This window comes from Thalassospira sp. TSL5-1 (assembly GCF_001907695.1).
Taxonomy (GTDB): Bacteria; Pseudomonadota; Alphaproteobacteria; order Rhodospirillales; family Thalassospiraceae; genus Thalassospira.
Window position 1 is genome coordinate 230,687 of sequence record NZ_KV880639.1, and the last position, 57,671, is coordinate 288,357.

47 protein-coding genes and 2 tRNA genes (2 of these 49 running past the window's edge) are annotated in these 57,671 nt (G+C 54.2%); 20 read left to right on the forward strand and 29 right to left on the reverse strand.

The genetic code is table 11. The features are described 5' to 3' along the window. On the reverse strand, nt 1-2,284 hold the 5' portion of the coding sequence (locus LF95_RS17945; RefSeq protein WP_073956697.1) for a glucose/quinate/shikimate family membrane-bound PQQ-dependent dehydrogenase. The gene continues 59 nt to the left of window position 1, outside the view; the window shows 2,284 of its 2,343 coding nt (coding positions 1-2,284); the start codon lies at nt 2,282-2,284; its stop codon lies beyond the left edge, outside the window. Between the two features lie 386 nt (nt 2,285-2,670). Further along, nucleotides 2,671-2,973, reverse strand: a complete 303-nt coding sequence (gene fliN / locus LF95_RS17950) for a flagellar motor switch protein FliN (RefSeq protein WP_073956550.1) — start codon at nt 2,971-2,973, stop codon at nt 2,671-2,673. A 186-nt stretch (nt 2,974-3,159) separates the two neighbouring features. Here fliN and LF95_RS17955 point away from each other — a divergent pair, with 186 nt between their 5' ends. Beyond that, the gene (locus tag LF95_RS17955; protein WP_073956552.1) at nt 3,160-4,260 is read left to right on the forward strand and encodes a PLP-dependent cysteine synthase family protein; all 1,101 of its coding nucleotides are present in this window, start codon (nt 3,160-3,162) and stop codon (nt 4,258-4,260) included. A gap of 82 nt (nt 4,261-4,342) precedes the next feature. On the opposite strand, the gene LF95_RS17960 is transcribed toward LF95_RS17955, so the two are convergent. Next, a complete protein-coding gene (locus tag LF95_RS17960) occupies nt 4,343-4,843 on the reverse strand; it encodes an Hsp20/alpha crystallin family protein (RefSeq protein ID WP_073956553.1) in 501 nt (166 codons plus the stop codon). Between the two features lie 298 nt (nt 4,844-5,141). On the opposite strand from LF95_RS17960, the gene LF95_RS17965 reads away from it, so the two are divergent. Both LF95_RS17965 and LF95_RS17970 read left to right on the forward strand, forming a co-directional pair. Further along, nucleotides 5,142-6,236, forward strand: a complete 1,095-nt coding sequence (locus LF95_RS17965) for an NADH:flavin oxidoreductase/NADH oxidase (RefSeq protein WP_073956554.1) — start codon at nt 5,142-5,144, stop codon at nt 6,234-6,236. Between the two features lie 388 nt (nt 6,237-6,624). Continuing rightward, nucleotides 6,625-7,662 carry a zinc-dependent alcohol dehydrogenase family protein gene (locus LF95_RS17970; protein ID WP_073956555.1) on the forward strand — a complete coding sequence of 346 codons (1,038 nt, stop codon included), beginning with the start codon at nt 6,625-6,627 and terminating at the stop codon, nt 7,660-7,662. Between the two features lie 228 nt (nt 7,663-7,890). On the opposite strand, the gene groL is transcribed toward LF95_RS17970, so the two are convergent. The 6 genes from groL to glmU form a co-directional block, all read right to left on the reverse strand. After that, nucleotides 7,891-9,546: a chaperonin GroEL gene (gene groL / locus LF95_RS17975; RefSeq protein WP_073956556.1), complete on the reverse strand. Its 1,656-nt coding sequence runs from the start codon at nt 9,544-9,546 to the stop codon at nt 7,891-7,893. 62 nt (nt 9,547-9,608) lie between these two features. Then, nucleotides 9,609-9,896 carry a co-chaperone GroES gene (gene groES, locus LF95_RS17980; RefSeq protein WP_073956557.1) on the reverse strand — a complete coding sequence of 96 codons (288 nt, stop codon included), beginning with the start codon at nt 9,894-9,896 and terminating at the stop codon, nt 9,609-9,611. Between the two features lie 236 nt (nt 9,897-10,132). Continuing rightward, nucleotides 10,133-10,534 carry a DUF805 domain-containing protein gene (locus LF95_RS17985; protein ID WP_073956558.1) on the reverse strand — a complete coding sequence of 134 codons (402 nt, stop codon included), beginning with the start codon at nt 10,532-10,534 and terminating at the stop codon, nt 10,133-10,135. Between the two features lie 194 nt (nt 10,535-10,728). Beyond that, nucleotides 10,729-13,800: a hypothetical protein gene (locus LF95_RS17990; RefSeq protein WP_073956559.1), complete on the reverse strand. Its 3,072-nt coding sequence runs from the start codon at nt 13,798-13,800 to the stop codon at nt 10,729-10,731. A gap of 267 nt (nt 13,801-14,067) precedes the next feature. Then, entirely contained in the window at nt 14,068-15,891 is a 1,824-nt protein-coding gene (gene glmS, locus LF95_RS17995; RefSeq protein ID WP_073956560.1) for a glutamine--fructose-6-phosphate transaminase (isomerizing), read from the reverse strand. Nucleotides 15,892-15,988: 97 nt separating this feature from the next. Beyond that, nucleotides 15,989-17,335, reverse strand: coding sequence for a bifunctional UDP-N-acetylglucosamine diphosphorylase/glucosamine-1-phosphate N-acetyltransferase GlmU (gene glmU / locus LF95_RS18000; protein ID WP_073956561.1), 1,347 nt, complete (start codon nt 17,333-17,335; stop codon nt 15,989-15,991). 245 nt (nt 17,336-17,580) lie between these two features. Between glmU and LF95_RS18005 the strand changes: the two genes are divergently transcribed. Both LF95_RS18005 and LF95_RS18010 read left to right on the forward strand, forming a co-directional pair. Beyond that, entirely contained in the window at nt 17,581-18,252 is a 672-nt protein-coding gene (locus LF95_RS18005) for an HAD-IA family hydrolase (RefSeq protein ID WP_073956562.1), read from the forward strand. 90 nt (nt 18,253-18,342) lie between these two features. After that, nucleotides 18,343-18,419 (forward strand) — tRNA-Val (locus tag LF95_RS18010). Between the two features lie 175 nt (nt 18,420-18,594). On the opposite strand, the gene araD is transcribed toward LF95_RS18010, so the two are convergent. The 4 genes from araD to chvE all read right to left on the reverse strand — a co-directional run bounded on the left by araD (nt 18,595) and on the right by chvE (nt 24,495). Next, nucleotides 18,595-20,340, reverse strand: coding sequence for an L-arabinonate dehydratase (gene araD, locus LF95_RS18015; RefSeq protein WP_073956563.1), 1,746 nt, complete (start codon nt 20,338-20,340; stop codon nt 18,595-18,597). 177 nt (nt 20,341-20,517) lie between these two features. Beyond that, nucleotides 20,518-21,702 carry a multiple monosaccharide ABC transporter permease gene (mmsB, locus tag LF95_RS18020; protein ID WP_073956564.1) on the reverse strand — a complete coding sequence of 395 codons (1,185 nt, stop codon included), beginning with the start codon at nt 21,700-21,702 and terminating at the stop codon, nt 20,518-20,520. A gap of 10 nt (nt 21,703-21,712) precedes the next feature. Next, complete coding sequence (gene mmsA / locus LF95_RS18025) at nt 21,713-23,233, reverse strand: multiple monosaccharide ABC transporter ATP-binding protein (protein ID WP_073956698.1); 1,521 nt, start codon at nt 23,231-23,233, stop codon at nt 21,713-21,715. Between the two features lie 170 nt (nt 23,234-23,403). Further along, nucleotides 23,404-24,495 (reverse strand): multiple monosaccharide ABC transporter substrate-binding protein, encoded by a 1,092-nt coding sequence (gene chvE / locus LF95_RS18030; RefSeq protein ID WP_073956565.1) that lies wholly within the window; start codon nt 24,493-24,495, stop codon nt 23,404-23,406. A 240-nt stretch (nt 24,496-24,735) separates the two neighbouring features. Between chvE and LF95_RS18035 the strand changes: the two genes are divergently transcribed. Then, a complete protein-coding gene (locus tag LF95_RS18035) occupies nt 24,736-25,740 on the forward strand; it encodes a LysR family transcriptional regulator (protein ID WP_083607806.1) in 1,005 nt (334 codons plus the stop codon). A gap of 300 nt (nt 25,741-26,040) precedes the next feature. Next, nucleotides 26,041-26,595, forward strand: a complete 555-nt coding sequence (locus LF95_RS18040; protein WP_073956566.1) for an AAA family ATPase — start codon at nt 26,041-26,043, stop codon at nt 26,593-26,595. Nucleotides 26,596-26,637: 42 nt separating this feature from the next. On the opposite strand, the gene LF95_RS18045 is transcribed toward LF95_RS18040, so the two are convergent. Beyond that, nucleotides 26,638-27,084, reverse strand: a complete 447-nt coding sequence (locus LF95_RS18045) for a GNAT family N-acetyltransferase (protein ID WP_073956567.1) — start codon at nt 27,082-27,084, stop codon at nt 26,638-26,640. Between the two features lie 147 nt (nt 27,085-27,231). Here LF95_RS18045 and LF95_RS18050 point away from each other — a divergent pair, with 147 nt between their 5' ends. Both LF95_RS18050 and LF95_RS18055 read left to right on the forward strand, forming a co-directional pair. Next, complete coding sequence (locus LF95_RS18050) at nt 27,232-27,786, forward strand: AAA family ATPase (RefSeq protein WP_073956568.1); 555 nt, start codon at nt 27,232-27,234, stop codon at nt 27,784-27,786. 36 nt (nt 27,787-27,822) lie between these two features. Beyond that, nucleotides 27,823-28,275, forward strand: a complete 453-nt coding sequence (locus tag LF95_RS18055; protein WP_073956569.1) for a thermonuclease family protein — start codon at nt 27,823-27,825, stop codon at nt 28,273-28,275. Between the two features lie 95 nt (nt 28,276-28,370). Here the strand turns inward: LF95_RS18055 and LF95_RS18060 are convergent, their stop codons facing one another. Genes LF95_RS18060 through LF95_RS18085 form a run of 6 tightly spaced genes read right to left on the reverse strand, consistent with a single transcriptional unit; the run spans nt 28,371 to nt 34,337 of the window. Continuing rightward, a complete protein-coding gene (locus tag LF95_RS18060; RefSeq protein ID WP_252509826.1) occupies nt 28,371-28,862 on the reverse strand; it encodes a phosphatase domain-containing protein in 492 nt (163 codons plus the stop codon). Next, complete coding sequence (locus LF95_RS18065; protein WP_073956570.1) at nt 28,859-29,464, reverse strand: histidine phosphatase family protein; 606 nt, start codon at nt 29,462-29,464, stop codon at nt 28,859-28,861. The genes LF95_RS18060 and LF95_RS18065 overlap by 4 nt, the downstream gene beginning before the upstream one ends. A gap of 10 nt (nt 29,465-29,474) precedes the next feature. Then, nucleotides 29,475-30,563, reverse strand: a complete 1,089-nt coding sequence (locus LF95_RS18070) for an MBL fold metallo-hydrolase (RefSeq protein WP_174561009.1) — start codon at nt 30,561-30,563, stop codon at nt 29,475-29,477. Next, nucleotides 30,563-31,642: an ABC transporter ATP-binding protein gene (locus LF95_RS18075; protein ID WP_073956571.1), complete on the reverse strand. Its 1,080-nt coding sequence runs from the start codon at nt 31,640-31,642 to the stop codon at nt 30,563-30,565. Before LF95_RS18075 ends, LF95_RS18070 begins: the two co-directional genes overlap by 1 nt. Further along, nucleotides 31,630-33,357 carry an ABC transporter permease gene (locus LF95_RS18080; RefSeq protein WP_073956572.1) on the reverse strand — a complete coding sequence of 576 codons (1,728 nt, stop codon included), beginning with the start codon at nt 33,355-33,357 and terminating at the stop codon, nt 31,630-31,632. Before LF95_RS18080 ends, LF95_RS18075 begins: the two co-directional genes overlap by 13 nt. Next, nucleotides 33,357-34,337 carry an ABC transporter substrate-binding protein gene (locus tag LF95_RS18085; protein WP_073956573.1) on the reverse strand — a complete coding sequence of 327 codons (981 nt, stop codon included), beginning with the start codon at nt 34,335-34,337 and terminating at the stop codon, nt 33,357-33,359. Before LF95_RS18085 ends, LF95_RS18080 begins: the two co-directional genes overlap by 1 nt. 212 nt (nt 34,338-34,549) lie before the next feature. Between LF95_RS18085 and LF95_RS18090 the strand changes: the two genes are divergently transcribed. Next, a complete protein-coding gene (locus LF95_RS18090; RefSeq protein ID WP_073956574.1) occupies nt 34,550-35,323 on the forward strand; it encodes a DeoR/GlpR family DNA-binding transcription regulator in 774 nt (257 codons plus the stop codon). Nucleotides 35,324-35,369: 46 nt separating this feature from the next. Here the strand turns inward: LF95_RS18090 and LF95_RS18095 are convergent, their stop codons facing one another. Both LF95_RS18095 and LF95_RS18100 read right to left on the reverse strand, forming a co-directional pair. After that, nucleotides 35,370-36,146 (reverse strand): class II glutamine amidotransferase, encoded by a 777-nt coding sequence (locus LF95_RS18095; protein WP_073956575.1) that lies wholly within the window; start codon nt 36,144-36,146, stop codon nt 35,370-35,372. Nucleotides 36,147-36,311: 165 nt separating this feature from the next. Next, on the reverse strand, nt 36,312-38,510 hold the full coding sequence (locus LF95_RS18100) for an O-antigen ligase family protein (protein WP_073956576.1): 2,199 nt from the start codon (nt 38,508-38,510) through the stop codon (nt 36,312-36,314). A gap of 566 nt (nt 38,511-39,076) precedes the next feature. Between LF95_RS18100 and LF95_RS18105 the strand changes: the two genes are divergently transcribed. Beyond that, nucleotides 39,077-39,152: transfer RNA gene (locus LF95_RS18105), tRNA-Thr, on the forward strand. Between the two features lie 1,287 nt (nt 39,153-40,439). Continuing rightward, a complete protein-coding gene (locus tag LF95_RS18120; RefSeq protein WP_073956579.1) occupies nt 40,440-40,961 on the forward strand; it encodes an RNA polymerase sigma factor in 522 nt (173 codons plus the stop codon). Between the two features lie 147 nt (nt 40,962-41,108). Here the strand turns inward: LF95_RS18120 and LF95_RS18125 are convergent, their stop codons facing one another. The 3 genes from LF95_RS18125 to LF95_RS18135 form a co-directional block, all read right to left on the reverse strand. Beyond that, the gene (locus tag LF95_RS18125; protein WP_073956580.1) at nt 41,109-42,413 is read right to left on the reverse strand and encodes an adenylate/guanylate cyclase domain-containing protein; all 1,305 of its coding nucleotides are present in this window, start codon (nt 42,411-42,413) and stop codon (nt 41,109-41,111) included. A 123-nt stretch (nt 42,414-42,536) separates the two neighbouring features. Next, nucleotides 42,537-44,201 carry an ATP-binding protein gene (locus LF95_RS18130; RefSeq protein ID WP_252509827.1) on the reverse strand — a complete coding sequence of 555 codons (1,665 nt, stop codon included), beginning with the start codon at nt 44,199-44,201 and terminating at the stop codon, nt 42,537-42,539. Beyond that, on the reverse strand, nt 44,198-44,923 hold the full coding sequence (locus LF95_RS18135; protein ID WP_073956581.1) for a response regulator: 726 nt from the start codon (nt 44,921-44,923) through the stop codon (nt 44,198-44,200). Before LF95_RS18135 ends, LF95_RS18130 begins: the two co-directional genes overlap by 4 nt. Before the next feature lie 208 nt (nt 44,924-45,131). Here LF95_RS18135 and LF95_RS23355 point away from each other — a divergent pair, with 208 nt between their 5' ends. The 3 genes from LF95_RS23355 (at nt 45,132) to LF95_RS18150 (ending at nt 46,970) form a co-directional block, all read left to right on the forward strand. Next, the gene (locus LF95_RS23355; protein ID WP_073956582.1) at nt 45,132-45,956 is read left to right on the forward strand and encodes an immunoglobulin domain-containing family protein; all 825 of its coding nucleotides are present in this window, start codon (nt 45,132-45,134) and stop codon (nt 45,954-45,956) included. Between the two features lie 185 nt (nt 45,957-46,141). After that, entirely contained in the window at nt 46,142-46,621 is a 480-nt protein-coding gene (locus LF95_RS18145; protein WP_073956583.1) for a GNAT family acetyltransferase, read from the forward strand. A gap of 19 nt (nt 46,622-46,640) precedes the next feature. After that, on the forward strand, nt 46,641-46,970 hold the full coding sequence (locus LF95_RS18150) for a hypothetical protein (RefSeq protein ID WP_073956584.1): 330 nt from the start codon (nt 46,641-46,643) through the stop codon (nt 46,968-46,970). Nucleotides 46,971-47,037: 67 nt separating this feature from the next. Here LF95_RS18150 and LF95_RS18155 read toward each other — a convergent pair whose 3' ends face one another. The 3 genes from LF95_RS18155 to asnB all read right to left on the reverse strand — a co-directional run bounded on the left by LF95_RS18155 (nt 47,038) and on the right by asnB (nt 52,881). Beyond that, on the reverse strand, nt 47,038-48,903 hold the full coding sequence (locus LF95_RS18155; RefSeq protein WP_083607807.1) for a Na/Pi cotransporter family protein: 1,866 nt from the start codon (nt 48,901-48,903) through the stop codon (nt 47,038-47,040). A 108-nt stretch (nt 48,904-49,011) separates the two neighbouring features. After that, nucleotides 49,012-50,589 carry a glycerol-3-phosphate dehydrogenase gene (gene glpD / locus LF95_RS18160; RefSeq protein ID WP_073956585.1) on the reverse strand — a complete coding sequence of 526 codons (1,578 nt, stop codon included), beginning with the start codon at nt 50,587-50,589 and terminating at the stop codon, nt 49,012-49,014. A 348-nt stretch (nt 50,590-50,937) separates the two neighbouring features. Further along, on the reverse strand, nt 50,938-52,881 hold the full coding sequence (gene asnB / locus LF95_RS18165) for an asparagine synthase (glutamine-hydrolyzing) (protein ID WP_073956586.1): 1,944 nt from the start codon (nt 52,879-52,881) through the stop codon (nt 50,938-50,940). A 140-nt stretch (nt 52,882-53,021) separates the two neighbouring features. On the opposite strand from asnB, the gene LF95_RS18170 reads away from it, so the two are divergent. Further along, a complete protein-coding gene (locus LF95_RS18170; RefSeq protein ID WP_083607818.1) occupies nt 53,022-53,531 on the forward strand; it encodes an Lrp/AsnC family transcriptional regulator in 510 nt (169 codons plus the stop codon). Between the two features lie 33 nt (nt 53,532-53,564). On the opposite strand, the gene LF95_RS18175 is transcribed toward LF95_RS18170, so the two are convergent. Next, nucleotides 53,565-54,314, reverse strand: coding sequence for a DeoR/GlpR family DNA-binding transcription regulator (locus LF95_RS18175; protein ID WP_073956588.1), 750 nt, complete (start codon nt 54,312-54,314; stop codon nt 53,565-53,567). A 73-nt stretch (nt 54,315-54,387) separates the two neighbouring features. Between LF95_RS18175 and LF95_RS18180 the strand changes: the two genes are divergently transcribed. The 4 genes from LF95_RS18180 to LF95_RS18195 form a co-directional block, all read left to right on the forward strand. Beyond that, on the forward strand, nt 54,388-55,026 hold the full coding sequence (locus LF95_RS18180) for a TIGR00725 family protein (protein WP_143182095.1): 639 nt from the start codon (nt 54,388-54,390) through the stop codon (nt 55,024-55,026). Nucleotides 55,027-55,101: 75 nt separating this feature from the next. Beyond that, entirely contained in the window at nt 55,102-56,220 is a 1,119-nt protein-coding gene (locus tag LF95_RS18185; protein ID WP_073956590.1) for an ABC transporter ATP-binding protein, read from the forward strand. Further along, on the forward strand, nt 56,211-57,110 hold the full coding sequence (locus LF95_RS18190; RefSeq protein ID WP_073956591.1) for a carbohydrate ABC transporter permease: 900 nt from the start codon (nt 56,211-56,213) through the stop codon (nt 57,108-57,110). Before LF95_RS18185 ends, LF95_RS18190 begins: the two co-directional genes overlap by 10 nt. Then, nucleotides 57,107-57,671, forward strand: the 5' portion of a protein-coding gene (locus LF95_RS18195) for a carbohydrate ABC transporter permease (protein WP_073956592.1). It continues 251 nt past the right edge of the window; 565 of the gene's 816 nt are visible here — the first part of the coding sequence; it begins with the start codon at nt 57,107-57,109; the stop codon falls past the right edge of the window. The genes LF95_RS18190 and LF95_RS18195 overlap by 4 nt, the downstream gene beginning before the upstream one ends.

The window sequence follows — 57,671 nt, forward strand, 5'->3', positions numbered from 1 at the left end:
TGGAACCGTGACCACCGGCAACAATCACAACATATTGTGTACCGTCATCGGTGGTATAGGTCATTGGTGTGGACTGCCCACCTGCGGGAAGGCGTGCCTCCCACAATTGTTTACCCGTCGTCAGGTCATAGGCCCTGAAAAAGTCATCAACGGCCGCGCCAAGAAACGCAACACCACCCGCCGTGATCATCGGACCACCAATACCGGGAACACCCAGTTTGATTTTCAGCGGCAACGGCGTCATGTCGTAAACGGTACCGTTTTTATGCTTGTAGGCAATTTTGCCATCGCGCAAATCGGCCCCGGCAACATAGCCCCACGGCGGGGACTGGCAGGGAATACCAATTGGCGACAGGAACGGCCCCATGCTCACGGCATAAGGTGCGCCCGTATTTTGGTTGATGCCCATCTCGCTGGCTTTTTTCGTCCCCTGCGGCGGCACTTCATCACGCGGGATCAGCTTGGATGTAAAGGCCAGATAGGTCGGCATGCCAAACATCACCTGGCGTTTCGGGTCCACGGCAACACTGCCCCAGTTAAAGGTCCCGAAATTACCCGGATAAATCAGCGATCCCTGAAGGGATGGCGGCGTATAGCGCCCTTCATATTTCAACTGATGAAACTGAATACGGCAGGCCAACTGGTCAAACAGGGTGATACCCCACATGTCATGGCCGGTCAGTTTTTCCGGCATAAAGGTCAGGTCTGATACCGGCTGGGTGGGTGCGGTGTGATCTTCGGGAATGGCACCACCCGGGGCGGGTTTTTCGCGCACTTTAATGAGTGGTTCGCCAGTACGGCGATCCAGCACATAAATATCGCCCTGCTTGGTCGGCCCAACCAGTGCCGGGGTTTCATTGCCCATCTCGTCGGAAATATTGACCAATACCGGTTGGGCTGGCACATCCATATCCCACAGGTCATGATGCACCGTTTGGCGCACCCATTGAACCTGTCCGGTCTGGATGCTCAGCGCGACAATCGAGGATGAATATTTCTCGACACTGGCACTCCGGTTCATGCCCAGCTGGTCAGGCACCTGGTTGCCCAGCGGGATGTAAACCATGCCCAGCTTGTCATCGACCGAAAATACCGACCAGCTATTTGGCGAATTGGTGGTGTAGGTTTCGCCATCTTTCAGGGGGTCGGTTTCGGTGGGATTACCCGAATCCCAGTTCCACAACAATTCGCCGGTATGAATGTCAAACGCACGAATAACACCCGACTGTTCCTTGGTCGAATAATTGTCATTCACCGCCCCACCAATGATGATTTTATCATCAACAGCAACGGGCGGAGACGTCGAATAATAATAGCCCGACGGCTTATGCGGCATGTTCTGCTCAAGATGCAGGGTGCCATTATCAGCAAAGCTATCGCAAATGCTGCCATCCTCGGCGTCCAGTGCAATCAGGCGCGCATCCGACGTCGGCAAATACACCCGTTCTACACAACGATCCCCCGCCTGGGCATTTTGATCGGCGTAATAGGTAACACCCCGGCAGGTCTGATGCTGCCGGTCGGAATTCATGCCCACCTTGGGGTCAAATTTCCATTTTTCCTTGCCAGTTTTGGCATCAATGGCAACAGCCCAGCTATGGGGTGTGCACAAAAACAGGGTATCGCCCACCTTAAGCGGTGTGACCTGATAGGTGGTTTCCGGCACGTCCTCGGACTGGCGCACATCGCCAGTCTGGTAGCGCCAGGCTTCCGTCAAATCGGCAACATTGCTGACATTAATCTGGTCTAGTGGCGAATAACGCTGGCCATATTGGGTGCGCCCATATTGATGCCAGTCACCATCAGGTATGGCATTGCCCATATCCGGTTTTGGCACCACCACCTTGTCATTCAGGCGGCCATTAATCGCCGTGGGGTCGTTCATCATACCAGCCACAGCCACCACAACCGACAGCACAACAGCCATGCTCAAGCCCAAGCCACTGGGTACTTTTGCATCGACATCGCGCGATACCAATCCTCGCCGCACCCAGGGCATCAACAACCACAGCCCCATCAGCACTGGCACACCGCCACGCGGGGCAAGCTGCCACCAATCCAGGCCTACTTCCCAAAAAGCCCAAACCAGGCTCCCGATCAAAAAGGCCGCATAAACCCAAAGCACGATCGGCTTGCGACGATGCAACAGCCATGCCGTTGCCAAAAAGGCAATACCGGCAATGGCATAATACCAGCTTCCGCCCAGCACAATCAGCCATGCACCACCAGCGGCAAGCACAGCACCGATCAATGCAAAGACGACAACGCTCAGTAGATTAACCATCTTCTGTTCCATTTCGTTTTGCAGTTCAGCAACAGTTCCGGCCTGCCCCCTGCCCTGATCTATCCCGGCAGCACAGCTGGACTTTCCAAAACCGTCACCCAAATTCGCGGCACATTCCCCCACCCGTAAACAGGGCAACCTGCGATCAAGACCGGCCCTTGCATCGCTGCTGTGGCATCGCACAGCACCTTTAATCAATAAGATAAAACAGAAAGGACGACAGGTCGTCGCCGGGGTTTCCTAACAGGCAGGTAAAACGCGTTTAATTCCAAAACGCAATACCGGCGCGCCCGGTTCCACAGCCATGAAGGAAATAAAAAACCCTGCCAGCCCGGCAGGGTTATCGGTGCACACAGTTGGCAAAACCGGCTTGAAGCCAATTATCTTTAATGATGGGTTTCAATCACCATACCCGATTTGATGACTTCGGTAATCGTCACCCCCAGGCGATCATCAACCACCACCAGTTCCCCACGGGCCACCAACCGGTTATTGACATAAATATCAACCGGTTCGCCCACCTTGCGGTCCAGTTCCAGCACAGCCCCACGGGTCAGGCGCATCAATTGCGCGACCTGAATCTGGCTTTTGCCAATCACGGTCGAAACCCGGACCGGAATGTCATAAGCCGCGCCAATTTCGCTTTCGCCATGACGCTTTTCGTAAGGGTCTTTGTCACTATCGGCCATATTTACCAGCAGTCCTGCAAAACGGGTTTCAACGAAATTTCTCCGTCGAGGTGAAATTATAGCCTATCTCTGAAAATTTGATTAGCAAGCAATTTTAAAAACTACGGTGGATTTATGTATAATTATCCACTAAACGAAATATCTTGAAGTTCTTCCAAAGACGCAATTGATAAAAACAGGATGACCATGTCCCAGGATCGCCAATGGGTGGCCGATGCCATCGCCCGGATCGAAGCCGATTTCACCCGCTCCGCTGACACCCACCTGATCAAGCTTGATTTACCCCAGCTTGGCGATATCGGCCTTTATCTCAAGGATGAATCCACCCATCCCAGTGGCAGCCTGAAACACCGCCTGGCACGGTCGCTGTTTTTATATGGTCTGTGCAATGGCTGGATCACCAAAGGCACCCCGATTATCGAGGCGTCCAGTGGCTCCACCGCCGTGTCCGAGGCCTATTTTGCCCGATTGCTCGGCCTGCGCTTTATTGCCGTCATGCCCAAAACCACATCGCCGCAGAAAATTGCCAAAATCACCTTTTACGGCGGCGAATGCCATTTGGTCGATAATGGCAGCATGATTTACGATGAATCCCATCGTTTGGCGCGCGAACTGAACGGCCATTACATGGACCAGTTCACCTATGCCGAACGCGCCACCGACTGGCGCGGTAATAACAACATTGCCGAAAGCATCTTTGAACAGCTGGCCCGCGAACCCCACCCTACGCCGCGCTGGATTGTGGTCGGGGCTGGTACCGGCGGCACGTCATCGACCATTGGCCGTTTCATTCGCTATGGCAAGGTACTGGCAAATCGTTGCGAACTGTGTGTGGCCGACCCGGAAAACTCGGTTTTCTACGATGCCTATGCCAGAGGCGACACATCCATTACCGGCAATTGCGGCTCCCGGGTTGAGGGCATTGGCCGCCCGCGGGTTGAACCCAGCTTTAACCCCACTGTGGTCGATCACATGATGCGCATTCCCGATGCAGGCAGTTTTGCCGCCCTACACTATCTGGAAAAGCACCTTGGCCGTCGCTGCGGCGGTTCAACCGGCACCAACCTGGTCGCAACGCTAAGCCTGATCAGTGAAATGAAAAAGGCGGGCGAAAGCGGATCTGTCGTGACATTGCTGTGTGATGGCGGAGATCGTTACAGCGACACCTATTACAATCCGCAATGGATCGCCGACCAGAATATCGACCTTGCCCCTTGGCAGGCCGCCTTTGACCGGTTTGATGAAACCGGCATTTTTGACGTCACACTGGACCGTCACAGCGCCTGATTGCCGCCATCAACCTGCACCAGAACAAAAAACGGGCGAGGAAAAACCCCGCCCGTTTGCGTATTCAATTTGTCGGCGCCGATCAGGCACCGGCAACCGTAATTTTGCGCGGTTCCGGCTTTTGTTCTGCAACTTTTGGCAGAGAAAGTGTCAGAACACCATTTTTGAAGGTCGCCGAAATATTATCGGCATCGATGTTTTCTGGCAGGCGGAAAGACCGGGTAAAGCTGCCATAGCTGCGTTCGACAACGCGGGCACCTTCATTGCTTTCACGGGTTGATTTCTTCTCACCCTTGATGGTCAGCACACCTTCAAGGACCGAAACATCAACGTCATCCTGCTCGACACCCGGCAATTCGGCACTCAGTTCGATTGCCGTGTCATCTTCATGCACATCAATGCGGGGATTAAGGGTTTTCGCGGCTTCACGCGCAGGAGCCTCCGACGCACGGAAGGTTCCCCGCGGCAAAATCGTGCTTAAAACGCGGTCAATATCGCGCGAAAACACACCAAAAGGATCGCCAAATGCCGGAGCATTTACGAGACGACGCGAAGCACCATTAACATTCATCTGACCAGTCATAATTACTCTCCATATTAGACGAGCATTCTTGCGCTTTTTTGGTCCAGCCAGGCTGCAACCCTTGCGCGATTGAGGCCACCTTGGCCTCTCAAACCAGAAGATAGATTACTATTTTCCCATCGCAAGGGGCGGCCGCATTTTTTTCGTAAAAATTTGCCCCGGCCTTTTCACACAAATATGTGTCCGGCTGGTTTGCGTGAAACACATTGGCGGCACAGCAAAACCCTGTTTAAGATGCCCGACATACAACGGCGCATCTCTCATATCTGTGCGCCCTCCCTTTTTACAGGATCACCTTATGAGTAAACTTTTCTCGTCACTGGCACTGGGCCAGCTGAACTTGCAAAACCGCATCATCGTCGCACCGATGTGCCAATATAGTGCAGATAACGGCAAAGCAACCGACTGGCACACCATCCATCTGGGCAACCTGGCCCTGTCAGGTGCCGGCCTTCTGATTATCGAGGCAACCGCCGTCACCCCCGAAGGGCGTATTTCCTATGGCGATCTTGGCCTGTGGGACAATGAAACCGAAGAAGCCCTTGCCAAAACCCTGCGTGCCATTCGCGCCCATTCCCCCATGCCTATTGGCCTTCAGCTCGCCCATGCCGGGCGCAAGGCCAGCACTGCCAAGCCGTGGGATGGTGGTGCGGCCCTGTCCCCGGATGATGAAAATGGCTGGCAGGTTGTGGCCCCGTCGGCCATTCCCTTCATCGAAGGCAACCCCACCCCCGAAAGCCTGACCATCGAAGGTATCGAAGACATCAAACAGGCCTTTGTCGATGCCGCCCGCCGGGCTGCGCGTTTGGGCATCGACGTCATCGAACTGCATGGCGCACATGGTTATCTGGTGCATCAGTTCCTCTCGCCGCTGTCAAACCAGCGCGATGATCAATATGGCGGCAGCCTTGAAAATCGCATGCGGTTTGGTCTTGAAATCTTTGACGCCGTGCGGGATGCCTTCCCATCGGAAAAACCAGTGGGCTTCCGTATTTCGGCAAGCGACTGGGTTGAAGGTGGCTGGGACCTTGAACAAAGCCTGGCCTTTGCCCGCGAACTGAAAAAACGTGGCTGTGACTTTATCCATGTCAGCTCCGGCGGCCTGCATCCTGATCAGAAAATCCCGGTCGGCCCAAATTACCAAGTCCCCTTTGCCGAACGCATCAAGGCCGAAACCGGCCTGACCACCATTGCCGTCGGCCTGATCACCGAACCCGAACAGGCCGAAGCCATTATCGGCACAGGCCAAGCCGATGCCGTCGCTCTGGCGCGAGGCATTCTGTATGACCCGCGCTGGCCCTGGCACGCTGCGGCCAAACTGGGTGCGACCATCACGGCCGCCAACCAGTATTTGCGCTGTCAGCCACACACCTTAAAAGAACTGTTCAAATAAGCTGTTATGCGGCCCGGTGACTTTTGTCCCCGGGCCATTTTTTATCGGGTACGGTCCGGTCATCCTACTTTTTACCGGCAATCACCGAGTCGACTAAATATCTACAATAAAACCCTTTTTTCAACAATTTGAACCATCCACCTCAATTTGGAACAATAATATTCTTTCGCCTAAAATCCGGCTGCCAATAGCATTCTTTTAACAACCGATTTGCGGTGTGATCTATATGACACCAAAGAATTTGACCTCAATGGCTTGAAGGCGCTACGCTATTTTCACATCAATTTTGGTGTACTTATATGACATCATCTGTACAAATGCAGACTGACAAAATAACTCTCCAAAAGCCACCTGGTCTGCACGCCGAACCCCAGATAAAGGAAACCCCATGAAAGCGCTTACATATCAAGGTCCGGGCAAAAAAGGCTGGGTTGAAAAAGAAAAACCCGGCATTCAAAAACCGACTGATGTGATCGTCAAAATCACCAAGACCACGATTTGCGGGACCGATCTGCATATCCTCAAAGGTGACGTGCCAGCCGTAACCGAGGGACGTACTCTGGGCCACGAAGGGGTTGGCGTTGTTGAAGAAGTCGGCTCTGCAGTACGTAACTTCAAAAAGGGCGATGCCGTTCTGATCTCCTGCATCACATCTTGTGGCTCCTGCCCGAATTGCAAACGTCAACTTTATTCCCATTGCTCCGATGGGGGCTGGATTCTGGGCCACCTGATTGATGGCACCCAGGCAGAATATGTGCGCATTCCCCATGGCGATAACTCGCTTTATCCCATCCCCGAAGGCTCGGACGAAGAAGCACTGGTCATGCTGTCCGACATCATGCCGACAGGTTTTGAAATTGGCGTTCTTGCCGGTCAGGTCAAACCGGGCGACAGCATCGCCATTGTCGGCGCCGGTCCGGTCGGTATGGCGGTGTTGCTAACCGCACAGTTCTATTCGCCCGGCCGCATCATCATGATTGATACCGACGAGGCCCGCCTGGAAATGGCCCGCCAATTTGGCGCAACCGACACCCTGACTGTTGGCAAGGATGATGTCATTGCCTCGGTCATGGACATGACTGATGGCCTGGGCGTTGATGTTGCCATCGAGGCCGTTGGCGTCCCGGCAACCTTCGATACCTGCCAGAAAATCGTTTCAGCAGGCGGCAACATTGCCAATGTCGGCGTTCACGGTACCGCTGTGGATCTGCATATCGAAGAGCTTTGGATTAAAAACATCAATATCTCGATGGGCCTGGTTAACACCAACACAACCCCGATGCTGATGAAAACCATGCAATCGGGCAAGGTCAAACCCGAACAGTTGATCACGCACCGCTTCAAACTTGACGAGATCGAACAGGCCTATGAAGTCTTTGGCAACGCATCACGCGAAAAGGCCATGAAGGTTATTCTAACCCAATAACCGGCATCGCCTGCCCGTTCCGCAGCACGGACAATAGACCTTCGACATTCACCGGGGCACTTCTTTGCAAAAAGAAGTGCCCTTTTTCACGCCGTCATTCCACCCCCTACAAGGCAATTAACGCAACCTACCGACGCGCGCCTTTCCTTGCCCATATGCCATAAGAAAAGGGCCCCGCATTGCTGCGAGGCCCCCTTCCTAACCGTAAGGTCGCTTGGTTGGTCTGGCTTAGAAGCCCATACCGCCCATGCCACCCATACCGCCCATGCCACCCATATCCGGGGCGCCACCAGCAGATTTTTCTTCCGGCTTTTCAGCGATCATGCATTCGGTGGTGATCAGCAGACCAGCAACCGAAGCGGCATCCTGAAGCGCGGTACGAACAACCTTGGCCGGGTCGATGATGCCGGCTTTAACCAGGTTGGTGTATTCGCTCTTCTGGGCGTCGAAACCGTATTCAACGTCGTCCTGTTCCAGCAGCTTGCCTGCAACAACAGCACCGTCAACACCGGCGTTCTGTGCGATCTGACGAACCGGAGCCTGCAGAGCGCGACGAACAATGTCGACACCGATGGTCTGGTCGTGGTTTGCACCTTCAAGACCGTCAAGCGCGCGGGTTGCGTACAGCAGAGCCGTACCACCACCAGCAACAATGCCTTCTTCAACAGCAGCGCGGGTCGCGTGCAGGGCATCGTCAACGCGGTCTTTACGTTCTTTCACTTCGATTTCCGAAGCGCCACCGATTTTGATCACGGCAACACCGCCAGCGAGTTTCGCCAGACGTTCCTGCAGTTTTTCACGATCATAATCAGAGGTGGTTTCTTCGATCTGGGCACGGATCTGACCAACGCGGGCTTCGATCTGAGCTTTTTCGCCGGAACCGTCAACGATGGTGGTTTCTTCTTTGGTGATCGTAACCGATTTCGCGGTGCCGAGCATGTCAAGCGTAACGCTTTCAAGCTTGATGCCGAGGTCTTCGGAAACAACCTGACCACCGGTAAGGATGGCGATGTCTTCCAGCATGGCTTTACGACGGTCACCAAAGCCCGGAGCCTTAACAGCAGCAATTTTCAGGCCGCCGCGCAGCTTGTTGACAACCAAGGTTGCCAGGGCTTCGCCTTCAACATCTTCAGCAATGATCAGCAGCGGCTTGCCGGACTGAACAACGGCTTCAAGCAGCGGCAGCATCGGCTGCAGCGAAGAAACCTTTTTGTCGAACAGCAGGATGTACGGGCTGTCGAGTTCAGCAACCATCTTTTCCGGATTGGTTACGAAATACGGCGACAGGTAACCGCGGTCGAACTGCATGCCTTCGACAACGTCGAGTTCGGTGTGCAGGCCTTTTGCTTCTTCAACGGTGATAACGCCTTCGTTACCAACTTTTTCCATGGCTTCAGCGATCATATCGCCGACTTCACGGTCGCCGTTGGCAGAAATGTTACCAACCTGTGCGATTTCGTCTTTACCCGAAACCTTACGTGCACGGCTGATGACAGATTCAATAACCTTGCTGGTTGCAAGATCAATACCGCGCTTCAGATCCATCGGGTTCATGCCAGCAGCAACAGCCTTGTTGCCTTCACGCACGATTGCCTGGGCCAGAACGGTCGCAGTGGTGGTGCCGTCACCGGCCAGATCGGCGGTTTTGGAAGCCACTTCGCGCAGCATCTGTGCGCCCATGTTTTCAAACTTGTCCGACAGTTCGATTTCCTTGGCAACCGAAACGCCGTCCTTGGTCACGCGCGGTGCGCCAAAGGACTTGTCGATAACAACGTTACGGCCTTTCGGGCCAAGCGTTACCTTGACAGCGTCAGCAAGGATATCAACACCGCGCAGCATCTTGGCGCGGGCGTCAGTCGAAAATTTTACGTCTTTAGCAGCCATTATATTCTTTCCTCTCTATGAGACGGATGAACATCAAACCTTCATCACCCAATTGGGCTGACTTAGGCCAGAATACCCATAATGTCGGATTCTTTCATGATCAGCAGTTCTTCGCCGTCAAGCTTGACTTCCGTGCCCGACCATTTGCCGAACAGAACTTTGTCACCAGCTTTAACGTCAAGGGCGACGAGCGAACCGTCTTCCTTGCGAACACCTGAGCCAACCGCGACGACTTCACCTTCCTGAGGCTTTTCTTTCGCGGTATCCGGAATAATGATGCCACCGGCAGTCTTGGTGTCAGATTCGACGCGACGTACCAGTACACGATCATGTAACGGACGGAACTTCATTTTCGACAACTCCGTTTGATAAGCTAAGGCTCAATTTGATTACAATACTAACCGGGACGAGCCATGTTAGCACTCACCCCCGGCGAGTGCTAACAGCATGTATGGGAAAGGGGGGAAATTGTCAACACCTCAAAGGTACAGGTCGCAAAAAAGTCATATTTCCTGCCGGTTTACCGGAGGGTGACATGCGCAGGTGCCCCCGCCCTATGACACAGGCAAACCCCAACGACAACCCATTAAAATTCGGGTTCCCCCCTTGCAGGTTGCCGATAAAAATCCACCGGCATCGGCCCAAAGCGGTTAGGTCCCAGTTGGGTGGGCTTACACCACCACACAATCAGCACGATAATTCCAATCAGTGGAAGCATAACCAGCAGCATCCACCAGCCTGAACGGTCGGTATCATGTAAGCGCCGCACGCCCAGTGCCAGTGTCGGGAAAAACACAACCAGATTAAATACGGAATTGAGCGGCCCGCCCCCGTTTGGCCAGCCCAAAAATTCGGAATCAACAACCGACAGCACGATGGCACACACCAGAGCAAACAGCTGCCACCACCAAAAAGCCGACCGCGACGACCGGTCCCGAAAATTGAAATAATTCCTGAACCCGGAACTGATCGCTTCGCCGAAATTCATATGCCCCTCCCCGCACAATAAGATGCAGAAATCATAACACCATGACGACGCCAATCACGCGTCAAAAAATTCTTTAGTCCTTCCTCATTTCGTTCCTTAATCCAGCCGATAAAACGAAACCGGCACAGCGGCCTTATGCCATCTGTGCCGGTCTTTAAACACGGTCCGTCAACGCTCGTTAACGGGCATTGTTCCTATGGCATTGAAATGCGAACCGGCCCGGTATCAACCAGCTTCAGCGCCCAGTTTTCGGCCTGTGTCCCGTCAAGGTTCAAATACTGCGCCAAATAGGCAAGGCGATCAGTATCATCCCCCTTTGCCGTGCAAAAACGGTCCTGCAGGTAAAAGGGCGGCGTTGCCTGATAATAAAGTCGTGCCCGTACCTTTGCCGGGGTGCCCTCAATCTCTTTCAGGCTGATTTCATAGCGCAAATTATCCCCGCCCTGCTCGGTGGGGCCCAAATAGTCCGGATCGGCACCAACGGCAGTAAAGCCTGCATCTTCGGCAAGGTCGGCGCCTGCGCCCAATGCCTTGGAAATCGCGGTTCGTTCTGCCAGGCCAAGATAACCCGGCGGCGGCAGGCGGTTATCTTTTACCTCGGCACAGATCGACAGGAAGCTGGTTGTCAATTCGCCCTGTGGCCGCACATTATGCCCGCAGGCAAATTGTGACCCGTCACGCGGCGGTGTGCTGACCAGTTCCTGATAAATCTGCGTCTGATCCTGGTGGCTGATCACTTCATAATGGGGTTGATGCATACGCTTTTCCGGTTCTATCCGTGCGGTGCAGGTTTCATCCCACCACAATTCGCCGGTGATCGGCTTCTGATTCTGATCCACCAGCACACCGGCCTTATTGACCCGGCCCGAGGCCCAAATCACCTTATCCCTGGCATCGAGCACCTCGAAATTCACAAAGGCACGGCGGAAACCCACGCCAGAGGGGAATTTATGCCCGGTATGGCTGGTAATACTCACCGCCGCATGCAGCTTGCCATTGGCAATAACTGGTTCATCCCCAAGGCCGATGCTGACCGTAGCATTTGCCGCCTGCTGGTTAATCGCGCGTGCCGTCAATTCCAGCGGATCAATCGCCTTTTTGGAATTCATCATCGGGTCAGCCGTTGGCACACCCATAACATCAGGGAATTGCTGGAACATTTTCACCAAAAACAGGTTCAAGCCCACCAGCGTATGCTTGGCAAATCCTTCGCGCTGTTCAAGGTCGATATCCTCGGGCGCAAAGGTATTGGCTGCGGCCGGAAAGTTTGAAAATTCCTGGATGCTGGCAATCTTGCTTTTGAATGTGCCGCCCGCATCGCGCGATGGCATATGGCAATCCTGGCAGGTTGCCGGCTCCGCCCCTGCTCCGGCGGGCAGCGGCCCGTCAATGGTGCTTCCGGTACGATAGGCACTAAACGCCCATTCAACATAGGTCGTTTGCTCATAAACGTGCGCAATCGTTTTGCCTTCATGCAATACCGGCAAATGCACCGTATGGCAGGTCCCACACATTTCCGATGTGCTGATCGCATCGCCCTTTTCAGGTTTGATGCCCAGCGTATAGTCCATCGGGTGGGTTTTGGGTTTGTCAAACGGACCAAACAGCTTGCCTGCCGGACCCACCAGAAAACTGCCGGTAAAGGTTTTGCCAAAGCCTGTATTATCCGCATTGATCAGTTCCTGACGTTTCAACACGCAGGCGTTTTGCGGGTCATCAGCATATTTTTCGGTCGCTTCCTTGCCCAATACCATCTGATGGCAAGCCATGCAGGAAATGCCGTCGCGTGCCAGCGCCCCATAGGATGCGTGGCCAGCACCCGGGTTTTCGGGCGGGTATGGCACAGCATTGACAATATCGCGGTCAAACACGCCGCAATCGCCAGCATTATCCTTCGCATGGTCAATCTGATATTGCCGCTGCCCCAAAATACCGTGGCAGCCCAAACAGGTTGTCTGCACCAGATCGGCCTGATCATGGTGAAAGGTCTGGGTCTCGCTGGCCATTTGGGCAAAAAAGATCGGGTCACGCCCGGCAAGCCCCATCGGCGAGGATCGCCAAGTCGCATAGGGTGACAAATTAAGCAGCTTGTCACTTTGCGGGTCCGGCATGGTCATATCAAATTGCAGGCCCGTGCTGCCCGCATCGTGGCATCCGGTACATTGGTCACTGGTCAGATACTGACTTTGTGGCGATGGCCCCGAAGCTGGCATCCAGACATTGTCATAGGTTTGCGATGGCATAATAAAACGATGCTCAGGCACCACCCCAAAACGCTCCGCATTGCGCATCAATACCAGCAATTCCTGCAAGGGTTCCGTCCGCTTTTGCCCGTGCGGAACGGGTTTTGCCTCCATATGGGCGCGAAGGGCATGGATGCTATCGCCCGCACCATCTGCTTCAAGCTGTGCCATCGCCCCAGCAGCGGCCGAAACCGTCCTGCCAATTTTGGGCACCTCGTCCGTGCCAATATACTGACCAGCAAAAAAGTCCTGTGACAAAAACACTTCCGACTGGCCGGGATGGCCCTGCATATTGCGTTCTTCGGCAAAGGTCATATCATGTGACGATCCGTGACAATTCACGCAATATTGCCCAAACCCCATATTGGGCGGAGCATTGCTTTCGCCCGCTGGCCAGTCTGGTGCCCATCCTTCGCCGGGCCAGCCATACCAGCCCCAAAACCAGCCATCCTTTGACTCTTGCGCATCACGCACCATGATGGCGGCACCGCTGGTCGGGAAAAGATAGTTCGGGTCATATTTGGCGCAGGCTGCCGCCGGTTGGGGATACATTTCCTTCACCATAATCGCCCCATCGGGAATGGCGGCCTGTGGCTCCGGGTGCGCCTTGCCGGTCGGCCGGTTCTTTTCCAACCATGTCACCATTTCCGGCGAATACCAAATCACAACCGGCGAATGCGTGCCGTGATAGGTTCCTTCCCACGGCGCGCCTTTTTGCCCGGCAACGCGGGCGGCGGTATAAGGGCCGGTATCGCGCACATATTTATCACGCACCCAGCCTGCTTCGGTATCACGATGGCACCAGTTGTTAAAAAACTGCGATAATGCCGCCTCGTATTCATTTAACGGCAAGGCACCGGGATGACGCACCGTTTCCTTTAGCGACGCACAATATGCCTGATTGATCGGCACCATCGGCGCGTCCCGCAGTGCCGTTTCGCATGTTTGCGCAATGGCAGCTGTGGTTACACAGCTCGCCAAGCCTGCCAGCATCAAAGCCCGCAGCTTTCCCCGATAATTCATGGCCCCTCTCTCTCCTTGTCCCCGGCAACACCCCACGCGCCAGTTCCATAAAAAACCTTAGGAGCCTCGTTTATTTTTATCAACCTTGAATTGATGATTGTGGGGTATATTTAATTTATAAATGAAACCCTGTCACAATCTACCAAGCACAATCCCCCTCCCTTCTCCAAACCAAAACAGGCCGGAATACCATCGTATTCCGGCCTGTTGATTTTTCAGGATGCGCAAAGCCCCCTATCGGATCAGTTCAGCGACAAGGCCCTGTGCCTATTCCACCGTCACCGATTTCGCCAGATTGCGCGGCTGGTCCACATCCGTGCCTTTATGCACGGCAACGTGGTAGGCCAGCATCTGCACCGGGATGGTATACAGGATGGGGGCGGCAAAATCGGCCACTACCGGCATCTCCACCGTGGCAGATGCCATATCGCCAATGGTTTCCAGACCCTTGGCGTCGGACAGGAAAATCACCCGCCCGCCGCGTGCGGCCGCTTCCTGCATGTTTGATACGGTTTTTTCAAACAGTTCGTCAGATGGCGCAATCACGATAATCGGCACCGACGGGTCAATCAGGGCAATCGGGCCATGCTTCATTTCACCCGCCGCATAACCCTCGGCATGGATATAGGAAATTTCCTTGAGCTTTAACGCCCCTTCCAGCGCAATCGGATACCCCAACCCACGGCCAAGATACAGCACATCGCGTGCATCGGCGATATTGATCGCGAGCTCACGGATTTCCGCGTCATGATGCAGGATTTCGGCAACCTGTTTGGGAATTTCCGTCAGCGCACTGACAATCCCGGCCTCTTCACTGCCCGAAAGGGTGCCATTTTCACGGCCAATTGTGACCGCAAGGCAGGCCAGAACTGTAAGCTGGGTGGTAAAGGCCTTGGTCGATGCCACGCCAATTTCCGGCCCGGCATAGGTTTGCAACACCACATCGCTTTCGCGCGCAATGGTGCTTTCGGGTACATTGACGATCGAAAGGATCTTCTGCCCCTGGGATTTGGCATAGCGCAATGCCGCCAGCGTATCGGCCGTTTCGCCCGACTGCGAAATAAACAGGGCAATGCCGCCCTTGGGCATCGGCGGGCAGCGATAACGAAATTCCGAAGCCACATCCACATCAACACCCAGCCCGGCATACCGTTCGATCCAGTGCTTGGCGACCAGCCCGGCATAAAAGGACGTGCCACAGGCGACAATCGTCAGGCGCGAGGCCTCACCAATATTGAACGGCATATCAGGCAGTTTGATGCTGCGGGTTGCCGGGTTGATGAAGGAATGCAGCGTATCGCCAATCACGGCAGGCTGTTCAAAAATTTCCTTCTGCATGAAATGATTATAATTGCCCTTGCCGGTCATGGCACCGGAAACGGCCGACAATTTGGTTTCACGGGTCACGTCATTGTCATGCTCATCCCGCACCTGCACACCATCACGCCGCAGTTCCACCCAGTCGCCCTCATCAAGGTAAATCAGGCGATTGGTCAGGTGTGAAAGCGCCAACGCATCCGAGCCCAGATACATTTCACCATCCCCCAGGCCCACGGCAAGCGGGCTACCGCGCCGGGCACCAAAAAGAACGTCATGTTCACCGGCAATAATAATCACCAGCGCAAAGGCCCCCTCGATACGATGCAGCGTTTCCTGCACAGCTTCGCGCGGGGTTTTACCCTGATCAAGAAAATCCGAAACCAGATGCACCACGACTTCCGTATCAGTATCCGAGGCAAAAACACGGCCTCGGGCAGTCAGGTCCGCCTTCAGGGCGCGGAAATTTTCGATAATGCCGTTATGAACAACTGCAACCTTGCCATCGGTATGCGGGTGGGCATTGTTTTCCGTCGGCACCCCGTGGGTCGCCCAGCGAGTGTGACCAATGCCCACATCACCCGCAAGCGGGCTATCCTTCAAACGGTCGGCCAGATTAACCAGCTTGCCCTCAGCGCGGCGGCGTTCAATTTTGCCATTCACCAATGTGGCGATTCCGGCGGAATCATAACCGCGATATTCGAGGCGCTTTAACCCATCAAGAATACGTTCGCTAACGGTGTCTTTGCCAATAATACCGATAATGCCGCACATATGCCGTGTCTTTCCTTAAAAGATACCGATCAACGCCACTCAAAGTTGGCGGTCGCCTGTTATTTCATTCAATAATCGTATGATCCGCCGGGCACGGTTATGCCTTGCCGGTCAGGGCGCGCATTTTCTCGCGGAATTTGGCGGCCCAGCCCGGTTTTTCGTTTTTTTCGGCGCGAACCAGCACCAGCGCATCGGCCGCAACCTCGCCGCCCAGCGTGCTGCCCGCTGCGACAATCGCGCCATCGCCAATCGTTACCGGGGCCACCAAGGCACTGTTGGAGCCAATAAACGCCCCCGCACCAATATCGGTGTGGTATTTCTGGAAACCGTCATAATTACACGTAATGGTGCCAGCGCCGATATTGGCCTTTGCCCCAATACGCGCATCGCCGATATAGGACAGATGATTAACCTTGGCGCCGTTTTCGATGCTGGCCTTTTTGACCTCAACAAAGTTGCCAATGCGTGCCCCTTCGCCAATTTCCGCACCGGGGCGCAACCGGGCATAGGGGCCAATATCGGCACCGGCGGCAATGTCGCATCCCTCAAGATGGCTAAATGCCTTGATCGTTACATTATCACCAATCGACACACCGGGGCCAAACACCACATTGGGTTCAATCACCACATCGCGGCCAATTTTGGTATCGGCACATAAAAACACCGATGACGGGTCCACCAGGGTCGCGCCATTGCTCATCGCCGCCTCGCGCAGGCGGTTTTGCATAAGCTGTTCGGCCACGGCAAGCTGGGCACGGGAATTGACACCCAGGGTCTCTTCCTCGGCCACGTCCACCGCCACGCAGCTTCGCCCCTGATCGCGTGCCACCGTCACGGCATCGGTCAGATAATATTCACCCTTGGCATTGTTATTTTTAATCGCATCCAGCAACGCCACCATGCCCTCGGCGGCAAAGCACATTACCCCGGAGTTACAAAAATCAATCCGGCGTTCGGCTTCGGTGCATTCCTTGTCTTCAATAATTGCCAGCAGTTCACCGGTATAAGGGTCCGTTGACAGGCGGCCATAACCGGTCGGGTCTGCCGGTGTAAAGCCCAGCACGGCCACCGCATGCGCACCCTCGCGCCGGGCGGCAATCAAACGTTCCAGCGTTGCCGTGGTAAAAAGCGGGCTGTCGCCATACAGCACCAGCACATCGCCTGTCGCCTCTTCCAGCGCATTGCGGGCGGCCAGCACGGCATGGGCGGTACCCAGGCGGTCGGTCTGTTCAAATGTCGGGTGCGGGGCCACGGCCTTTTCAAGGGCAGGCATATCAGGCCCCACCACGACCAATGTCTGTTCTGCCTTCAGGGCGGATGCAGCATCAATGACATGGTTGACCATGGGTTTTCCGGCAATTTTGTGCATCACCTTGGGATGCGCACTTTTCATCCGCGTTCCCATACCGGCTGCAAGGACAACCACACTTAATGATCCAGACATTTAAAATCCCTTATTTCCGGTCGCCAATCATTCCCGCTCGGGGCACGATATCGATATAGGCAATGCAATGCAGCACTCCTAACGCAATTTGACGCAATGCAAAAGCCCCGCCTGAATCACGTTTTGTAACCTGATGTTAGCAGATGTTACAGATTGTTAATGCGCCTTGTTATTGTTGTCAGGATTGCTACATTCGGCCAGCACCTTTCGGTGTTTTTATCATGACACATTTCAAGGAACCGCCCATGCCCCGTTTCATTCTGTTTGACCTCGACGGCACCCTGATCGACGGCGTGGATGATCTGGTCATGGCAATGAACCAGCTTTTGGCACAGCACGGCCTTAAGGGCCTGATGCGCGCCGAACTGGAACCGATGCTGGGCGACGGCGCACGCATGTTAACGAAGCGCGCCTTTCATGCCCGCAATCAATCGCTAGAGTGCGATGCACTGGACCAAGCATACAACAAATTTGTATCGCTTTACGAGGCAACAGCCTACCGTGATACATATTTGTACCGGGATGCGGAAACCACCCTGCGCCAATTGCATCAGGAAGGCTGGAGAATTGGCCTGGCATCGAACAAGCCGACCAAACCCTGCCGCGAGATCCTGTCCACGTTGCGCATTGATGACCTGTTTGGCGTGATTGCCGGAGGCGATGCCACCGATGTACGCAAACCCGATGGCGGGCATTTGGCCTTTGCCCTGAATAAAATGGGATATGATGCCGCCCGCGGCGATTATGCCGTGATGGTGGGCGATCATGCCAACGACATCAATGCCGCCCGTGCCATCAATATCGCCGCCATCGCCGTTGCCTTCGAGGTCGATGACAGCAAGGCACATAGCCTGGGTGCAGACGCGGTTTTAACCCGTTTTTCGCAACTGCCGGATGCCTTGAAAGAAATTGCCTGAAAAGGCCGCTTGACACCCCCGGCAACGCCCCTTATAACCCGCGCCACTGATCGGTGAAGCCTTGGTTATTAAAGGGCGATTTGCCGCTTGGGGCGTATAGCTCAGTTGGTTAGAGCGCTGCCTTCACACGGCAGAGGTCACAAGTTCGAATCTTGTTACGCCCACCATTTCCCCCTTCCTGATATTGTTACTGTTAAAGCCAAATTCCTGCGATTGTGCATCAAAATGCTGCGCAGCATTTTGCCGTATCCACCGCAGACCCAAACAGCCCAAAAAGTAAAACAGGCTGCCCCAAACGGAACAGCCTGCTTTGTTATATCCATGTCGTCAGACAGGGCTGGATTAATGGCTATCCTTGGGGATTTCCTTGCCACGACCACCCAGCAGGAAGTCAAAGTCAGCCCCTTTATCCGCGCCAATAACATGGCTGTAATAAAGCGAGGCATAACCGCTTTGCGGGACGGAAACGATGGTTTCCCACGCAGCCAGGCGGCGAGCGATTTCGTCGTCGGATACATCAAGGTGCAAACGCCGGTTGGGCACATCCAGTTCGATCATGTCGCCATTTTGCACAATCGCCAGCGGGCCACCGGCGGCGGCTTCGGGGGATGTGTGCAAAACAACGGTGCCATAGGCCGTGCCGCTCATGCGGGCATCGGAAATACGCACCATGTCGGTAATGCCCTTGCGCAACACCTTGGGCGGCAGGCCCATATTGCCCACCTCGGCCATGCCGGGATAGCCTTTGGGACCGCAATTTTTAAGGACCATGATGCAGTTTTCATCGATATCAAGGCTTTCGTCGTTAATCTTGGCCTTGTAATCGTCGATATCTTCAAACACCACGGCCCGGCCACGGTGCGTCATTAAATGTTCAGACGCCGCTGAGGGCTTAAGCACCGCACCATTCGGCGCCAGGTTGCCCTTAACCACGGCAATGCCGCCATGCTGGGTCAATGCCTTTTCAAACGGCAATATCACATCGTCATTCCAGTTGCGCACCTCGGCCACCTGGTCCCACATGGTATCACCCGAAACCGTGATGGCATCCTTGTGAATATGCCCTGCTTCGGCCAGTGCCTTGATCACGACCGGCAGGCCACCGGCATAGAAGAATTCCTCCATCAAATATTTGCCCGAGGGCTGCAAATTCACGATGGTCGGAATATCACGCCCCAGACGGTCCCAGTCATCAAGCGTCAGATCCACACCCAAACGCCCGGCAATGGCAAGCAGATGGATCACCGCATTGGTTGACCCGCCAATCGCCCCATTAACACGAATGGCGTTTTCAAAGGCCTGCTTGGTCATCACGTCAGATGGTTTCAGATCATCCTTGACCATTTGCACAATACGGCGGCCGGTCAAATGCGCCATCACACGGCGGCGGCTATCAACAGCGGGAATGGCGGCATTGCCCGACAGGGCCATCCCCAACGCCTCGGCCATGCTGGCCATGCTCGATGCCGTACCCATCGTATTGCACGAACCGGGCGAACGCGACATCGCCATTTCAGCTTCCAGGAAATCCTCGGTGCTGATTTTGCCAGCCTTGCGGTCTTCCGAAAGCTGCCACAACGACGTGCCCGAGCCAATATCCTGCCCGCGCCATTTACCATTGAGCATCGGCCCGCCGGTCACGACGATGGCGGGAATATCCACGCTTGATGCGCCCATCAGCAGCGCGGGTGTGGTTTTATCACAGCCCACCATCAGCACCACCCCATCCAGCGGGGTGCCGCGCAGGGCCTCTTCCACATCCATCGCACACAGGTTGCGGAACATCATGGCCGTGGGGCGCAACGTGCTTTCACCCGGGGAAAAAACCGGAAATTCCAGTGGCAAACCACCTGCTTCGTAAATGCCATGTTTGACCCGTTCGGCCAAATCGCGCAAATGGGCATTACACGGGGTTAATTGCGACCAGGTATTGCAAATGCCAATCACCGGTCGGCCATCAAACAAATCGGCGGGTAGCCCCTGATTTTTCATCCAGCTACGGTGATAGATATTATCTTTGCTGGTGCCACCGAACCAGCCCTGGGAACGCAATTTACGCGGCCAGGCTGCGGGTTTGAAGGTGCTCATGCCCGGTCTCCTGAGTTAGTGGAAAACACCGGCATAACCTTGCCGGTGGCCCGGGCACGCAATGCACCCGGAAAGGAAGTCAAACGGTATAAAAACCCTGCCCCGTGCGTTGCGGGATAACAGGCAAAAATCGGTTTTTGCCCGGTTTTTGGTCCGTTTTGTATTTTGGTCAATTTCTTAGGCCTTGTTTTTGTTATAAACATCGAAAATCACGGCGGCGAGCAACACCAGGCCCTTAATCACCTGCTGCCAGTCAATCCCGACACCGACAATCGACATCCCGTTATTCATGACACCCATGATCAGGGCACCAACGACAGCGCCGATAATTTTACCGACCCCGCCAGACATGGACGCGCCACCAATAAAGACGGCCGCGATCACGTCAAGTTCAAAGGCAATCCCCGCTTTTGGGGTTGCCGTATTCAAACGGGCGGCAAAAACCAGCCCGGCCAGCCCGGCCAGCATGCCCATATTGGCAAAGGTCAAAAAGGCCAGCTTGCGGGTATTGATGCCCGAAAGCTGGGCGGCCTTTTCATTGCCCCCCATCGCATAAATGCGACGGCCAATGGTGGTGCTGTTGGTGACAAAGGTGAAAATCGCAATCAGAACCGCCATCACGATCAGCACGTTGGGCAAACCGCGATAGGTGGACAGCAGATAGGCGATGTACAAAATAGCAAGGCCCGCAATAGCATGTTTGGCGGCAAAAAACGCCATTGGTTCTTCGACCACGGCAAAGCGCGCCTGTTTGGCGCGCGAGCGCAAACCCAGCACCGGCAGAATGACGGCTACGGCCACACCAATCGCCATTGAAAACAGGTTAAAGCGCCCGTCAATCATGCCGCTGAACAGGTCTGGCACGAAACCCGATGACATCAACTGAAAGTTTGTCGGAAACGGCCCAACGGATGCTCCGCCCAAAAGCGTCAGGGTCAAACCGCGAAAAACCAGCATCCCGGCCAGGGTCACGATAAAGGACGGAATACGCCAATAGGCCACCCAATAGCCCTGGGCACAGCCAATAAGCCCGCCCACAATCAAACAGGCGGGAATGACAATGATGGTCGGCAGGTCCCACTGCACCGACATCACCGCGGCCAAAGCCCCGATAAAGCCCACAACCGAGCCCACGGACAGGTCGATATTGCCGCCGACAATCACCAGCAGCATGCCGACTGCCATGATGATGACGTAGCTGTTTTGTAAAAACAGATTGGTCAGATTGACCGGCTTCATCAAGACGCCATCGGTCAGATACTGAAAGAAGGCCATGATCGCGATCAGGGCCAGCACCATGCCATATTCACGCATATGTGTGCGCAGGTAATAACCGATATTTTTGCTGGAAGTCTCACTCATTGGTCCGTCCTCACCCCTTCAGGATCGTGCGCATGATCTTTTCCTGGCTGGCTTCGCTTGCAGCCAGCTGCCCCTTGATTTCGCCTTCATTCATCACATAAATGCGATCGCACATGCCCAGAAGTTCCGGCATCTCCGACGAGATCATGATGACCCCTTTGCCGTCGACCGCCAGTTGATTGATAATGGAATAAATTTCGTATTTCGCCCCGACATCGATGCCGCGCGTCGGCTCGTCCAGGATCAAAACTTCCGGCCCGGCAAACAGCCATTTGGACAGAACCACCTTTTGCTGGTTCCCGCCCGAAAGATTGATCACCTTTTGCGCAACATTGGGGGTGCGAATATTGATTTTCTGCCGGTATTCCTCGGCCACACCGCGTTCGGCACCATCGTTAAGCACACCATGCTCCGACACACCCGCCAAATTGGCGAGCGTAATGTTGGTGGTGATACTCTCATCCAGGATCAGGCCCATTTCCTTGCGGTCTTCGGTCACATAGGCCAGCCCGGCATCAATCGCACGCTCAACCGTTGACACATCAACCGGCTTGCCGTGCATCAAAACCTCGCCACTGATATTTAACCCATAGGAACGGCCAAAAATACTCATGGCAAGTTCGGTGCGCCCGGCCCCCATCAGGCCTGCGATGCCCACAACCTCCCCGGCCGCCACATCGATATTGACGTTTTTGATCAGTTGCTTGGTGGGGTGCAGCGGGTGGTAACACGACCAGTGGCGCACCTCCATAATCGTCTTGCCAATAGTCGGGGTTCGTTCCGGATAGCGGTGCGCCATATCGCGCCCGACCATATCCTTAACGATGTCATCCTCGCTGATATCGTCTTCGTGACAGTCCAGCGTTGAAACCGCCCTGCCATCGCGGATCACGGTAATGCGGTCGGCTACCCGGCTGATTTCATTAAGCTTGTGCGAAATCAGGATCGAGGTAATGCCCTGATTGCGAAACTCGATCAAAAGATCGAGCAGCTTTTGACTGTCATTTTCCTGCAAGCTTGATGTCGGTTCGTCCAAAATCAGAAGTTTGACTTCCTTGGACAGGGCCTTGGCAATTTCCACCAATTGCTGTTTGCCGACACCAATATTTGTGACCAGCGTATTGGGGGCTTCGCGCAGGCCGACCTTAGCCAAAAGTTCGGTTGTCCGGGCAAATGTCTTCGGCCAGTTGATAACGCCATTTTCCGCCAGTTCATTACCCAGAAAGATATTTTCCGCAATCGACAACAGCGGCACCAGGGCAAGTTCCTGGTGAATGATGATAATGCCGCGATCCTCGCTGTCGCGAATATCACGAAAAGACTGAATTTGATCATCAAACAGAATATCGCCTTCATAAGTCCCATGCGGATAAACCCCGCTTAGAACCTTCATCAAGGTCGATTTTCCCGCACCATTTTCACCACACAGGGCATGGATTTCGCCCCGTCGCACCTTCAGGTTCACATCATCAAGCGCCTTCACACCGGGGAAGGTTTTTGTGATATTGCGCATCTCCAGGATGGTATCCATCCGGTCCTCCCGCATGCCGGGCTATGCCGGCTCCCTTTTCAAAACGCGACCCGCAATCTTGTTTTTGCGCGCCTGTTGCCGCCTGCTTTATCGGGCAGCCCTGGGTTCGTTGACAAAAAACGGGCGGCGTATCATCACCGCCCGCTTCCAACATCATGCTCGAGGCACTGTTACTTGATTTCGTCCATCGTGTAGTAACCCGAACCAACCAGCACGCCTTCCCAGTTGCTTTTGTCAACCAGGACCGGCTCTAGCAGGTAGGACGGCACAACCTTGACACCATTGTCATAGGTTTTGGTGTCATTCACGGTCGGCTCCTTGCCAGCCAGCACGTCATTGACCATGCTGACGGTAACACGGGCCAGTTCGCGGGTATCCTTGAACACGGTGGAATATTGTTCACCGGCAAGAATGGATTTAACCGACGGCAATTCGGCATCCTGCCCCGTCACAATCGGCATTTTCATATCACCAGAGCCGTAACCAACGCCCTTGAGAGAGGACAGAATACCAATCGACAGCCCGTCATATGGGGAAAGAACACCATCCACCTTGGCATCGGTGTAATAGGCCGAAAGCAGGTTATCCATACGGGCCTGGGCAACAGCACCGTCCCAGCGCAGGGTTCCTACCTTGTCCATGCCCATCTGACCCGATTTGATCACGATGGTGCCGTTATCAATCATCGGCTGAAGAACCGACATCGCGCCATTATAGAAGAAATAGGCATTGTTATCGTCGGGCGAACCGCCAAATAGTTCAACATTATAGGGGCCGTCGCCACGCGATGCGAGACCGTCCAGAAGCGAGTTCGCCTGCAAGACGCCAACCTTGAAGTTATCAAACGTGGAATAATAATCGACATCGCCACTATCGCGGATCAGGCGGTCATAGGCAAAAACCTTGATCCCGGCAGCCTTGGCATTTGCCAGCGCGTTTGACAGGGTGGAACCGTCAATCGCGGCAATCACCAGAACATCAACGCCCTTCACAATCATGTTTTCAATCTGGGAAAGCTGATTGGGAATATCGTCTTCGGCATATTGAAGGTCGGTTTTATAACCGGCTTCTTCAAACTGCTTGACCATCGAATCGCCATCCGAAATCCAGCGGGCGGATGATTTGGTCGGCATGGCAATTCCGACAAAGCCCTTATCGGCAGCAAAAGCGGCAGACATGCCAAAACCACCCGGCATGGCAGGGGCAAAAGTTGCGGCTGCACCAAAGGCAAGGCCGGCCAAAACGGCACTCAGACGTTTCATTATATTTTCTCCCTAATTACGCGGCAACGCGAGGCACCTCCCTTTAGGCAAGGGTCCCTTATGCCGTTTCAACCGCGTCGCATTATTCTTCCTCGCAAGCACCATTTTTTATGGCACCGGCCGCGCAATATTCGGTCGCTTTGTCATAACATTCAAATAATGAAAACTGAACATTGCATATCAAAAATGATATACTATAAATTCAGCAGCAAACACACTAGCATCTCGGAGCCATCCCGTATGACAAACAGCCCCAACCCGCCCGAGATGACGCCAGCCCAAACCCTTTTGTCGGGGACGGGCAACCTGTTTAAACGCGGCCTTAAAATCAGCCATTTGCGCATGATTGTAGCGATGGAAGAAACCGGGCAAATCAGCCTTGCCGCCGCCATGCTGAAAACATCGCAACCCGCCGCATCACGATTGTTATCGGAAATGGAGGATATGCTGGGGACCCGCCTGTGCGAACGCGGTGCGCGCGGTGTAGAAATGACCAATGCTGGCCGGGCCCTGGCCCAGCGTGCCCGCACAATGCTCATTGAAATGCGCGAGGCCGAACGCGAAATCGAGGATATTAAAAATGGTGGCGGCACTGTTTTTATTGGTGCAGTAACGGCCGCTGCTGTTGATTTGGTGGTGCCCGTAGTGCGCGATATTCAATCGCGCAATGCCCGGTTCGAGGCCCAGGTTGCCATCGGCCCATCACACATCCTGATCAAAAGCCTGCTGGCCGGGGAGTATGACTTTGTCATCGGGCGTGTGCCCCAAGATATTGATCCGCGCCTTTTCAATATCTGGCAAATTCGTAGCGAAAAAATCCGTCTGCTTGTCCGCAAGGGGCACCCCCTTTTGGCCCATAATCCTGTATCCTTGGCACAGCTTGCCCGATATGAATGGATATTGCCCCCACCAGGCAACCTGATGCGCCGCACCATCGAGGATATTTTTATCGCCCAAAACCTGCCGCTGCCGCATTCGGGGCTGAATACGGCGTCGCTGCTGGTCACATTGGCTGCCATCATGGAAAGCGATGCCATCGCCCCAATGGCCGAAGAGGTAACATCCCTTCTGGCGCGCGGCGGTGCCATTACCGAAATGCCGCTGACAGAAGCCATCGAAATCAAACCCTACAGTCTGCTCACGGCTGCGGGGCATCGCCTTTCGCCCTCGGCGCAAATGATATCGGACCATATCCTGGCCCGCATCGAAGGTAACAAACAGGCCCGTGTCACAACCGACCATTAACCAGCCCTGCCGTTTCATCGTCCGGCAGCCCCCATCGCGACACTTTTAACTTCGTCCGGGCTTGTCGGCAGCGATCCAAAACGATATACTTATACTCTCTCCCCCATTTGCAAAAGCAATGCGCGCAACAGGTTTGGCGCATACGCGACAGATATGTTCAGACGATACATCACGTTCTGCATCCTGCCGCGAACCCTCCATTTTACAAAACATTCCCTGATGGTGGCCCGGCTTTATCGGGCCTGAAAGCTGCATGCCGAAAAACCGTGCCACAGGGACCCGTTTAAGCAGGAAATCCCAATGCCGTTATCTTACCCGGAAAACCTTGTGGTTCTAACCGGTGGCCCCGGTGCCGGTAAAACCACTCTGATCAATTATTTGAACACGCTTGGTTATGAAACCAGCCCCGAGATTGCCCGAAACGTTATTGAAACCCAGCAAAAACAAGGTGGCACTGCCCTGCCCTGGCAGGATAACGAAGCCTATTGCAGGCTTATGACTGAAGGTTCCATGCGTGCCTGGCAGGTTGGTATGGCCCTGGCACCCGTGACGGTATTTTTCGACCGGGGCCTGCCTGATGCGCTGGCCCATCGACGGCTATACCAACTGCCCGAAGACAGCACCTTAAATCAGGTCATTAAAACCTGTCGGTACCGACAAACCGTTTTCATTTTGCCACCCTGGCCGGAAATTTACCAAACCGATACCGCCAGAAAACAAAGCCTTGCCGAGGCCATTAAAACCTATGACGTTTTGCATCAAACCTATCTTGACTGCGGCTACACCCCGGTCGAAATAGCCAAAGGCCCGGTTGAACAGCGGGCGGAACAAATATTAACACTGCTATCGCGATGACCGCTTAAACACAAAAGCTGACAGCCCGCGCATGATAGCGGATCAATCTGATGCACTTGCCAGTCGCATATGCAAAATCGGAAACGGATTGCCCTCGCCATCTGTTTCCGAACGGCCAAAAACAACAAAGCCCATGCGTTGATAAAAACCAACCGCATCAGGGTTTTGTTCGTTCACATCAACATCGGTGATCCCGTGCGTTGTTATGGCATCGGCGACCAATGCACGGCCAATGCCCTGCCCCATCATATTTGGGGTCACAAACAACATTTCGATGCGCTGTTTGGCGATGCCGATAAAGCCGGTGATGACCCCGTTTTCATCCCGGGCACAGAACAGCTCAACGGCATCAAAATACTGATCAAGGATCACATCACGCAAACGCAGAATGTCCTTTTCAACCAGAAAGGCATGCGTGGCGCGTACCGACCTTTCCCATAATGAAATCAGCTCGTTATAGTCTTGAGGACCGGTTCCTGAAATCAGCATATTGACAGTCCTTATCCTTCCCATTAATGCCCGGCCTCTCTTTATCGCAATGGGTACCTCTTCTCGATAAAAATCTTTATTCACGCCATCAGCTTGCCGCAAAGCGCCGCCATATGGTGCCGCCTTGAGCAGGGAATACGAATATCAATGCAAGTGCCTTATCCAACGAACCTTGTTGTCATCACCGGTGGCCCCGGTGCAGGCAAAACCACACTGATCAATTATTTGAATGAACGCGGCTATGAAACCAGCCCGGAGGTTGCCCGAAACGTTATTGAAACCCAGCAGGAACGCGGCGGCACGGCCCTGCCCTGGCAGGATAACGAAGCCTATTGCAGGCTTATGATCCGGGGGTGCATCCGTGCCTGGCAGGAAGGCATGAGCCAGGACCCGTTACCGGTGTTTTTTGACCGGGGCCTGCCCGATACCCTGACCCATCGGCGGTTATCCAAGCTGGACGAAGACACAGCCTTAAAGCAGGCGATTGAAACCTATCGTTACCGAAGGACAGTTTTTATCCTGCCGCCCTGGGCCGAAATCTACAAAACTGATAATGCGCGAACAAAAACCTTCGCCGAGGCCGTCAAGACATATGTGATTTTATACCGCACCTATCTTGAATGTGGCTATGAACCCATCGAAATACGCAAAGGCCCGGTTGAACAACGGGCCGCACAAATACTGGCACGGCTAAAGCTGTGACCAAGCAAAAACAAAAACCGAGCAAACGAGCAAACCATGAAGAAACCGATCTGCCGCACGATCATTGCGGCAGCCCTTGGCCTTGGTAGTATTCTGCCTGCCAGGGCCCACGCCGCCTGCTATGACTGGCCGTTACGCCAGCGGGGCGGTGAATATGCCTATGATGGCGATACCATTTACGTCCTGATCCCCGGCCTGCCCGGCGAAATTGCCCAAATGTCGGTTCGGGTGCGCGGGGTGGACACCCCCGAAATTCGTGGCAAATGTACCAGTGAAAAGCAACTTGCCAGCAAGGCCCGCGATTATGCCCGCCAAAGCCTGAAACAGGCAAAAAAGGTGGAGTTTTGCGAACCCGAATGGGGTCGTTATGGCGGGCGCGTTGTGGCATCGGTCCGTATTGATGGCCGTGCACTGGACCAGGAACTAATCAGTGCCGGTCTTGCCCGCCCCTATGACGGCAAAACCAAACGGGCACCGTGGTGCGGTTAACGCAAACCAAAACAAAATAAAGTCAAATCAAACAAAACCCGGCGGCACCAAAGGCACCGCCGGGTTTTCAATTGCATGCTGACAAAAACGGGATATCAGAAATTGCCCGGTGCACATTGCAGGCAGGTCAGGCCCAGGTCCCGCCATTTATCCACCACCGACTGGCGATCATCCACCACCAGCCAGGGGGCAAAACCATCCGCCCGGATTTGATGTAACAAATCTTCTTTGACATCCTCGTCACTGCGATGATCGGCATCCACCGGGCGTAAATAAACACCATCAAACGGAATTTCATGCGCCGTCAGCCAGGCTTCGGTGCGCGCCCGCCAGCCTTCGGGCCGCCCCGTACAAATGACAATCGCCTGCCCCGTCCCATGCAAAATGCGCAGCAGGCGTTCAATATCAGCGACCGGTGCGGTGTGGTCCATCGCATCAAAAAAGGCATCCCAGTGTTTGACCGGGCCATGCACCAAATGCCCCAGCACATCGGCATCAAATTCGGCCAAGGTGCCATCCACATCAAACACCACCGCCGGACGGGGGGCTGTTTCTGATCCCGGTTTATCCATAAGGCTTTGTGTCATCGTGCATTTTCCTGCGGGTTATCATCTGCCCGTGCGCCAAGCTGTTTGTATTCCCAGCGACCATCAACGGGGGTAAAGAGAAAGGGCGTTGCATTCAAAATGCGCGGGCCATCGGCATCAAAGCCGGTTAAATGCAAAATGCACCGCATCACGCCGGAATGGGCCACAATCAAGGTATGCCCCTGTTTGGCATCATGGTCCGCCAGCGCGATATTCAGCGCATTGCACACCCGTTTGCACATATCGTTAAACGGCTCGCCCGCAGGTGGTGTATCAAAACGCGGGCAAATTTCCGTGACAGGACGCCCTTCCAGGTCACCCCAATGCCGTTCACGCAAACCGGGCAGCAGGGTTGGCACCAGGCCGGGCATCGCCAGTTCGGCGGTATGGCGGGCCCGCTGTTGCGGGCTGGCAAAAACCGCCCGCCACGGCCATTCCGCCAGCAAGGGGGCCGCGGCCCGTGCCTGTTTTTCGCCTGTCGTATTCAGGGGAACTTCGGTGGAACCGGCAATAACGCCGGTTCGGTTGGCTTCCGTTTCGCCATGCCGCATAAAAACAAACGGCACAGCAGGCATATCATAATGCCAATAGGGAAAAATCATACGTCACGCCTTAAAGATAAAACCGGTCCGATAGCTGTAACCGGCCTTCAAACCCTTCCACAAGGCCGAATTCCTCGGGTTGGGTGCAAAATAACGGCACAATCTGCAACGCATGGCAGGACTGTGCCACTTCCACCACATCGCTTAGGCGCGGATGCACATTCCAGCGGTGAAAGGCGCCCTTCCCCTCGCTGACAAAACGACGGGCCGTTTCGGACATATGGCCGGTATAAATGATTTTTGCATCCCGCCCCAAACGGCCCTCCGATTGCCATTTACGGCTAATCTCGCCCGCCGCCCCCTTGGTTCCGCAGGGCGAATGGCACAATAACAGCCGGGCATTGGGGTTAAATTCGCGGGCTTTTGCGCTCAGGCGGCGCAAATCGGCAATGGCATCATCATGCACAAAATCGCGCCCGCCCGGTGCCAGCACCTGCTGCACCCGGCCAAAACACCGCATGTCCATTGTCCAGTCGGTGAAACCGGCCCGTTCAAACAGCAGGGCCATTTCGGCCGCGCGGCCACTGGGCGGCACAGGAAACAGAATTTGCCCGTCATAGCCACCAACCGCTGCCAGCAGGCTTTCAATCCGGTCGCGCTGCGAGACATTATACATCCCGTAAGAGGCATCGCACAAAACCGTCGCGGCATCGGGGGCCTGATCATATAAAAAATAATCAGATTCCGTGCAAATATCGCCCGTATAAAGCACCCCACCCGCCAGATCAAAATGCAACCATACCCCGCCAAAGGCATGGCCGGTGCGCCCGGTGGTAACCGTCACACCATCGACCTGTATTTCACCAAAGGCAGGCAAAATGTTCACATCCGCCCCGGATGGCAGCGACTTGGCCGTGATGGCCGTGCAATAAATCGGCAACCCCGCCTCGATCGCATAGCGGGCCGCACCAATATGATCGATATGGTCGTGGCTTATGAAAACGGCGTTAACTTTGGTCAGCCAGGCAGGATCAAACCCCGGTTCATTTTCCAGGCCATCGCCACAATCAAGCAACCAGCGCCGGTTTAAAAAATCCAGCCGGATACAGGCCGGGGCCTTCTCCCCCAGGCCGGATAAAATACGAATACCTGCCGCCATTATGCTGCCTCCTGGCGCGAAAAGACCCATCCATCGCGTACGGACAGGGAAATATTGTCGCCAATACGCGCACGATAATCATTGTAAACCGGCAGGGCATGGCCGTTTGCAAGGCGAACCGCCAGTCGGAACCGCCCGCCCAAATACACACAATCCTCGACTTTACCGGCCAGTGTGCCCTGACCATCCACCCGGATGTCTTCGGGGCGCAAACACAGGCCCAGCGTATCGTTCTCGCGGGCTTGGCTGGCAATATTGACGCAAATACGCGCCGGAATATCCGCATCCCCCAACCGCACCGCACAGCGGCCATTGTCCTGCAGGGTAATATCGCCCACCGGCAGCACCGCCCCGGCACCGACAAAACCAGCCACCATCTGGTCACTGGGCTCGCGATACAGGGTTTCGGGCGCGGCCATCTGGCGAATGTGTCCACCATCCATCACCGCAATCCGGTCCGCCATCGCCATCGCTTCGGCCTGGTCATGGGTGACATAAATCATGGTTGCGCCGGTACGACGGTGAAAATCCAGGAAGGCCTCCTGCATGGTCTCACGCAAATGCACATCCAGGTTTGCCAAGGGTTCATCAAGCAACACCGCACGCGGTTCCATCACCAGACAGCGTGCAAGAGCAACACGCTGGCGTTGCCCGCCGCTTAGCTCCGAAGGCGAGCGGTCGGCATAATTTTCCAACGATACAATCGACAACGCCTCGCGAATGCGCCGGTCCCGTTCCGCGCGCGACATTTTACGCACCTCCAACGGATAGCCCACATTGCGCGCGACCGACATATGCGGCCACAGGGCATAAGACTGAAACACAATGCCCAGATTGCGGTCTTCCGGTGCGACCATCTGGCGCGATGCCCCATCGGCCACCACCTGCCCGGCGAGCGAAATGGTGCCCTCATCGGGCTGTTCAAACCCGGCCAACAGGCGCAACAGGGTTGTTTTGCCACAGCCTGACGGCCCCAGCAGAGCAACAAATTCGCCATCGGCTATATCAAGCGAGACATTATTAACCGCCCGATAATCACCAAACTGCTTGGTAATGTTGCGCAAATTTATGACTGCCACGGTATCACTCCCTTGGGCAGATGACGCGAGGCCAGTTGAAAACCGGTCATCAGGGCCACAACAACCCCCACCACCAGCACGGCCACCGCCGATGCCAGGACGCTATCGCCACTGTCATCAAGGTTGAAAATCAGAACACCCAGCGTTTCATTGCCCGCCGACCACAAAAGGGCCGAAACGGTCAGTTCGTTAAACGCGGTTAAAAACACCAGCAACGCCCCGGCCGCCGCGGCAGGTGCCGCCAAAGGCAGCAAAATATCGCGCAACCGGCGGCCCAGCCCCGCCCCACAAGCCTGGGCGGCCTCTTCCAATGCCGGGTCAAGCTGCATGAAACTGTTCATCACAGGGCGCAGCGCAATGATCAAAAACCGCGCCAGATAGGCAACAAAGATAATCGCCAGCGTGCCATACAAACTAATGTCGAGCACCGGAATGCGAATGAACAGCAAGATACAGGCAATCGCCAGCACCACGCCGGGCAAGGCATAGGGAATTTCGACCAGCAAATTGACCATTTTGGTCAATCGTGTGGGCCGACGCACAATCACATAGGCCAGCGGCAAGCATATGCCGACCAGCACAATCGCCGCGCCGACCGACAATAACAGGCTGTTATGAAACGCCCGGATGGTGGCAGGCTGCACAAACAGAACCTGGTAAAAGGCATCAAAACTGAAATTATCAAGGCCCAACCGAACACCAAAGGCCGGGACCAGCGAGGTTGCCACCAGGGCCATTAAAGGCACCACCAAAATGGCACCCAGCACGGCCCATAACAGCACCTCGATCACAACACGGCGCGCCCCAAGCCGAATATCAAGCGGCCGGCCCACAACGCCCATCAGGCGATAATCGCGCTTGCTCAACAAATGATGGTGCAACAACACACCAATAACGGCAATAACGCCAATCAGTATCGCCAACACAGAAACCTCGCCCAAGGCGGCGGGGCCAAAGCTGGATAATTTGCGATAAATCAGGGTTGGCAGGGTAATGTAATTGCCAGGAATACCCAGCATCGCCTGAATACCAAAATTCCCCAATGCCGTCACAAAAGCCATTGCCGTGCCTGCAATCAGGCCCGGGCTGGTTAAGGGTAAAATCACCTGCCACCACAAACGCCCGCCGCGCGCACCGGCAAGCCGTGCGGCCTCTACCTGTTCACGCGGCAACAGGCGCAAATTGGCCCGCAGGGTCAAAAACACGATCGAGGCATGCTGAATGCCCAAAAGCAGGGCAATTCCCTCTGCCGAATAGAGCGGCTGGGGGGAGCCCAACGCCGGGGCCATGCCAATGGCATTCAAAAGCGCACTGCTGGGCCCGGTAAGCTGCACCCACGCCAAGGCCGTAATTTGCGGCGGGATCATCATCGGGATCATAAAGCAAAAAACCAGTGCCGCCTTCGCCCTGATATCCGTCAGCGCTACCAGAAAGGCAAATGCCCCACCAATCAGCACCGAAATAACGGTCCCCAAAGCCGCAGTATAAAGGCTGTGTGCCGTTGCCTGCCATGTCTGGCTGCTTTCTGCGACATCGCGCAAATAGTCCAGGCTGGGCATGCCCTGCACAAACAGGCCTTCTGCGGCCAGGCGCAGCATAGGCAGAACCGAAATAAAAAGAACCGGCACGAACAATAAAGGCAGCAACCGGTCCGAAAACCGGTTGCCTCCCAAATGTCTGCCAGATGCAGCCAGCCTGCGTCCGACAGCCTGCATTATTCAGCCCCAAACATCTCGGCGAACTTCTTCTTGTTCGCATCGGCATTTTTAAGGGCAACAGCCGGATCAAACGTCATCAGTTTGATGTCCTTGCGGGCCGGGAAGCCTGCGGGCGGGTCCATATCGTTACGCGCCGGGATATACCCCATTTCCTGAACCAGCTTCTGGCCCTTTTCCGACAGCACGAAATCGACAAATTTGTGTGCGGCATCAACATTCTTGGCCGTTTTCATAATGGCGACCGGTTCGGTCACATAGGTGACACCTTCGCTGGGGAAGACAAAATCCACCGGAGATCCTTCGGCCTTGCCGCGCAATGCCAGGAAGTCAACGACCATGCCATAGGGTTTCTCGCCCGAGGCAACAGCCTTGAACGTGCCGCCATTCCCGCCCTGGGCACGGGCCTTGTTATCGGCCAGGGCCTGATAATAATCCCAGCCCAGATCCGGGCTTTCCACCATCGTCGAAAGGGTAATCAGCGCCGCCCCAGAATAAAGCGGGCTTGGCATCGCGATCTGGTTTTTCAGGGCCGGATCGGCAAGATCCTTCCACGCGGTCGGTTTTTTGGAAACGCCAGTGTTATAAACAATGCCGGTCGTGATCAGCTTGGTGGAATAATAGTAGCCATCGGCATCATACAGGGCCGGGTCATAGGCCTTGGCTTCGGACGATTTATAAGCCTGAAGCTGCCCCTGCTGTTTCATGCCTTCCAGGGTCACGGTATCAGCGATCAGCAACACATCCGGCCGCGGGTCGCCCGCAGCAATTTCGGCCCCCAGTTTTGCCATCAGTTTGGTGGTGCCATCACGCACCCAGTCCACTTCCACATCCGGGTAAGCGGCCTTAAAGGCATCAACGGTGGTTTGCGCATCCTGGTTGGGCTGGCTGGTATATAAAACCAGCTTTTCGGCAGCCTGCCCCAAAACCGGCATCATCATTGTGGCGGATGCCACGGCAGCAAGAAGCACTTTACGCATTCTAAAAATCCCCTGAAACGGTGAAACGCAAAAAGGTTTCGTACGAAAACAACGTGAGGGGGACGCTACCGATATTTTCATAACAGTTGTGTGACAAAGCTAAGAATTAAATGTTTCAGCCGTGTTTTCGGGCTTCTCAGCGGGTTTTTCACATCGCTATAATTACCTTAAAGCGAAACACAACTTTCGTACGAAATTAAAAAGGCTTGCCGATGCCCCGTCCCGTGCCCATTGAAAATCGCCGCGACCGCATTGTCGCCCTGGTCAAAAGCTGTGGCTTCATGGCTGTCGAGGAACTGGCACGACGCTTTGACGTTTCAGTTCAAACCATCCGCACCGACCTGCGCGACCTGCAGGAACAGGGGCGGATTTTTCGCCGTCATGGCAAAGCCGGCCCCGCCCCGGTACCGGACAATACAAGTTATGAAAATCGCGAGGTTTGGAATCGCAGCGGTAAACTGGCCCTGGCAACAAAGCTGACAAACCTGATCCCCGAAGGATGCACCCTTGCCATTGGCACGGGCACAACAGCCGAGCTTGCCGCACAAAGCCTGTCCCAACATCGTAACCTAACGGTGCTGACCAATAACATTCATGTTGTGATGACACTGCAAAACGCGCCGGGCGTTACCCTGCGGTTATCGGGCGGTACGGTTCGCACCCGCGACCTGGATGTGATCGGCGCGGACAGTGCCGATTTTTTTGGCTGTTATCATGCCGATTTTGGCATTGTCAGTGTGGGGGGCATGACGCCAGAAGGCGATTTAATGGACTTCAACATGGATGAAGTCCGTGCCCGCCGGGCGCTCACGCAATGTTGCGATCATGCTGTTTTACTGGTCGACGAACGCAAAATCGGCCGCAACGCCCTCTGCCGGGACGGGCATGCCAGCGATTTTCAAACCGTCATCCTCAACTCATCCCCATCGGATGCCCTGCAGCAAAGACTGGTTCAAACCCGCACCCGCGTGATTGTTGCACCGTAACACCAAAGCGATTTACGTTAACGCACGCGCAAAACGCTTAATGCCATCAGATGACATCAAGGATCATTTCCTTGGAGACCGTCAGATCACGCGCAACATTAAGGCACTGGTTAGGGTCAACGGCAATCCAGCTGGCACTTTCGGTATCCAGCGGTTCGGAAACTACAATCACCTGATTGCCGCGTTTGCGATAATATAGCGAAGGGGGCTTGTCATCACTGGCGTAACGCACCGCGCACACACTATCGCCGTCACTCAGGCAGGCGGTAAAGCGAAATGGTGCGGCAATATCGTGGCGGCGCATGGCCGATTCCACGGTTGCAATCGCCTTGCGAAGGGCGCGGCGGGCATCATTTTCCAGCCCGAAACTCAGCATCAGATAAAATATCAGTTCACTGTCGGTCGTGCCCTGCCGTAAAGAGTAATATTTGTCATCAATCAGGGCCTCCAGCTCGCGGCGCACCAGTTTATAATCGCCAATCTGGCCGTTGTGCATGAACAGATATTTATCAAATGCAAAGGGATGGCAATTTGATCGGCTGGTGCCCGTTCCGGTCGAGGCACGGACATGGGCAAAAAACAAGCCGGATTCAATATTATGGGCCATAGATTGCAGGTTGGCATCGTTCCAGGCAGGCAGAATTTCGCGATACAGGCCCGGTGTGCTGCGATGGCCATACCAGCCAATACCAAAACCGTCACCATTGGTCGGCGTTTTGGCCTCTTCGGCATGCAGGCTTTGCGCCACCAGCGAATGTTTCGGCTCAAACACCAGACTATCAAGGTAAACAGGTTCCCCGATATAGCTCAACCACCGGCACATCTATTCCATCTCCCCGATTTTGCCTGAAAATATCAGGATCAGGACGCTATCTATGCCGCCAAACTACAGCGCGGTCAATGTTCTATAACGATTTTAAAAGTTAAACATCCTGCATGGCTGTCATGCCTAAAATCATCGTTATAAGAGCGTAACCAACAGCATTAATCAGGAATGTGACAGACGATTAACCTGCTTTCTCATGATAAATGGTCGCGCAAGAAATATCCCCAGCATGAACCAAAACACACGCTGATACACAAGCTCGTGTGCCATCCCCATGATCGCAGCATTCGCCATGATCAGCAACAAGCCACATTGATAGGGATCTTTGCGCCACTGCATCCCCGAAAATGTACGAACACACCAAGTGATTGGCGGAACGAATATAACAGCAAACCCAGCAATGCCCATTTCTGCCAATACCCATAAAAATGAGTTATGAATGATCAGGGCGCGCTCCGACAACGGTAGATTAAGCTCTACCTGGCTTTTATAAAATGCCCCAAGCCCTGCACCCAGCAACGGGTGAGATATAAACATTTTCCAACCTTCTACCATACTAAGAATACGGTCACTTTGAACTGTCGAAAAGTCATCTGGACGTGCAATAATTTGCAGGGTGCCTGCACCCATATTCACAAAAAATATTATCGCCTCGTTCAGAGTAAAAATTAAAATAAGATAAAATCCTCCGCAAACAATAGTTCTGATCGTTTTCCGGGCATCAAACATGAAAAAGACAATCAGGAAAACCGCAACGGAGCCGAATGCTGCACGAGATCCGGTCAAATACAAAAGTGCAAATATCAACCCAGGAACGGCAGCATCTCCCCAGGCTTTCAGGCCAGTCCAATGGCGAGAGCCGAGAAACAAAAAAGGCAGCGGCAGAACAGACAGCAAAAAGAAGGCATAACTATTAGGGTTTGCCAAAAAACCGGACCAACGCGAGCTTGCCCAGTTTAATGCAATTAAAACGTCCCAACCCAAAGTCATCCGCAGAATGTATTCAAATACAAAAATCAAAATAGCAGAAGAGACCACGGCTTTTGCAACAGCTCTTGCACCGAATCCCCCCCATAAAGCCGTCAAGAAAGCGCCAACGACGATATACGAAAACAGAATTCCGATACCGATCAATCGATTATAGAAAGCCCATGACTGGAAACCAAACTGAGCGTATCCAATCAGAAAACTCAGCAAAACAATGGCTGCAGATCCCAAAAGCCACCAGTTAACATAATGATTGCGCCAAATATCACGCCATGCACGTCGCTGTATGATAACAAAAATAAACGTCATGCCTGCGACAATAGCCAACGGATCAGCCAAGTTAACCGTAACTTTGCCCGACGCAATCGGGATAGGCAGTTGCACCATCATGAACACAACGACAATGGGAGCAACAACCCAGCCAAGCAACAAGATCAACCTACGGCTATATCCAGTACGTGAACGCACCTTTGCAAGCTGGAGATCCTGGTCAGGAAAAAATCTCTTGATAACCCATACACCGCAAACATTCAGCGCCAGAGCAATCAACGATAACAAGCCGACACCGATACCTGCTCCAACCCCGAGAGCAGGAGAAATATTCGCAGCACTAAACGCAAACCCGGCAGATACTTCGCGAATACCCCAACCGCCAAAACTTATAGGGAAAGAAGCTCCAAGCATTGTAAGCAATGTTGCAAATACTGCCTTTGCAGAAAACACGTCCACTCCGGCCATACCAACAATCAAAGCAAGGTATGCTCCAAGCATCAAAGAATGCATAATAAGAATAACAAAAATAATAGAAAAAAACTTCCGACCGAACCCGCTTGAAAAAATAAGATTCAGTTCAGCCCTTTGCCTCACTGATAGCTGAAAAAAATACACAGAAAACAGACTAAATAAGACAAAAACACCCATAGAAGAAAGCATTACGCCCGGCGCGTAATCAAAACTAATTTTACCGACAACGAGAAAAGCTGCTGACAATGAAGCTATTAACAAAACAGCAAGGGAAAAAATTCTTTCCAAGGCAGTGACAATGACCGCCGAATCCGCATCAGAAATGTCTTTCACGAGCAGCGTCCGCGACACGCTTTGTCCAAAAAAGTTAAAAAAAGCCATACCTGCCAATAAAGAATATATATTTACAGCATGAGACCTTTGAAAACCAATCCTCTGCCCAAAAATTCTCAGAAAAATCTCAAACCGAAAACTACTTAATATCTGGTTTAACAAAATAAGAGCTAAAGATAAAAAAACCCAAGATATTCTTGTCCCATATAGATACGACAATGATTCCCGGACATTCACAAAAAAAATCAGTACAAGCAGAGCAAATAGAACCGCCGCAATTTTCGCATATCTTACCAAAGAACACCTTCAAGCGATTAAATCATTAAAATCGGAAAAGAAATCAACCTTCTTTTAAGCAAAAATCGCAACCTGACGCGGAACCAATCCCCTACCCAACATTCTTATCTTCCATAATCGAAAAAGAAATTTTGAAATTCCAATGAGCTTACGCTCCACAGCAACAATGGAACCTACCAAAACCAAGCTCCAGCAACATAGCTGATGCAGCCCCCCGTTACGTCAGGCCCAATCAATGACTTTGTTATTAGTTACTCAGCTAATATCGGCACTTTTGAGGCAATGTTTACCCCCTTTCTTGTCACAAGAACAGGCATCAACCAAGCTACATCTCAATCCAGCCAACAAAAAGACCTTATGCTGCCCCTACTCCAGCTGTGTGCTTGACTGCTACTGTGGTGTCGAGCAATCCGCGCAATCATTAACAGCTCCAATCTGAAAGAACTAACTGAACCAGCTTTCATCCCGGTCTGTTCACACAATTGCGCTTTGCTGAAGAAAACCAAAATAAAGCTCTTGCCATGTCGGCGGATTATCCGTATTTTCCGCGCCACAAAATGAGTCGTGCTGGTGTAGCTCAGCTGGTAGAGCGGCGCATTCGTAATGCGTAGGTCGTAGGTTCAAATCCTATCACCAGCACCATTTTGATATTCAAAAACCCGTCAATGCCGGTTCGCCGCGCAAAGACGGGTTTTTTGTTTCTGACAAATAGGAATTTCCTCCCCCAATAAACCGCCAAAACCCCCGCAAACCCGGTGGTTTTGGCAGGTATGCAACGCCCGTTGCGTAGGGATTGTCAAAAATCATCACAGATAGTGAAAAGAATTTTCACGGCGTCCTCTCTCGCGCGTCAGTTAATAAGCATGACCCGATATGATTACCCAGGCGTTTTACTTCAGCAGACGCGCACATAAATGCTGCCCCGGCTGACTCTGTAATGGCGACCGAGAAAATACATCCGTAGCCCCCCCCTTACTGCCAAAAATAGAATCGCACATGTTCCCGGGTCTGCCACGTCACCCATCACAGCGCCAGCTGGTATTCTTGCATATAGCCTAAAGAGCGCAGAAAACTTACGCCAAAAAAACAACTAATAATTGTAAAATAAAAATCATCACAATTTTTAATCTTCACCGTCATAATTGAAGAACAACACATCACACAACTTAAAGATGTGTTTAATGTCAGGGGAGATTTGTGGTGGGTAACATTTATCACAACAAAATCAGTTTCAACCAAGTCGGCGGCGAAACCCCGCAGCAATACTGCCTACCTGAAAAGCATCGCCATGCAGGCCTTGTCAGCCTTACCGACGCCCACGTCCACACGGCGCCAGACGAAATACGGCCACGTTCTCTTTTTTACAGTTGGCATGACGCGCCAGACAAAAAGATAACGACGGGAACACGACAAAGGGAAGCCGGCGATTTACCTAACATACACACCTGTAAGGGCATCTCTGACCAGGGCGATATTCACAACGAAGCGATTGCCGCATTACCCGCAACAATTCAAAACATTGGCTCATTCCTGTTACCACCCAGCCCGCCTGAAGCCATTGTGACGCATCGCACCCAGACATATGACGGCGCGGAAATCACCATTCCCGATGTCAACATCGATAGCTGGAACCATCATGACAGCACAAATGTCGCGGTCGGCGTTTTTATTGCCCATTGGCACAACCACCCCGTGCGGGCATTTATCGACACCACACCCAAAACCGTTCATACGGCAATATGGTCGGGCGCATCAGAACCGGCATCTTCATCACCGTCCCCATCTCAATCTCAACCTCAATCTCAATCTCAGTGTCCATCTCAGACAGAACCAAAAATTTCTTCGGCAACCAAACCGGCGTCAGACACAACAACTGAAGCACAAACAAATACGGTTTCACCATCTGAACAGGCCCGATATGCAGCAACAATGGCACCGAATTTCTGGCCGCTCTGGATCGCCCAGCGCGACATCCTGCTGCGCCAGTGCCTAAGGTTGATGTCGGGTAATATGGATGATGCGCAAGATGCCCTTTCCGAAGCGATGATAAAAGCATCCGTCAAATTTGAAGACTCGATGGACGAAATTCGCAACCATCGGGCGTGGCTGTCGCGCATTGTCCATAATGCCTGTATCGATTTGCATCGGCAAAACCGGCGCAAGGCCGACTATAATGAAGAAACCCACAGCAAAGAAGACAACGTACTGCCGGGTATCTCGCGCCAGGAAGAAGCCACACCAGAGCAAAATGCCCTGACCGGAGAGACCTTCTCCAATCTTGAACGCGCCCTAACCGACCTGCCGGAAAAGCTGCGCCGCCCGCTTTTGATGCGATGCGTACAAGATCAAAGCTATGACGAAATCGCCGAAAACCTGGGCCTGAGCAATTGTGCCGTGCGCAAACGGGTGCAGCTTGCCCGTGATCATTTGAAAGGATTTGATATACGATAATCCGCTGCGATTTTACCGGCGCATCCCTCAGACAAAATCAAAGACAATAACGGACACAAGCAAACAAAAATGGCGGCAGGTTTTTCCTGCCGCCATATAACCATGATACATCCTTGCCCGTCAGCAAGCACCTTGCCACAGGCCCCATCAGCCCGCGCGCAGCAATTCCAACCGCTGGCAGGCTTCGCTAAAGTCCGGGGCATAAAGGCTCAGACGCGTGCCGGTACCCTGCAATTCATATTCACCGATATTTTCGGTCGGGCAGGAAATGAATTTTGCCACTTGCGCACTCACCAATACCCGCTTGCCAAGCTGTTTGGTCAGTTTTTCAATGCGCGATGCCTCGTTCGCAGCCCGGCCCACCACGGTAAAATCAACCCGTTCTTTAACACCGACATTGCCATAAACAACATCGCCAACATGCATTCCCAGCCCGTAATCAAATTCGGGCAAATCCTTCTGCGCCCGATCACGATTAAGCGTTTCGATATTCATCTGGGCTTCAGCAGCAGCATATAGGGCCGCATGACAGGCCTGTTCCAGGTCGCCCTCGTCATCACGGATCGGGAAAATCGCCAAGGTGGCATCGCCGATATAACGCAACACCTGCCCGCCATGCCGCAAAACAGCACCCGCCGTTGCGGCAAAAAAGGCATTCATCTGTTCCAAAAACGCATCATCGCCCACATGGGCCGCCATTGCGGTAGAATTACGCATATCCGAAAACCAGATAACGGCTCGGGTTTTGGTGCTGTCACCCAGCTTGATCTGCCCATTGCGCACCCGATGCCCGGCATCCGACCCCAAATAGGTTTCCAATATGGTTTTGGTTTCATCGTGCATGATGCGCATTTTGCACGTCACGGCAAAACGCCGCTGAATGGCCGAAAGAATGGCCAGATCTTCGTCAGTAAACCCGCTGGGACGGCTGGTCAGATAGGTCATGAAAATCCGGTTTTCGCCCAGCTCGCTATCGCGATCCGTGACAAAGGGCGTTACCAGTGCCAAATAATCCGTGCCACTGAGTTCGCGGAAGGTTTTCAAAACCGGAAAATCAATGATCGCCCCGGGCCCGATCAAATGACGGCGTAAAAACGTTACCCCGTTTTCGATCATCCATTTCATTGGACTGGCATTCCAGTCCGGGTTGTTTTCGCGCACCCCCAAATGAAACGAGCGTTCGACCTGCCCGCTCGGCTTGGACCAGATATAACTGACCCCTTCGTAAAGCGGATGAAGGGTTTTAAAACCGACCATAACACGGTCAACTGGCAAACCAGCGGCCACAAGGCGCGACACCATGCCGGAAATCACCTCGTCGATATCGGTATCCTGCAAGGCCCTTTCCATCAGCCAGTCATTAACGGATCGCACAAATCCGCTGCCCGAAAGGGCCGAATTTGTTCCGGGTAATGCGGTCACATTCCCTGGCTGTTTGCTCTGCTGCGCCATTGGCACGCTCCGTCCTGCTTGTTTTCATTTTTGTTACACCGGTTAAATGGTCGAAACACCACAAAGCGCAATCAAAAATTCAAAAAAGAATGGCTGCCATGCGAAACTGGAAAGCCCCAATCCTCAAACCGGTGCAGGCAAATAAATCCGGGCCTTTAACCCGCCCTGTGGCGCATCTTCCAGATAAATCTCGCCGCCATGCGCCCGAATGGCGGTACGGGCAATCGCCAAACCCAAACCAATACCGCCGGTTTCCTGATTGCGTGACTGTTCCAACCTGAAAAAGGGCTCAAACACCCGGTCGCGCTGATCAACAGGAATCCCCGGCCCATCGTCACTGACATCAATCCACAGGCCGCCATCATCGGCCTTTGCCACAGTCACAAAAACATTTTCGCCATAAGACAACCCGTTCGCCAGCAAATTGCCCAATGCCCGCTTGATCGACAAGGGACGGCAAGCATAGGAAAAATGTTCAAGTTTCGTTTCAAATGTAACCGGATGACCGGTTTCTTCAAGGTCAGCACAACTGGCTTCGACCAATGCAACCACATCAATCTTGCGGGTTTTTTCGTCGGCGGTTTCTTCGCGGGCAAATGTCATGGCGGCCGCCACCATTTGCTCCATCTCGTTTAAGGTTTCAATAATCTTACGCCGATTTTCTGGATCTTCAACAAATTCGGCCCGCAGGCGCAAACTCGTGATGGGGGTGCGTAAATCATGGGAAATTGCTGCCAGCATGCGGGTTCGGTCTTCAATAAAACGCCGCAAACGGGCCGTCATGCGGTTAAAGGCCCGCGCGGCATGACGAATTTCAAGCGGGCCCGCTTCCGAAACCGGCTCGGGAAAATCCCCGCGCCCAACCCGGTCCGCAGCAACTGCCAGCGCCTTCCACGGCCGAGTTATGCGCCGGGCGACAAAAAACGCGATGATGCCAATCAGAATTGCCGAGAGCCCCACCCGCACCAGACTTTGAAACACCACCCAGGGCGGCGGCGAAAAATTATTGATGCGCGCATCAAGCCACACCACCGGCGTGTTTGTCTTGGCCAAAAGATGCGGCGGCAGGGCAAACTCGCCGCGCGGTTCAGGTGGCATCTGCCCCATGCCTTCCGCCGCACGGGGAACAGCGGGGGGCACCTGCTCAGAGCCCTTCGGGGACCGGGAAGAAGGATCCTTTTCACCAACCGGCGCGCCATCCTTTATTGCGGGTGGCGGCGGCATGGCAGGCACGGCAAATACCGGCATAGCAACGCCCATAACCGGCGGACCATCGCAGGAAATGTTCCCAAAAAAACGATGCTGTTTGCGCTTCAGATCTCCGTCATCATCCTTGTGATGCCGATCGCGTTTGTCTTGTAATTCGTGCTGGCGTTTTTCTTCCTTGTCGCGTTCACGCCGGCACTCATTTTCTGACAAGAAACTGACCTGGGCCGATACTGGGGGATTTCCCAAGGACGCATTGATCCGCTCTGTCAGCAAACGCGTCACATCGGTTGTTTCGCCATATTCCACTGGGGTATTTAGCAAACGCAATTGAACTTGCGGGCTTTGCGCAACCCGCAACACATCGCGCCAGTTTTCGCGCGGCGTCGTCGATAAAATGCGCGAAATCGCCGCAACACGCGCCAGCGCACCGCCGCGCCGTTCGGACAACACCGCATCCTGGCGTTCTTCGGCCAGCAACACCGCCAACACCACATGGGTCAATACAACCGCACCCAATAATAACGCGATCAACTGGGCTGCCAGCGTTCGGGGCCAAAGGCGAACTAAAAACCGCTTCATTGCGAAACCGCATCCACGGTTAACATATAGCCCCCACCCCAAACGGTTTTGATGATGACGGGGTTTTTCGGGTCCGGTTCAATCTTTTTGCGCAAGCGACTGACCTGATTGTCAATACTGCGATCAAAGGGAGCGGCTTCGCGCCCCTTGGTAATATCAAGCAACTGATCACGGGTTAACACCATGCGTGGATGTTCAACAAACGCATTTAACAGGGCAAATTCCCCTGCACTGAGCGGCATGACCATATCTTCGTCATTGCGCAATTCATGGCGGTTACGGTCCAGGATCCAGCGATCAAAAACCACCTCTCCTCCCGCAAGCGGGCGTTTGCGCCCGGTCGGCAAGCTCTGTGCCCGGCGCAACACCGCCTTGATGCGCGCCAGAAGCTCGCGCGGATTAAACGGCTTTGCCAAATAATCATCCGCGCCCATTTCAAGGCCGACGATACGGTCGGTTTCCTCGCCAAGGGCGGTCAACATGATCACGGGAATATCCTGGCTTTCGCGCAGCCAGCGACACAAACTCAGCCCGTCTTCGCCCGGCATCATCACATCAAGCACCACCAGATCCGGCATGATCTCATCAGCCAGTAATTTACGCATTTCGCGCCCATCCGCAGCCAGGCTGACGCGGTAACCATGCTGGCGCAAATAACGACCAATCAGATCGCGGATATCACGATGATCATCGACAACCAATATATGTGCCGTGTCCGACATTCGGCTCTGTCCTACTGCTGGTGGTGTAACGGATATAAACTTAACGCAAGGGGCGGCCCGGCGATAACTGCCAATTTGTATCAGACTGTCGCAAAAGCGGAAACTGCGACAGTCTGCGACCATTTTCCCCGTCCGCCGGGATCATTTCGCGACAATTTTGCGCTTAGATGTCCTTGTCAAACGGTTCCCCCCAACCCACGAGGATAACATGAACACGACCCGCAAACTGCTGATGACTGCCGCGATTATTGCCACCACACTGGGTGTTGTACCGACCGTATCGGCACTGGCACAAACCCGCTCCGATGAAATGCGCCGCGACTTTCGCGATGGCGTGCCTGCTGACTGCCAGGGCGGCAAATTTCATCATGGCGGATATGACAAGTACAAAGGCCCGGACGGGCGGCACGGCCCCAAACAGGCGATGAGGATGCGCAACACGCCACTGACAACCGACGAGGCCCGCCTGCTTGTTGATGCCATGCTGCTGCGTCACGGCAACGCCGACCTTAAAACCGGTGCCGCAAAAGCCAGCCAGAATGGCCAGGAAATTACACTTCCGCTGCTCAATAACAATGGCGATCTGATCGAGAATATCACGATGGACGCCTATAGCGGGCGACCGGCACGCAAGGAATTTCGCGAATTGCGCCGCATGATGGGCAAGCCCGACCGCCAGGACCGGTTTGATCGCAAATATAGCGCCGCGCAAATGAATACCCTGGTCCAAGCCTCAATTATCATGCGGGGCAATGGCAACCTGGCCCTGAACAAGCTGACCCAGACAGACCGGGGCACCTATATCGCAACGATCACCAACAAGAAGGGTGATATTGTGCGCGAAGTTGAACTGAGCAGCGTCACCGCCCGCCCGATTGATGGCGGCCCGATTTTTGGCCCAGGATTTGGCCCTGCCGGTGGTCCGGGTTTTGGGCCGTCTGGTGGTCCTGCTGGCGGCCCGGGATTTGGACCCGGTACTGGCCCGCAGAATGGTCCCCGTCAGGGACCGGCCGCAGGACCAAACCCAATGTAAAAAACCGTGCCGCAGTAAACCCCCATTCGCTTTTTACTCAGGCTGCATATTACCCCACCAACGATCTCTAATCTTTCGTTTAAATGGCTCCGTCAATAGCGGGGCCATTTTTACGCGCATCATCCCAGCGGGTGTTGACGGGCGGGGAATTTTGGCTAATCCTCTCTTTTTTATAGGATAAAGCCATGACAGCCACCGAAATCAGCGCCCACCCCAGAACCGCATTGCTGGATGATATTCCAGCAATTACCGCTCTTTGGCAGGAAACCGGCCTGTATCGCCCCTACAATCCGCCCGCCTGGGACATTTCCTTTGCCATCAGCGCGGACAATGCCACGCTTGTGGTATGGGAAGATGTTAACGGTGTTATTGTCGGCACAGTCATGATGGGCCATGACGGGCATCGCGGCTGGATTTATTATCTTGCTGTCGCCAACAGCCACCAGAAAAGCGGCCTTGGCCGCCGCCTGATGCGCCAGGGGGAGAACTGGCTGCGCGAACATGGTGTCTGGCGCATGCAGCTTATGGTGCGTTCGGAAAACGGCAAGGTGCAGGATTTCTACAAACATCTGGGCTATCGCGCCCTTGATGTCACCGTCATGCAAAAGGATATCGACACCGCCCCGGCCGAACGCGGCGGTGCCTTTGCCCCAAGCGGCGGTTGAAACCAATGGAGATCGTGTCATGAATGCGTTTCCAAACTGCCGCCTGATTGGCCGCTGGCGGATCGTTGAGGCTGATTTGTGGGATCGGGATTATCTGGATCTCGTTGAACCCGCTGCGATCACCATCGGGCCTGACGGTCACGGTGAAATCGCCTTCGGGGCGATGCAGGCGATCCTCGATCTCGGCTACAGCACATCGTTCGTCTCCTTTACCTGGCGGGGCTACGATGAAATGGACGATGTCTCCGGTGACGGAGATGCCGAATTGCTCGAAGATGGCTCGCTAGAGATCATTTTCACCTACCACAATGGTGACGAGGCTGTCCTCAAAGCCAAACCCGAGACTTGATCAACAGCCTGCCAAGCCTTTCTCATATGAACCCGAACTAAATCAAATCGCTTCGGTTTATAGTACCTTAGGCCGCATCATCTGTCCTGTCACGTGCCGCCAGGCCAGACAGGCCTGCTTTATTTTGCGCCAAATGCAGGGTGTTGCGCGCAATGCGCCGGGTGCGGGTAAACAAACGGTGGATGCGCTCAATCACTGAAATTTCCAGGCGGTATAGCTTCACATCCTCGGCACTGTTGCCAACCTTTTCAGCAATCGCCAACTGCAATTGGTCCAGTCGGGCGCTAAAGGCGGCTTTCCCGGCAATCAGGGCCTCGGCACGCGCGCCATCTTCGTCTTCCAATGCCCGCAATGATGCCTGTAAGGCCGTTTCTGCATCCCGATACAAACCCAGCAGCGCATCTGTTGTTTCGTTATCCGGTTCACGGCCAAGGCGGGACAGTCGAGTTAACAGCTCCACCAGTTCCTTGCTAACAATATCGCCTATCGCTTCCAGATTATTGGCAACAGCCACCAGTTCCTCTAGCCTTGCACGGTCGGTTGGGGCGGCATCTTCGTGGCGCAGGCGCACGGCATAGGCCACAATGGCCTCCTGCAGGGCATCCACACCATCATCCTGTTCGGCAATGCCTTGCAAATGGCGCGGATCATGCTGCACCAGGCAATGATGGCCCTGCTTTGCCATCGCCCGAACAATTTCGCCCATATGCAGCACTTCCTGTTTCATCATAGCCAGGGCCGCTGCAGGGGTGTGGACCATATCGTTATTTAAATATTTCGGGCGCATATCGGCAATGGCCTGGGCATCCTTGCGTTCGGGCACCAGACGTTTGATCAGGCGTGCCATTATCGGCACAAAACCGATCATCAAAACAACATTCAGAATGTTGAAAATGCTGTGCGCATTTGCGATCTCCCGGGCTATATCGGCCTTGCCCGTACCGCTGTAATTCGGGGTAATATCGCGCACAATATCGGCCAGGAACGGAATAAATGGCAACCAGATCAGAACACCAAAAACGTTAAAGAAAACATGAGCCACCGCCGTGCGCAAAGCATCACGGTTTTTGCCAATCGTCCCCAAAAGGGCGGTGACACAGGTGCCGATATTGGCCCCGAAAATAAGGGCAATGCCGGCATCCAGGCCCAAAAGGCCCTGCCCGGCCAGCACAATAACAATCCCGGTTGTCGCCGCACTGGACTGCACCAGGGCAGTAAAAAGCGCGGCAATGGCAATGCCCAATACCGGGTTGGTCATTTGTGCCATTGCGGTAATGAACGGGTCATAATGGCGCAAGGGTTCCATTGCATCGCCCATCATGCCCATACCGAAAAACAACAGTCCCAGGCCCAGCACCGCCCGGCCCATTTGTGCCCAGCGTTCAATCGGAATAAAGAACATCGCGGCAAACCCAGCCGCGATCAGAACCGGGGCAATCGCATCAATTTGAAAGGCGATGATTTGTGCGGTTAACGTGCTGCCAATATTGGCCCCCATGATCACGGCAATCGATTGCGCCAGGGTCATCAACCCGGCCGATACAAACCCCACCACCAAAACCGTTGTCACAGAGGATGATTGCAACAAAGCCGTAATCACCGCGCCAGAGATCACGGCGACAAAACGGTTGCGCGTCATTTTGCCCAAAAACAACCGCAGCTTCGACCCGGCCAGCACCCTTAGCGCCCCGGCAAGGTGGTCCATGCCATATAAAAACAGGGCCAGCCCGCCCAATAACTGCACCGTCATCCAGCCAGTACGAAGTTGGGGCACCTGATCACCATTGGCACTGGTCGCGCCTGTCAGGGTGCCCGCAATGTCGCCCGCCCCCTGCACCGCCGCCCATAAACGGCCCGGCGAAGCCAGCACCAGCATCGCACCCAGCACCAAAGCCGCAACAACCAACAAACGGCGCACAGATTTACCCTGCATTTATATACCATCCACACAACAAAACAGGCTGCCACCTTATAGAGGTCACAGCCTGCTTTGTTTGGAATAGATCAAATGCCCTGCGAAATATATTTCGCCGTCATCACCTTACTGGGCAGCACGCACCCCAACATGTTCCTGTGACAGACGGTGCCTGAGCGCGGCAATTTCATCCGCATTCAGGCGCAAGCCCAGCTTGGAACGCCGCCAGATGACATCTTCCACATCATGCGCCCATTCGTGATCGATCAGGTAGCGCAATTCGGCTTCATACAGATCATGTCCATAACACCGGCCCAGCCCCTCAAGAGATATGGCATTGTGCAAAATCTTCTCGATCCGGGTGCCATAGGCGCGCAACAAACGGTGCAACATTGCGGTGGGCATCCAGTCATAACGCTGGCCATAATGTTTTAAGGCAGCGTCAAAATCCCCTCCCGGCAATTCGCCACCGGGCAGCGGTGCGTCGGCCGTCCAGGCCTGGTCATCATGTGCCAGTTTGCGGCAAATGATTTGCAAGGCATGTTCGGCCAGCTTGCGGTAGGTGGTAATTTTGCCACCAAACACATTCAAAAGCGGGGCCTTATCCCCGGCATCATCCAGCTTCAGGGTATAATCCCGCGATACCTTGGAGGCATTTTCGCTTTCGCCGCCATAAAGCGGCCGCACCCCGGAATAGCTCCAGACAACATTTTCCGGCGTTACCGGCGTTTTGAAATAACTGCTGGCAAGCGCGCACAAATAGGAAATTTCGCCTTCGTCAATTTTCACCTGTGCCGGGTCGCCTTTGTAGTCCACATCGGTGGTGCCGATCAGCGTAAAATCATGCTGATAGGGAATGGCAAAAACAATGCGACCATCGGGGTTCTGGAAAATATAGCATTTATCGTGGTCAAACAGCTTGGGCACCACAATATGGCTGCCCTTCACCAACCGGATCGAGGCCCGCTGGGTTGCATCGACCGTGCCATTTTCCGGGTCGATCAACCGCGCACACCACGGCCCGGCGGCATTGACCACCATTTTACCGCGCACCTTACGGGTTGCGCCGTTATCCTTGGCACGCAGGGTCACATCCCAGCCATCCGCACTGCGCTGCGCCCCAACACATTCGGTACGGGTTAAAACCTCCGCACCACGTTCCCTGGCATCCATCGCGTTTAGAACCACCAGGCGGGCATCATCCACCCAGCAATCGGAATAAACAAATCCCTTGCGCAAATCGCCGCGCAACGGCTGCCCAGCCTCGTGGCTGGCAAGGTTAATGCCTTCACTGGCAGGCAGCTTTTTACGCCCGCCCAAATGATCATATAAAAACAGGCCCAGCCGGATCATCCATGTCGGGCGCAGGCCCGGCACATGCGGCAGCACAAAGCGCAACGGCCAAATGATATGCGGCGCATTACCCCACAGAACTTCGCGTTCCTTCAGGGCCTCGCGCACCAGGCGGAATTCATAATGCTCCAGATAGCGCAGGCCACCGTGAATAAGCTTGGTACTGGCCGAGGACGTCGCACTGGCAAGGTCATTCATTTCACACAACAACACGCGCAGGCCCCGCCCGGCTGCGTCGCGGGCAATACCGGTGCCGTTAATGCCGCCACCAATCACCACCAGATCATAATCGCCCTGATCCTGCGCCAATTTTTCCAACTGTGCTTCTGCTTTGTGCGATGCGCCTGACATGATCCTGACCTTCTCGAATTTCGTGAATGACCGTTATTTAGTTCATTTACGAAAATTTTTCAAGGGATCAATCATGACATTTTGAACACATTCCAACAGAACCGGGTATTCCGGCTCCCCAAGATTGTCGTAGCGAAAACATCGCCTCGTAATGGCAAAAATGCAGAATGCTCAACACCTACAAGGCTTATAGCAATCAAACGTACCCATAACTGCCTCCTGAGCAAAACGCCTTAAAATGTAATTTTCCGAAAATAATTGCCCAAAACACAAAAAAGGCGCTGCGCGATACACCGCAACAGCGCCCCAATAATCCCAAACCAAGAACCTAAAACCGCAAATGCCGGGTTACGACAGCCACCGCTGCTGCCAGGCCGATAACATCAAAACAGACCACAATTTATGGGCGTTATTGGTGCGACCCGCCTGATGGTCCTTCATCGCCGTTTCAATAATCGTGCGATCAAGGCCAAAATCTTCATAAAGGGCCGTTCGCGCCAGCAAATCCTGCGCCCAATCACGTAATGGTCCGCGCAACCATTCGGCCAATGGCACGCCAAAACCGGTTTTGGGTCGGTTGATCAATTCATCGGGCACATATTTTTGCAAAATACGCCGTAGTGCAATTTTGCCGGTCCCGTCATGAATTTTCAAATGTGCCGGCAACCGCCAGCCAAATTCGATCACACGGTGATCCATCAACGGCACACGCACCTCCAAGGACGCCGCCATCGAGGCCCGGTCCACCTTGGTCAGCACATCATCAACCATATACATCATCGTATCCATCACCTGCATGGCCGAGATGTAATCGAGGTTGCGATTGCGCGAAAACTTCTCGCCCGGCACATGGAAAACCGCTGCCTTTTCATCCCCTCGCCCGTATGGACGCAGTGTTTCCGGGTCCCACAATTCCAAAAGCGCAATATAGCGGTCAATATCATCGCGAATGGCCAAAAGCGGTGCGACCTTGTGAATTTTATCGCCAATGGTGCCGGTTTTACCCCCCACCGGCAGCACCGAACAAACCCTGTCCCACTGCCGGGGCGACAGCAATGTCAGGGCGCTGGCAATATGCGATGCCCCAAACGGGATCATTTTGCTGGTTCGCGCCAGATTATTGGACCACAAATAGCGATTATAGCCGCCAAAAGTTTCATCGCCCCCATCCCCGGACAGGGCAACCGTCACATCCTTGCGGGTCAGCGACGACATCAAGGCTGTTGGAATACCCGAACTGTCAAAAAACGGCTCGTCATACATGTCTGCCAGTTTGGGCACGACGTTCAGGGCATCCTGCGCCGTAACATAAAGCTCGGTATGGTCGGTTCCCAAATGTTTTGCCACAGCGCCGGCAAAGGCGGCCTCGTTAAAGGCCTCGTCTTCAAAACCAATGGAATAGGTTTTAACCGGTTTTGACGCGACCGATTGCATCAGGGCGACAATGGTCGAAGAATCAATCCCGCCCGACAAAAACGCACCCAACGGCACATCGGCGACCATGCGCCGTTCCACCGCATCGCGCAGCAAATCTTCCAGTGCGTCAATCGCACTGGCATCATCGCCCGCCCATCGATTGTTGCGGCCATTTAAAACCACATCTTCCATCGACCAGTAACTGGAATCGCGAATTTGGCCTTCGGCATCAATTTCGATCATATGACCGGGGCGCACCTGACGGGTTTTGCGATAAATCGACTGCCCCGACGGCACGTAACCAAAGCGCAAATAATTATCCAGCGCGCCACTATCCACCTCGCGCGGGCAAACCCCGCCCACCACCAGGGCCTTTAATTCGGATGCAAAGGCAAAACACCCTTCATGATGGGTCCAGTAAAGCGGCTTGATGCCCAGACGGTCACGCACCATCACCATGCGGCGACGTTCTTTGTCCCACAAAACAATGGCAAACATGCCAATCAGCAGCTTCAGGGTTTCGGTAACACCCCAATGGGCAAAGGCCTCAAGAATCACTTCACTATCGGAATGACCACGCCAGGCAATGTTATGGCGCGCCAGCTTGGCTCGCAGGTCTTCGGCATTATAAATTTCGCCGTTATAGACCATTACGTATCTGCCATCCGCCGATGGCATGGGCTGTTTACCGGCATCGCTTAAATCAATAATGGCAAGGCGGCGCTGGCCCAGGGCAATGCCGGTGACATCATCCACCCAAATATCACCGCCATCAGGGCCGCGATGCAGCAAGGCTGCATTCATCGCCGTTACAATCGCGGTATTATCGCGCTGGCCGGTCTGTTTTGGTGTCCATAGTCCGGTAATGCCGCACATGGGAATCCTCTGAAGCCCTGATATTACTGCCCGTCATCACGATACGTTTCGGGTCTGCTCCGGTAATACCGAACAGCAAAGGTTGCGACAACGGAAATCGGCAACTTTTCTTTTCCCCCAGCATGCGGCATAACAGATCCATGTTGAAACTTGACCGAATTTTCATTCGCATCCTGCAAATTTTGCAAACCAACGGCCGGATATCGAACCTCGAATTATCCGAGGCCGTCAATCTGTCGCCTTCTCCCTGCCTGGAACGGGTGCGCAAACTGGAAGAAAGCGGCCTGATTTCGCAATATATTGCCGATATCGACCTCGATAAAATCGGACCCAACCTGCATGTAATGGCCGAAGTCACCCTTGGCAGCCACCTGGTCGAGGATTTCAAACAGTTTGAAGCCGCCATCGCCGAAGTCGATGAAGTAATTTCATGTTTTAAAATTGCCGGCCCGTTTGACTATACGCTTGATATGATTTGCAAGGATATCCCGCATTTCAACAGTATCAAAGAAAAGCTGACACATGCGAGCATCGGGATCGAAACCTTTCGCGGCCATATCGTGATGGAACGTACCAAGGGCTTTACCGGTTATCCACTTGAAAGCCTGACAGCCCCTTCCCCGCTCCGCAGCACACTGACAGACGGGTAGAAATCGCCGGCACCCCGCTGGCACCAACCGATGTCACGACGACGAAGAGTTCGGCGAATTGGAGCCGGTTTCTTCGGTGATAATGTCATTAAAATCGGCACGATCGGCGATTTCAACCCTTGCCGTCTTGCCGAATTTGTCGGTTGTCGCCAATAAATACGCCTTGCGGGCAACCGACATTGCCATACGTTTCACCGCAATCTTGCCAGGATCAAAATCCATCACGCTGCCCGCCGGTTCAATGGCAGAACAACTGATAAAAGCAAAATCAGGCCGAAGTGCCCGTAGCGCCAAAACCGTATCCTCGCCCGTGACGGAGCCATCCGCCCCGCTTAACCGCCCTGGCAGCATCCGCACATCGTGCCGGGCCGGGTCAAAGGCCGCCGCCACATGCAGGCTGTTGGTCACAACATAAAGAAGCGGCTTTGAGGCCAGCATTTCAGCCACGGCCTCGGTCGTGGTGCCCACATCAAGATAAACAAATGCGCCATCGGGCACCAGGCCAGCGACATATTCGGCAATGCTGCGTTTTTCGCTGCGGCCAATCATGCGCTTTTGCCCATGATCCATCCGGTCTACCCAAACGCCCCCCTTAACGCCGCCTTTCACACCGGCACCACCGTGAAAACGCTCAATCAACCCGGCCTCGTGCATGGCAATGACATCGCGCCGCACCGTTTGCATCGACACCGAAAACATCTCGGCCAGCGCCTCAAGGGTGATGAAGCCCTTGGCCTCGATCCGGGCCAAAACTTCCTGTTGCCGATCTGACAGTGAAAGCATCCTGAAAATCCCCTATGGACAATGCTGTAAAATGGAAGATAACTTACAGCACAACTTCTTTTCAAGGATTAACATGACAATGACATTCCTCTGGTCCGACAAATCCGACTGCCTGTGGCAGGAACAGAACATGTATTTTGATGCCTGGCAATGGCAGTGGATGCAAGGGGACATCACCCCCAACGACCTGACCCCGATAAGCGCCCAAAATGCCATGCGCGCCATCACAGGCAGCAATAAATGCCGCACTGTGCCCGTGGCCGTTATCGGACCGCGTGAAGCCGACGAAACCGAAAATGCCACCGCCGAAAATGTTGGCAAGGCACTGGCTGATCTGGGGCTGGCAACAATTTGCGGTGGTAAAAACGGCGTAATGGAAGCCGCAGCACGCGGGGCTTACAATGCTGGCGGCCTTACCATTGGCCTGCTACCTGATGAAGACTGGCACGCTGCCAACCCGTTCATTTCACTGCCGCTGGCAACCGGCATTGGCCGGGCTCGCAATGCCATTATCGCCCAATCGGCACAGGTCCTGATTGCCGTAGGCGGCAAATACGGTACCCTGTCGGAAATTGCCTATGGCTTGCAGTTTGGCAAGCCGGTTTTTGGGTTATGCACCACCCCCGATGTTCCAGGCCTGCGCACGGAAGGCACGGTTGACGCCACAATCGAGGCCCTGGTCCTTGCTCTTTTAACGCCGCAACATATGTAACAATAATTACACTTAATCCGGCGACTGTTAGCGATATATTACATGCAGACCGCATGAAGCGACAGGAACCGGAACATGTTAGAAATAGACGCCGTATCACGGCGCTTTGGCACCAACACCGTTCTCGACGGTGTCTCCCTTGTTGCCGAGGAAGGAAGTTTTCTCGCCCTTTTGGGGCCATCGGGCTGTGGCAAATCAACATTGCTGCGCCTTATTGCCGGCCTTGACGATCCGGATGCCGGGCGCATCCGGATCAAGGGCCGCGATATTTCGGGGCTTAGTGCCGTCGAACGCAATGTCGCGATGGTTTTTCAATCCTATGCCCTTTATCCGCATTTGACCGTAGCCGAAAATATTGGCCTGCCATTGGCAATGCGCGAACTTTCACAAATTGACCGCTCCCCATTGGGCCGTTTTTTACCCGGTAGCCGCACACGCCGCCACACCACCCTGGACCGGGTTAAAAAGGTTGCCGCGTCTGTCGGTATCACGGATTTGCTAAACCGCAAGCCCGGCGCATTGTCGGGCGGGCAAAAACAGCGTGTGGCCCTGGCCCGTGCCCTGGTGCGCGATCCTTCGATCTTTTTGCTAGACGAGCCGCTATCCAACCTGGATGCCAAATTGCGCGTGCAGATGCGGGCCGAAATCGTTGCCCTGAACCGCGCAACCGGTCGTACCTTTGTTCATGTCACCCACGATCAGGTTGAAGCCATGAGCATGGCTGACCGGGTGGCGGTGATGCTGGGGGGCAAGGTGGCGCAATTTGGTACCCCGCGCCAGCTTTACGAAACGCCAGCCAGTCGCGATGTCGCAGCCTTTGTCGGCACCCACCCCATTACGTTTGTGCCCGGCCCGCAATCGGGGGGTTTACATCCGTTATTTCACGCTATTGGTGTTGCAGCCCCGACAGACCCGGTTGTGACCGGCATTCGACCCGAACATTTAACCCCTGCCGCAAATGGCCCCATTACCGGGCGATTACACGCCATCGAATATCAGGGGGCGGAAATGCTGCTGGATGTGATTTGCGAGGGCGACATTACCCTGCGCGCCACCGCCACGGGTGACTGGCAGCCACCGGCACCGGGGACGGAAATACGCCTTGCCTGCGCCCCGGCCCATTTGCATGTGTTTGATACCACCAGTGGCAAACGCTGCGCAGCACTGGAAACGGAGGCGCGGTCATGCGCCTGAGCCGCAATGCAAGATCAGCCCTGACCGATATCTGGCTGGCGGGCCCGGCCACCCTGGCAATGATTGTGCTTATCTTTGTGCCTGTCATCATTGTCGCGCTGATGTCCTTTACCGATTATCAGTTTGGCGCGCGCAGCTTTAACTGGATTGGCGGGCAAAACTACATCGTCATGCTGACCGATCCCACCGCCCGCCGCGCCGTGACCAACACCCTTGTTTATGCCGCCATCGTTATCCCGGTATCGATCTTTTTGGGGCTGATTGTGGCATTGGGCCTGCATCGCCTGGCACAAAAAGCACCGCGCTTTGCCAGTGGTTTGCGGGCGGCCTATTTCCTGCCCGTTGCCGCCACACTGGTGGCAATGGCCGTGGTGTGGCAAATGCTGCTGCATCCCAGCCTGGGGCTGGTTAATCAGTTGCTGGCTGCAATGGGCCAGCAGGGACCGGCGTGGCTGTCTGACCGGGGGCTGGTACTTTATACCCTTGCCGTCATCGGGATCTGGCAGTCAGTTGGCTATAATATGGTGCTGTTTTTGGCAGGCCTTGCCGCCATCCCCAAGGACCTTTATGACGCCGCCGAACTTGACGGTGCCACCAGCGGCTGGAACCGGTTTTGGACCGTAACCTGGCCAATGCTGGGCCCCACCACCCTGTTTGTCACGGTCATTACCGCAACCGGGGCATTTCGGGTGTTTGAAACCGTTGCAACCCTGACCAAGGGCGGCCCTGCCTTTGCCTCTGACGTGCTGGTTTATGCGATGTACCGCGAAGGATTTGTTTACTTCAAGGCAGGTTATTCCAGTGCGCTGACCATCATTTTCTTCCTTCTGGTCCTGCTTGTCACGGCCCTGAAATTTGGCATTCTCGAAAAAAAGGTCCATTACCGATGATCGGTCGCATTTTCCTTGTCACCGCACTGGTGCTGGGCGCGTTTTTAATGCTTGTGCCCTTTTTCTGGATGTTGTCGCTATCCTTTAAGGACAGTGCGGAAATTTTCAGCCCGGCACTGGATTTTTTCCCTGCCCACCTGTCGCTCGATAACTACATCACCGCGTTTACCAAGGTGGATCTGGGGCGCTTTTTGGTGAACGGCGCCGTTGTCTGTGCCGGTATTTTAGTATTCCAGTTGCTGTTTTCCGTGCCCTGCGCCTATGCCCTGACCCAGCGCCGGTTTCGCGGACGGCAGGTTATTTTTGGTCTGGTGCTGGCAGGGCTTTTGGTGCCGTTTCATGTCACCGCCATTCCGCTGTTTCTAGCGCTGGCGAAACTGAACCTGCTCGATACCTACACTGCCCTGATTGTGCCTTTTGTCACCTCGATGTTTGGTATTTTCCTGTTTCGTCAGGCCTTTGCCGCCCTCTCGCCCGACCTGTTTGATGCCGCCCGGCTTGATGGCCTGTCGGAAACCGCCATTGTCTGGCGCATTGCTTTGCCGCTTGTTTTGCCTGCGG

Excerpts from the sequence above, each read along its gene's own strand:
- fliN (WP_073956550.1), bottom strand. The coding sequence starts at position 2,973 with ATGGCCGATAGTGACAAAGACCCTTACGAAAAGCGTCATGGCGAAAGC.
- LF95_RS17955 (WP_073956552.1), top strand. The coding sequence starts at position 3,160 with ATGTCCCAGGATCGCCAATGGGTGGCCGATGCCATCGCCCGGATCGAA.
- LF95_RS17960 (WP_073956553.1), bottom strand. The coding sequence starts at position 4,843 with ATGACTGGTCAGATGAATGTTAATGGTGCTTCGCGTCGTCTCGTAAAT.
- LF95_RS17965 (WP_073956554.1), top strand. The coding sequence starts at position 5,142 with ATGAGTAAACTTTTCTCGTCACTGGCACTGGGCCAGCTGAACTTGCAA.
- LF95_RS17970 (WP_073956555.1), top strand. The coding sequence starts at position 6,625 with ATGAAAGCGCTTACATATCAAGGTCCGGGCAAAAAAGGCTGGGTTGAA.
- groL (WP_073956556.1), bottom strand. The coding sequence starts at position 9,546 with ATGGCTGCTAAAGACGTAAAATTTTCGACTGACGCCCGCGCCAAGATG.
- groES (WP_073956557.1), bottom strand. The coding sequence starts at position 9,896 with ATGAAGTTCCGTCCGTTACATGATCGTGTACTGGTACGTCGCGTCGAA.
- LF95_RS17985 (WP_073956558.1), bottom strand. The coding sequence starts at position 10,534 with ATGAATTTCGGCGAAGCGATCAGTTCCGGGTTCAGGAATTATTTCAAT.
- LF95_RS17990 (WP_073956559.1), bottom strand. The coding sequence starts at position 13,800 with ATGAATTATCGGGGAAAGCTGCGGGCTTTGATGCTGGCAGGCTTGGCG.
- glmS (WP_073956560.1), bottom strand. The coding sequence starts at position 15,891 with ATGTGCGGCATTATCGGTATTATTGGCAAAGACACCGTTAGCGAACGT.
- glmU (WP_073956561.1), bottom strand. The coding sequence starts at position 17,335 with ATGTCTGGATCATTAAGTGTGGTTGTCCTTGCAGCCGGTATGGGAACG.
- LF95_RS18005 (WP_073956562.1), top strand. The coding sequence starts at position 17,581 with ATGCCCCGTTTCATTCTGTTTGACCTCGACGGCACCCTGATCGACGGC.
- araD (WP_073956563.1), bottom strand. The coding sequence starts at position 20,340 with ATGAGCACCTTCAAACCCGCAGCCTGGCCGCGTAAATTGCGTTCCCAG.
- mmsB (WP_073956564.1), bottom strand. The coding sequence starts at position 21,702 with ATGAGTGAGACTTCCAGCAAAAATATCGGTTATTACCTGCGCACACAT.
- mmsA (WP_073956698.1), bottom strand. The coding sequence starts at position 23,233 with ATGGATACCATCCTGGAGATGCGCAATATCACAAAAACCTTCCCCGGT.
- chvE (WP_073956565.1), bottom strand. The coding sequence starts at position 24,495 with ATGAAACGTCTGAGTGCCGTTTTGGCCGGCCTTGCCTTTGGTGCAGCC.
- LF95_RS18035 (WP_083607806.1), top strand. The coding sequence starts at position 24,736 with ATGACAAACAGCCCCAACCCGCCCGAGATGACGCCAGCCCAAACCCTT.
- LF95_RS18040 (WP_073956566.1), top strand. The coding sequence starts at position 26,041 with ATGCCGTTATCTTACCCGGAAAACCTTGTGGTTCTAACCGGTGGCCCC.
- LF95_RS18045 (WP_073956567.1), bottom strand. The coding sequence starts at position 27,084 with ATGCTGATTTCAGGAACCGGTCCTCAAGACTATAACGAGCTGATTTCA.
- LF95_RS18050 (WP_073956568.1), top strand. The coding sequence starts at position 27,232 with ATGCAAGTGCCTTATCCAACGAACCTTGTTGTCATCACCGGTGGCCCC.
- LF95_RS18055 (WP_073956569.1), top strand. The coding sequence starts at position 27,823 with ATGAAGAAACCGATCTGCCGCACGATCATTGCGGCAGCCCTTGGCCTT.
- LF95_RS18060 (WP_252509826.1), bottom strand. The coding sequence starts at position 28,862 with ATGACACAAAGCCTTATGGATAAACCGGGATCAGAAACAGCCCCCCGT.
- LF95_RS18065 (WP_073956570.1), bottom strand. The coding sequence starts at position 29,464 with ATGATTTTTCCCTATTGGCATTATGATATGCCTGCTGTGCCGTTTGTT.
- LF95_RS18070 (WP_174561009.1), bottom strand. The coding sequence starts at position 30,563 with ATGGCGGCAGGTATTCGTATTTTATCCGGCCTGGGGGAGAAGGCCCCG.
- LF95_RS18080 (WP_073956572.1), bottom strand. The coding sequence starts at position 33,357 with ATGCAGGCTGTCGGACGCAGGCTGGCTGCATCTGGCAGACATTTGGGA.
- LF95_RS18085 (WP_073956573.1), bottom strand. The coding sequence starts at position 34,337 with ATGCGTAAAGTGCTTCTTGCTGCCGTGGCATCCGCCACAATGATGATG.
- LF95_RS18090 (WP_073956574.1), top strand. The coding sequence starts at position 34,550 with ATGCCCCGTCCCGTGCCCATTGAAAATCGCCGCGACCGCATTGTCGCC.
- LF95_RS18095 (WP_073956575.1), bottom strand. The coding sequence starts at position 36,146 with ATGTGCCGGTGGTTGAGCTATATCGGGGAACCTGTTTACCTTGATAGT.
- LF95_RS18120 (WP_073956579.1), top strand. The coding sequence starts at position 40,440 with ATGGCACCGAATTTCTGGCCGCTCTGGATCGCCCAGCGCGACATCCTG.
- LF95_RS18125 (WP_073956580.1), bottom strand. The coding sequence starts at position 42,413 with ATGGCGCAGCAGAGCAAACAGCCAGGGAATGTGACCGCATTACCCGGA.
- LF95_RS18130 (WP_252509827.1), bottom strand. The coding sequence starts at position 44,201 with ATGAAGCGGTTTTTAGTTCGCCTTTGGCCCCGAACGCTGGCAGCCCAG.
- LF95_RS18135 (WP_073956581.1), bottom strand. The coding sequence starts at position 44,923 with ATGTCGGACACGGCACATATATTGGTTGTCGATGATCATCGTGATATC.
- LF95_RS23355 (WP_073956582.1), top strand. The coding sequence starts at position 45,132 with ATGAACACGACCCGCAAACTGCTGATGACTGCCGCGATTATTGCCACC.
- LF95_RS18145 (WP_073956583.1), top strand. The coding sequence starts at position 46,142 with ATGACAGCCACCGAAATCAGCGCCCACCCCAGAACCGCATTGCTGGAT.
- LF95_RS18150 (WP_073956584.1), top strand. The coding sequence starts at position 46,641 with ATGAATGCGTTTCCAAACTGCCGCCTGATTGGCCGCTGGCGGATCGTT.
- LF95_RS18155 (WP_083607807.1), bottom strand. The coding sequence starts at position 48,903 with ATGCAGGGTAAATCTGTGCGCCGTTTGTTGGTTGTTGCGGCTTTGGTG.
- glpD (WP_073956585.1), bottom strand. The coding sequence starts at position 50,589 with ATGTCAGGCGCATCGCACAAAGCAGAAGCACAGTTGGAAAAATTGGCG.
- asnB (WP_073956586.1), bottom strand. The coding sequence starts at position 52,881 with ATGTGCGGCATTACCGGACTATGGACACCAAAACAGACCGGCCAGCGC.
- LF95_RS18170 (WP_083607818.1), top strand. The coding sequence starts at position 53,022 with ATGTTGAAACTTGACCGAATTTTCATTCGCATCCTGCAAATTTTGCAA.
- LF95_RS18175 (WP_073956588.1), bottom strand. The coding sequence starts at position 54,314 with ATGCTTTCACTGTCAGATCGGCAACAGGAAGTTTTGGCCCGGATCGAG.
- LF95_RS18180 (WP_143182095.1), top strand. The coding sequence starts at position 54,388 with ATGACAATGACATTCCTCTGGTCCGACAAATCCGACTGCCTGTGGCAG.
- LF95_RS18185 (WP_073956590.1), top strand. The coding sequence starts at position 55,102 with ATGTTAGAAATAGACGCCGTATCACGGCGCTTTGGCACCAACACCGTT.
- LF95_RS18190 (WP_073956591.1), top strand. The coding sequence starts at position 56,211 with ATGCGCCTGAGCCGCAATGCAAGATCAGCCCTGACCGATATCTGGCTG.